The organism is Streptomyces sp. PA03-1a, assembly GCF_033792805.1.
In the GTDB taxonomy this organism is placed as follows: Bacteria; Actinomycetota; Actinomycetes; order Streptomycetales; family Streptomycetaceae; genus Actinacidiphila.
On sequence record NZ_JARAVO010000054.1, the window covers coordinates 1 to 42221 of the forward strand.

The window sequence follows — 42221 nt, forward strand, 5'->3', positions numbered from 1 at the left end:
TTCTCCTTGGCGCCGTTGAACTTCTCGGTCGCCTGCTCGGCCTGCTCGTAGAGACCGTCGACCTTGGCCTTGACGCTCTTGACGGACGGCTTGGCCGGCGCCGCCTGGGCTGCCTGCGCGGACAGGGCGACGGCTGCGGCGGCGGTCGCGGTGAGCACGGTGACACGTGTGCGACTGGCCTGCTTGGGACGACGGTGGGACGCCACTCGGGCGAGCTCCTTCTTCCTCCAGCCGCCTGCCGCATGCATCGGGAACTGCGTTCCCCGGCTCCAAGTGTCGGCGTCCCCCGTCGTACGCGCGGCACTTCAGATCGGCGGGACCTCCGCCGCCATCCGGGCTGGATGATCGACTGGGCAGAGGTTCGAGGCACGACCCTAGTGACCATCTTGTGATCGGATCAAATCCCTGAAGAAAAAAAGTCGCTCGGCAGCGTTTTCTTTACATACATCGCACGTGCAGTGATGACGAGTTGACACTGCGTCCCCGAAAAGCGCCTCACGCGCCCCACGGTGTGCTCCAGGTCACACCCGGGCAAGTCGCTTCAGCAGCAAGGTGGATGCGACCGGGCGGGCGCCTACACGGGCCACACCGTCAGCAACTTCGCGATCGGAAGAAACCACCACAATCGGACGACCGGGAGGTTCCGCCCGAACCAGACGCCGGATCAACTCGTCCGCCGTCTCACCGGCCTTGCTGAACAGCACCCGCACCCCGCGCGGCGGTGCCAGCAGCACCGGGGCGTCCAGGTCGGCGCCGTCGAAGACGCAGGTGACCTCGGAACCGCTCTGCGCCGCCAGCACGGCCAGGCCGCCCAGCAGCCGCAGCCGCTGCTTCTCCAACGGCAGCGCCGGATAACCGGTCTTGGTCACGTTGTAGCCGTCGACCACCAGATGGGACTGCGGCAGCGCCAGCAGCTGGTCCAGCAGCGCCGGGTCGTCCTCGGACAGGGCGCGCCGCGCGATGTCCTTGGGGCTGATCGCCCCCGGCATGACCGCGTCGACGGTGTCCGCGGGCCGGGCGCCCAGGGTGTCGCGCGGCGGCAGCGCGAGCTCCCGGCGCAGTCCCGAGGCGGCGTCGAGCACGGTATCCAGCAGCAGGCGCAGCCGCATGTCCTCGGTGCTGCGGCCCTCCCGGGCCGCCCGGCGGGATGCCTCCACGGCCTGCTCGGCCTCGGCGAGCCGGGCCCGCAGCCGACGGGCCTCGCCGTCGGCCGAGGCCTTCTCCGCGGCCGCGGCCGCGCGGGTCTCGTCCAGTTCGGCCTCGACCTTGCGCAGCGCCGCCTCGGCCCGCTTCACATCGCTCGCCGCACTGCGCAGCTTGCGCTGCAGCGACTCGGCCTCCTTGCGGGCCGCCTCCAGCTCGGTGCGGACCCGCACGCCCTCGGTACGCGCCTGGGCGCGGGCCTCGTCCAGTTCCGCCTTCAGCTGCCGCAGCTCACGCTGCGTTTCCTCGCCGGCCCGTTCGGCGCTGACCCGCTGCGCCTCCTCGCCCGCGGCGGCCACCAGCTTGGCCCAGCCCGCGGGACGCAGCAGGTACGCGGCGGCCGCCACGTCCAGCGGGTCGACCGCGGGGGGCGGGGTGCCGGCGTCCAGCGCCTCGCACAGGTCCGGCTCGGACTCGCGTAGCCGTGCGCCCACCCGCTGCCGGAAGGACGGGTCGCCCTCCAGGGCCGTGGCGAGCGCGGTGGCGGCGAACTTGGCGCGACGGCTCGGGGTGAACCGGGCGTACGGGCGCAGCACCGCGGGAAGCTCGCCCGGGGTCAGCCCGCCGAAGGCCTCCGCCGCCAGGGCGACCACGCGGTGCCGTACGCCCTCGGGTAGCGGCCGGTCCAGCGACTCGCCGTGGACGGACTCCTCCGGCGCAGCCGTAGCCTCGGGCGCGGCCGCTTCGTCGCCGCGGCCCGGGTTACCGCCGGTCCCGTCCACCCGTCACTCCCGTCCAGTCCGTGGGCGCCTCCCCGGCCTCCTTCAACCTCTCTGGCCGCGCCGCATTCTTCTATTGTCCCCGGCGGCGCTCAGGCCTGCGTCGCCGCCGCCGCGCCGGGGCGGTCGACCAGCTCGACCTGGTCCACGGCGTTGCACCAGCGGCAGCGCACCGACTCCACGGACTCGCTGAGCACCTCGCGCTCCTCGACCGTGGGCTCGCCCGCCAGGTCCAGGTGGACGTACTCGACGACCTTGCTGGAACGGGTGACGTCGAACCGGGTCAGGTTGCCGCACAGGGAGCAACGCCAGCGGGTCGTGGCGGTCGGCAGGGGCACCGGCATCGGTCGTCTCCTCGGTCGCGCGGATGCGTTCCGGTCACCCTACGGCCTCGGTGGTCCCCCGCGCTGCGGCGAGGCGCCCCGCGACCGTTACGCCCGTTCCGCCATGATCGGTCCATGGTCATCCCGGTGTACGACAAGAACCCCGTCCACCGCACACCCGTGGTGACGTACGCCCTGATCGGGCTGTGCGCGTCGCTCTTCCTCATCAGCCCGTCCTCCGGGCTCAACTACATGTACGGCATGGGCCACGATCAGGTGTGCGCCCAGGCGACGTACTTCGCCCGCTGGGGTGTCATCCCCGCCGAGCTCTGGCACGGCCGGATCCCCCTGGCGCAGGTGCCGATGCCGGCGGACTGCCCGCCGCTGGGGTCCTTCGCCACCTCGCCGTTCGTGTCGGTGCTCACCGCACTGTTCGTCCACGGCAGTTGGGTCCACCTGCTCGGCAACATGCTGTTCCTCTGGGTCTTCGGCGACAACGTCGAGAACCGCATGGGCCGCTTCCGGTTCCTGCTCTTCTACGTCGTCTCGGGCTACCTGGCGACGTACGGCTATGCGCTCGGGCACGCCTCCTCGACCCAGACCCTGGTCGGGGCGTCCGGCGCGATCTCGGGGGTGCTCGGCGCGTACCTCTACCTCTACCCCAAGGCCCGGGTAACCAGTGTCTTCCCCTTCCTCTTCTTCCTGCCGCTGCGCTTCCCGGCCTGGATGGTGCTGATCTTCTGGTTCGTGCTGCAGTGGCTCGCCGGCGAGATCCAGCAGACCGGTCCCGGGGTGGCCTACCTCGCCCACATCACCGGCTTCGTCTTCGGCTTCCTGTGCGCGTGGGTGTGCTATCGCGCAACGCCTAAGCTTGAGCCCGCAGCCAGGGCGACCCAAGGAGACCTACAGCCGTGATCACCGCGATCGTGCTCATCAAGACCAGCGTCGACCGTATCCCCGAGATCGCGGAGTCCATCGCCGCGCTCGACAGCGTCAGCGAGGTCTACTCCGTCACGGGCACGTACGACCTGGTCGCCATGGTGCGGGTGGCCCGGCACGACGAGCTCGCGGACGTCATCCCCGGCCGGATCAGCAAGATCCCCGGTGTCGAGGCCACGGACACGCACGTGGCCTTCCGCACCTACTCCCAGCACGACCTCGAGACGGCCTTCGCCATCGGCCTGGACGCGTAACCGGTCCGCCCGGCGCGGCGCTGCGGGGCGGACCGGGACGCTCAGGCCTGGTCCCGGTCCGGGACGCAGCGGCCGTCCTCGGTGCGGTAGCGCCACTTGGCACCGTCCGCCACGAGCTCCCGCACCGCGGCGACGAAGCGCTCCACGTGCTCGTCCGGGGTGCCCGCGCCGAACGAGACGCGGATGGCGTTGAGCGTGGGGGCACCCCCGGCCGAAGGCCGGGCGGGCTCGCCGGGGGCGGCGTCGGGGGCCCCGCACTCACCCGGCTCCTGGTCAACGCCGCCGAGCAGGGTGCGCACCAGGGGGTGCGCGCAGAAGAGGCCGTCGCGGACGCCGATGCCGTACTCGGCGGAGAGCGCCGCCGCGAAGTGGGAGCTGTTCCAGCCCTCGACGACGAAGGAGATGACGCCGACCCGGGGGGCGTCGTCGCCGAACAGCGACAGCACCTTCACCTCGGGCACCTCGGCCAGTCCGGCCCGCACCCGCGCCACCAGCGCCTGCTCGCGCTCGACCAGCCGGTCGAACCCGGCCTCCGTCAGCACGCGGCAGGCCGAGGCGATCGCGTAGGCGCCGATGACGTTGGGCGAGCCGGCCTCGTGCCGGGCGGCCGTGGTGTGCCAGTCGACGTCCACGCCGCCGTCCGCTCGCCGGGCCACCCGCCGCGAGGCGCCGCCCCCGGCCAGGTAGGGCTCGGCCGCGCACAGCCAGTCGGCGCGGCCGGCGAGCACACCGGAGCCGAACGGCGCGTACAGCTTGTGCCCGGAGAAGGCCACCCAGTCCACGTCGAGTTCGGCGATGTCCACCGGGTGGTGCGGGGCCAGCTGCGCCGCGTCCAGCACGATCCGGGCCCCGTGCGCGTGGGCCGCCGCGGCCAGCTCCCGCACCGGCCACAGCTCGCCGGTCACGTTGGACGCCCCGGTCACGCAGACCAGCGCCGGTCCGTACGACTCCCGGGCGGCCAGTGCCCGCTCCAGTGTCGCCACGGCCTCCCCCGGGGTGCGGGGGGCGCCCAGGTAGGTCACGTCGGCGTTCCGCCACGGCAGCAGGGACGCGTGGTGCTCGGTCTCGAAGACGAAGACGCTCGTGCCGGCCGGTACGGCGGCGGCCAGCAGGTTCAGCGAGTCGGTGGTCGAACGGGTGAAGACCACCTGGTCGTCGGGGCGGCAGCCGAGGAACTCCGCGACCGTGGCGCGGCTCTGCTCGAACAGGTCCGTCGACAGCTGCGAGAGGTAGCCGGCCCCCCGGTGGACACTGCCGTAGTACGGCGCGTAGGCCGCCACGTCGTCCCAGACCCGCTGCAGGGCGGGCGCGCTGGCCGCGTAGTCGAGGGCGGCGTAGCCGACCTCGCCCCCGGTCACGAGCGGCACGAGGACGTCGCGCCCGAGCACGGGCAGCGCGGCGTGGACGGACGAGGGCAGGGCAGGGCGCAGCGACATGGCGAACTCTCCTGGGAGCATGCGGGAGTGACGGGACGTCAGTGATGACGGAACAGCCCTCGGCACGACGGGCGAAGGCCCGGGGAGGGGGGAGGACGGCTGGGGGCCCGAAAGGCCCTAGCGCATTCGCTTGCTCATGGAGGAACTCCTCTGACCGCGCTTGCCGCAGACCTCGCTGCCTGCGGCCTGGTCATCACCCGGGGCACCCCGCCACGGAAGGAGGGTTGCCGGACAGCGGGCCGGGGCCGTGTCGCTGTCACTCGTGACCTGCGCAGCATCATGCCACACGCGCGGGGCGCCGCAAGCCGCGGTCCGCATCCCGGACGGTCCGCCCGCGGGCGGACAGCACGGAGGGCCGGGGCAACGGCCCCGGCCCTCCGCGGTCGTTCCCGCGACTACGCCTGCGTGGCCGCCGCCCACCGCTCCAGCGTCCGCGCGGCCGCACCCGAGTCGACCGACTCGGCCGCCCGGGCGATCCCGGCCGCGATCCGGTCGGTCAGCGAGCCGCCCGCGCCCTCCAGCGCCACCAGCGCGGCCGCCGAGTTGAGCAGCACCGCGTCACGCACCGGGCCCGTCTCGCCGGCCAGCAGTCGCCGGGCGACGTCGGCGTTGTACGCCGCGTCCGCGCCCCGCAGCGCCTCGATCGGCACCAGTTCGATGCCGACGTCGCGCGGGTCGAAGGACTCCTGCTCGACCTTCCCGTCCCGCACCACCCACACCTGGGAGGTGGACGTGACGGTGAGCTCGTCCAGCCCGTCGTCGCCCCGGAACACCAGCGCGGAGGAGCCGCGGCGGGCCAGCACGCCGGCGATCAGCCCGGCCATCCGGGTGTCGAAGCACCCCACGGCGGAGGCGCCCACGCGTGCCGGGTTGGTCAGCGGGCCGAGGATGTTGAACGAGGTGGGGATGCCCAGGTCGCGGCGGGCCGGGGCGGCGAACCGCATCGCGGGGTGGAACTTCGCCGCGAAGCAGAAGGTGATCCCGGTGTCCTCGGCGACCTTCGCCACCCGGTCGGCGGGCAGGTCGAGGTTGATGCCGAGCTTCTCCAGGACGTCGGAGGCGCCGCTGGCGCTGCTGGCGGCGCGGTTGCCGTGCTTGACGACCTTGGCCCCCGTGCCGGCGATGACGATGGCGGACATCGTCGAGATGTTCACCGTCCTGGCCCGGTCGCCGCCGGTGCCGACGATGTCCACGGCGGGGCCGGGGATGTGCAGCGGCTCCGCGTGCGCGTACATCGACTCGACGAGGCCGGTGACCTCCTCGACGGTCTCCCCCTTGGCCCGCAGCGCCACCATGAAGCCGGCGACCTGGGCGTCCGAGGCCTCACCGCTCATGATCCGGTCCATCGCCCACGCCGCCTCCGCGGCGGTCAGGTCCTTGCCGTTCAGCAGTGCACCCAGGACGTCGGGCCAGGAGCCGCCCGCCATTGATGCGCCTCCGGCGGGGTTCACAACGCTCATGGTCCACACTCCATGGGGTCTGACGTGCGACGGGAATCCTTCGGCTCCAGCCTATCGGCGCCGGGGAACGGGAAAGGGCCCCGTCCATCGGATGGACGGGACCCTGCCCGGTGGCACAGCTTCAGTGATCAGTGGTGACCGTGGCCGCTCGTGATCTCCTCGTACTCCTCGACCGTGGGCTTGTCGATCTGCGTCCCCTCGCCGTAGTAGCCGCGGGACAGCTTCGCGCGCAGCTTCGCCGTGGGGCCGACCTTCTTCTCCACGCCGTTCTCGTCGACCTCGGGGCCGACCTCGAGCGGCTTGGGCTGCTCGTGCTGGGTGAGCTTGAACAGCGAGCCCTGCTCCAGCGGCTCGTGGATCTCGATGAACTCACCGTGCGGGAGCCGCTTGATGATGCCGGTCTCGCGACCGTGCAGCACCTTGTCGCGGTCGCGTCGCTGCAGACCCAGGCAGATCCGCTTGGTGACGACGAAGACCAGCACCGGCAGCACGAAGAACGAGATCCGGACCACCCAGGTGATCGCGTTGATCGACAGATGGAAGCGGGTGGCGAAGAGGTCGTTGCCACCGCCGACGAGCAGGATCAGGTAGAGGCTGATCCAGGCGGCGCCGATGCCCGTGCGGACGGGCCGGTTGCGCGGCCGGTCGAGCAGGTGGTGCTCGCGCTTGTCACCGGTGACCCAGGATTCCAGGAACGGGTAGACGCCCATGAAGCCCAGGACCAGCGGGAAGATCACCAGCGGGATGAACACGCCCAGGACGAGCGTGTGGCCCGCGAAGTTGATCTCCCAGCCCGGCATGATGCGGATCAGGCCCTCGGAGAAGCCCATGTACCAGTCGGGCTGGGCGTCGGTCGACACCTGGTCCGGACGGTAGGGGCCGTACGCCCACACCGGGTTCACGGAGACCAGCGCGGACATGGCCGCGATGACACCGAAGACGATGAAGAAGAAGCCGCCCGCCTTGGCCGTGTAGACCGGGAAGAACGGCATGCCCACGACGTTCTTCTCCGACTTGCCGGGGCCGGCCCACTGCGTGTGCTTGTGGTAGACGATCAGGATCAGGTGGGCCACCAGCAGGCCCGCCATGATGCCGGGGATCAGCAGCACGTGGATCGTGTAGAACCGCGGCACGATGTCGGTGCCGGGGAACTCACCGCCGAAGAGGAAGAACGAGAGGTACGTGCCGACGATCGGCACGGACAGCACGGCGCCTTCCATGAAGCGGATACCGGTGCCCGACAGCAGGTCGTCCGGCAGCGAGTAGCCCATGAAGCCGTCGAACATGCCGAGGAACAGCAGCAGGAAGCCGAAGACCCAGTTGACCTCGCGCGGCTTGCGGAACGCACCGGTGAAGAAGATGCGCATCATGTGCACGAGCATCGCGGCCACGAAGACGATGGCCGCCCAGTGGTGGATCTGGCGGACGAGCAGACCGCCGCGCACGTCGAAGCTGATGTGCAGGGTCGACGCGTACGCATCGGACATCGTGATGCCCTGCAGCGGCGCGTAGGAGCCGTCGTAGACGACCTCGTTCATCGCCGGGTGGAAGAACAGCGTCAGGTAGACACCGGTCAGGATGATGATGATGAAGCTGTAGAGGGCGATCTCGCCCAGCATGAAGGACCAGTGGTCCGGGAAGATCTTCCGCAGGTTGGCCTTGCCCAGGCTGTAGATGCCCAGCCGGCCGTCGGCCCAGTCGGCGACACGTTCGCCGGCGGGCGCCTTTCCGCGCTGCTTCGCGCTCGCGCTCGTGTTGGTGCTCATCCACGCTCCCAAAACGCAGGGCCCACGGGCTCTTCGAAGTCGCCCAGTGCCTCGAGGTAACCCTCACCGTTCACGCTGATGTGCAGCTGCGGCAGGGCGTGACCGGCGGGACCGAAGATCACCCGGGCACCGTCGGAAAGGTCGAACGTCGACTGGTGGCACGGGCAGAGCACGTGGTGCGTCTGCTGCTCGTAGAGGCTGATCGGGCAGCCGACGTGGGTGCAGATCTTGGAGAACGCCAGGATGCCCTGGTGCGCCCACTCGCGGGACTTCTTGTCCTTGATGTCGTCCGGCTGGATGCGGACGATCATCAGGGCCGCCTTGGCGAGCTGCTCCTGGTAGTCGTGCTGCTCCTCCTCCAGGCCCTCGGGCACGGCGAAGGTGAGCGAGCCGACGGCGACGTCCTCGGGACGCAGCGGCTTGTTGGTGTTCTGGTTGATCAGCAGCCTGCCCTTGGACCACAGCGTGTGGCGGAGCTTGTCCTCCGGCAGCGGGCCGAGGTCGCGCAGCAGGAACACACCGGAGAGCGGCACCAGGGTCAGCGCGCCGAGCATGGTGTTGCGGATCAGCTTGCGGCGGCCGATCTGGCTCTCCCCGGCCCCGGTGGCGAAGTCGGCCTTGACCTTGGCGCTGACCTCGGGGCTCGCCTCGATCGGGTGGCGGTCGTCGGCGACCTCGACGTCCGACATCAGCGTGCGGGCCCAGTGGACCGCGCCGGCGCCGATGGCGAAGAGCGAGACGCCGAGGGTCATGCCCAGCGCGAAGTTCAGCGCGCTGATGTGACCCAGCGGCCAGATGTAGACGATCTTGTCGATCGGGATGACCACGAAGCTGGCGATGAAGGCCAGCGTGGCGAGCATCGACACGGTGAACAGGAAGGCCACCGTGCGCTCGGAGGACCTCGCGGCCTTCTCGTCGATGTCCTGGCGGCGCGGCAGGTGGGCCGGGAAGCCCGGGTCCGCGAACGGGTTCTCCGCGGTCGCGAGCTGGCCGCCGCCCTGGTGTGCCGGCCTGTCCGGCAGGTTCTCTTGTGACATGTCCTGACTCATGACTTCTTCGCCTTGGTGGTGTGGGCCGCGAGCCAAATGGCGCAGGCGATCAGGGCCCCGAGGCCGAAGATCCAGCCGAAGAGACCCTCGGTGACCGGGCCGAGGCTGCCCAGCGACATGCCGCCGGGGCTCGGCGCGCCCTCGCCGTTGACGGCGTCGAGGTAAGCGATGATCTCCCGCTTGTTCTCCTCCGGCATCGTCGTGTCGGGGAAGGACGGCATGTTCTGCGGGCCGGTCAGCATGGCCTCGTACAGGTGCTTGTCGCTCACGCCTTCCAGCGTGGGCGCGTACTTGCCGTGCGTCAGCGCTCCGCCCTTGCCCTGGTAGTTGTGGCACTGGGCGCAGTTGGTGCGGAAGAGCTCCCCGCCGCGCGCGGCGTTGGCGCCGGCCGGGTCGTACTGCTCCTCGGTGGGCGTGACCGGACCGGGGCCCAGCGAGGCGATGTACGCCGCGAGCTGGTCGATCTGCTTCTGGTCGTAGATGACCTTCTTGCGCGGCACCTGGGCGCCGGGCTGCTGGGCCGGCATGCGACCGGTGCCGACCTGGAAGTCCACGGCCGCGGAGCCGACGCCGACGAGGCTGGGGCCGTCACTGCCGCCCTGCCCCGACGTACCGTGGCAGCTGGAGCAGCCGACGGCGAACAGCTTCTTGCCCTCTTCGATGGCGAGGGACTGAGAGCTGTCGTCGGCCTGCGCCTTGGGCGCCGGCGCGAGCGCGGCGTACAGCCCCCCGATGGCCGTGAGCGCGACAAGTAGGACGACGAGCGCCGCCAGCGGGTGGCGCCGTCGTGCGGAGAGCTTTTTCACGGATTACCCCGGTGTCAGGATCTCTTGCGTCGATGGTTCTGGATGTCGTTGACCGTGTGCGCAACTCGCGCGGGGCCCCGACTACTTGATCAGGTAGATCGTGGCGAAGAGGCCGATCCAGACGACATCGACGAAGTGCCAGTAGTAGGACACGACGATGGCCGCGGTGGCCTGCTCGTGGGTGAACCGCCGTGCCGCGTAGGTCCGTCCGAGGACCAGCAGGAAGGCGATGAGACCACCCGTCACGTGCAGACCGTGGAATCCGGTGGTCAGGTAGAACACCGAACCGTACGGGTCGGAGGAGAGCGAGAGGCCGTCCTCCTTGACCAGGTTGGTGTACTCGAAGATCTGACCGCCGACGAAGATCGCGCCCATGATGAACGTCACGATGAACCACGCGCGCAGCTTCTTCACATCGCCGCGCTCGGCGGCGAAGACACCCATCTGGCAGGTGAAGGAGGAGAGCACGAGGATCGTGGTGTTCGTCGCCGAGAACGGGATGTCCAGGACGTCGGCGTGCGCCTTCCAGTACTCGGCACCCGTCACCGAGCGAAGGGTGAAGTACATCGCGAAGAGGGCCGCGAAGAACATCAGCTCGGAACTCAGCCAGATGATGGTTCCGACGCTGGTGAGGTTCGGCCGGTTGACCGACGGGTGCGCGTGCCCGGTTTCTACTGCTGTTGCTGTCGCCACGACCGACATTATGTCGGTCGCTTATCTCGCGCTCACTCCGGGGGGTGCCATTCGGTGTGTCAAGGCCCTTGAGGTAGGGAAAGGCGTCGCCCGAAGGAGCTAACCCTCCTCGAAGCACCCTGCCCGGGAGTAAGGTTCGGCCACAGGCAGGCGACTCCACGAGGGCGAGGAGGCACGGATGCAGACGACCGCGACGGTGCTGGTCTACAGCGACGACAGGAACACCCGGGAACAGGTCCGTCTGGCCGTCGGCCGCCGCCTGGCGAGCGACCTGCCGCCGGTGGAGTACATGGAGTGCGCGACCCTCCCGGCGGTCCTCAGCGCGCTGGAGAACGGCGGCATCGACGCGTGCGTGTTCGACGGCGAGGCCGTCCCGGCCGGCGGCATGGGAGTGTGCCGCCAGGTGAAGGACGAGATCTTCCGCTGCCCGCCGGTGCTGGTGCTCATCGGGCGCCCCCAGGACGCCTGGCTGGCCAGCTGGAGCCGGGCCGACGCGGCGGTGAGCCACCCGGTCGACCCGGTCGCGCTGAACGAGGCCCTGGCGGGGCTGCTGAGGCAGCGGCTGGCCGTCGACGCGTAGCGTCACATCTCGGGCTGAAGACGGGCCTCAGGGGCGTCGGTACGGTCGGCGACGGCCGGGTCGGCGCCCTTGCGCGTTCCCGTCGCACTGCCCTTGCGCCACTCGCTCCAGGACAGGTTCCAGTCGCCGAAGCCGTTGCTGAAGGCGGGCATGTCCTCACCCAGGCTGTGGACGACCGAGACCAGGTCGCCGCGCCGCACGTTGTCGAAGAACCAGTGGGCGTTCTCGGTGCTCATGCCGACGCAGCCGTGGCTGACGTTGGCGATCCCCTGAGAGCCCACCGACCAGGGCGCCGCGTGCACGTACTCACCGCTCCAGGTCACACGGGTGGCCCACTGGACGGGCAGGTCGTAGGAGTCGGAACTGCCCGAGGCGATCCCCACGGTCTCGCTGCGCATCCTTACGTTGGCCTCCTGACCCAGCACCACCTTGATGCCGTTGCGGGTGGAGAACCCCGGCTTGCCGGTGGTCACCGGGATGGTGCGGACGAGCTTGCCGTTGCGCTTGAAGGTCATGGAGTGCGTCGCGGCGTCGGTGACGGCCTCGACGCGGTCGCCGGTGCGCAGCGTCAGCGGCTTGACGTCGCCCCCGTAGAGCGAGCCCTTGATGTGCACGTTGTCCAGGGTGCTGCGCACGTCGATGCGGGCGTGCGCGGGCCAGTAGGTACGGGGGCGGTAGTGCAGGGTCTTGTCGTCGACCCAGTACCAGGCGCCCTCGTCGGCCGCCGGGGAGGCGTTGACGTGCAGGTTGCGCTCGACGACGCTCCGGCCGAGGGTGTCCTTCACGGCCGCGCTCAGCTCGGCGGTGATGGGCTGTCCGACGCCGTAGGTGCCGCTCTCCGGGCCGAAGGTGACCTTCAGATGGCGCTTGGTGCCCGAGGTGTCCACGGCGAGCGTCTTGCGTCCCTGGTGGCCCTTCGCGTCCTCGGTGGTCACCTTGACGACGTAGTGCGCCGCGGAGGAGAGCTTCGAGGTGCTGCGCCAGCTCTTGCCGTCCGCGGACAGGCGGCCGCTCACGTAGCGTCCCGAACCGTCGGTGGCCGTCACATCGGTGATGCGGTTGCCCTCACCCTTGACGGTGATTTCCAGCGGCTTCTTGGGGTCGGCCTTCTTCGACCCGGTGGTTCCCCCGGTCCACACGACCTGGCCGGCGGCGTCGTAGGGGGCGGTGGCGAGGGGATCGCCGCCGCCCGAACAGGAGGCCAGCGGCGCGGAGAGTGTCACTGCAGCGATCGCGGTCGCCATGCGGCGCGGAGAAAAGTGACCCATGGTCACCACGCTAGGCAGAGATGATCTCCGGCGCTCGCCGAGCGCGTACGAACGGGCGATGGCCCGGACCCCCCGTTCGGGGTCCGGGCCATCGCCGTGCGGTGCGTGGGCGCCGGGCGCTCACTGGGTGCGGTTCTCACCCCGGTAGTACTCGAAGACCCAGCCCCACAGGCCGACGAGGATGAAGGGCGCGCCGAAGTAGATGAGCCACCAGCCGAAGATGATGCCCAGGAAGGCGGTGGCTCCACCGAAGGCCAGCAGCAGCGGCTGCCAGCTGTGCGGGCTGAAGAAGCCCAGCTCGCCGGAGTCGTCCGCGACGTCCGCGTCCTCACGGTCCTGGGCGCCGGTGTCGGCGCGCCGGGCGGTGAAGGCCAGGTAGAAACCGACCATCACGGCGAGGCCGAAGGAGAGGAAGAGCGCCGTGGTGCCGACCGGCTCCTTGGACCACAGGCCGTAGACGACGGCCATGCCCAGGAAGAAGACGGACAGCCACAGGAACAGCTTGCCCTGGAACTTCACTTGCCGCTCTCCTTCTCATCGCCGCCGGAGACGGCCGGGGCCGCGCCGACGTTCTCCAGCTGGTCCAGAGCGGCCATCTCCGGGTGGTGGAGGTCGAAGGCCGGGGATTCGGACCGGATGCGGGGCAGCGTGAGGAAGTTGTGCCGCGGCGGCGGGCAGGAGGTCGCCCACTCCAGCGAGCGGCCGTAGCCCCACGGGTCGTCCACCTCGACCGGCTTGCCGTACTTCGCCGTCTTCCACACGTTGTAGATGAACGGCAGGACCGACAGGCCCAGCAGGAAGGAGCTGATCGTCGAGATGGTGTTCAGCGTGGTGAAGCCGTCGGCGGCCAGGTAGTCCGCGTAGCGGCGGGGCATGCCCTCGGCACCCAGCCAGTGCTGGACGAGGAAGGTGCCGTGGAAGCCGATGAACAGCGTCCAGAAGGTGATCTTGCCCAGGCGCTCGTCGAGCATCTTGCCGGTGAACTTCGGCCACCAGAAGTGGAAGCCCGAGAACATCGCGAAGACGACCGTGCCGAAGACGACGTAGTGGAAGTGCGCCACCACGAAGTACGAGTCGGAGACGTGGAAGTCCAGCGGCGGCGAGGCCAGGATGACACCGGTCAGACCACCGAAGGTGAAGGTGATCAGGAAGCCGATGGCCCAGAGCATGGGTGTCTCGAAGCTCAGTGAGCCCTTCCACATGGTGCCGATCCAGTTGAAGAACTTCACACCGGTCGGTACCGCGATCAGGAAGGTCATGAAGGAGAAGAACGGCAGCAGCACACCACCGGTGACGTACATGTGGTGGGCCCACACCGTCGCCGAGAGGCCGGCGATCGAGATCGTCGCCGCGATGAGGCTGACGTAGCCGAACATCGGCTTCCGGGAGAAGACCGGGATGACCTCACTGATGATGCCGAAGAACGGCAGCGCGATGATGTACACCTCTGGGTGCCCGAAGAACCAGAAGAGGTGCTGCCATAGCAAGGCGCCGCCGTTGGCGGCGTCGAACACGTGCGCACCGAACTTCCGGTCGGCCTCCAGGGCCAGCAGCGCGGCGGCCAGCACCGGGAAGGCGAAGAGCACCAGCACACCGGTGAGCAGCACGTTCCAGACGAAGATCGGCATCCGGAACATCGTCATGCCGGGGGCGCGCATGCAGATGATCGTGGTGATGAAGTTGACCGAGCCGAGGATCGTACCGAAGCCGGAGAACGCCAGACCCATGATCCACAGGTCGCTGCCGATGCCCGGCGAGCGGACCGCGTCGGTCAGCGGGGAGTAGGCGAACCAGCCGAAGTCGGCGGCGCCGTTCGGGGTGAGGAAGCCGGCGACCGCGATCAGCGAGCCGAACAGGTAGAGCCAGTAGGCGAACATGTTCAGCCGCGGGAACGCGACGTCGGGGGCGCCGATCTGCAGCGGCATGATCCAGTTCGCGAAGCCGGCGAAGAGCGGGGTCGCGAACATCAGCAGCATCACGGTGCCGTGCATCGTGAAGAGCTGGTTGAACTGCTCGTTGGACACCACCTGGGTGCCCGGGCGGGCGAGTTCGGCGCGCATGACGAGCGCCATCACGCCACCGATGAGGAAGAAGAAGAACGACGTCGCCAGGTAGAGCGTGCCGATCGTCTTGTGGTCGGTGGTGGTCAGCCACTTGACGATGACGTTGCCCGGCTGCTTCGTGCGGACCGGCATCTCGTCCGCGTACGCGTCGTCGTGCGCGGCGGCCGCACCGTGGGGTTCGTTGAGAATGCTCACTGGGTCTTGGTCTCCGCGTTCTTGGCGTTGCCGGTGGTGGCAATGCCTGCCGGGACGTAACCGGTCTGGCCCTTCTTCGCCAGGTCCTGGAGGTGCTGCTTGTAGGCCTCCGGGGAGACGACCTTGACGTTGAAGAGCATCCGGGAGTGGTCCACACCGCACAGCTCGGCGCACTTGCCCACGAAGGTGCCCTCCTTGTTGGGGGTCACCTGGAAGACGTTGGTGTGTCCGGGGATGACGTCCATCTTCATCAGGAAGGGAACCACCCAGAAGGAGTGGATGACGTCACGCGAGGTGAGGACGAACCGGACCGACTCGCCCTTGGGGAGCCACAGGGTCGGGCCCGGGTTGCCGGTGTCCTGGTCCTTGGAGGCCGGCGTGCCGAAGTCGTAGACGCCGTCGGCACCCGCGGGCGCGTCCAGCTTCTTCGCCGAGATCGTGGAGAGCTCCGCGGGCACCGTGCCGGCCGCCGGGGTCGACGGGTTGCCGTCCACGTCCTCGACGTAGTTGAAGGCCCAGCTCCACTGGAAACCGACCACGTTGACGACGTGGTCGGGCCGCGCGGAGGTCTCCAGGAGCTTGGACTCGTCCCGGGCGGTGAAGTAGAAGAGCACCGAGATGATGACCAGCGGGACGGTGGTGAAGAGCGCCTCGATCGGCATGTTGTAGCGGATCTGGGGCGGGATCTCCACCTTGGTGCGGCTGCGCCGGTGGAAGATGATGCTCCAGAGGATCAAGCCCCACACGAGCACGCCGACCGCCAGCGCGGCAGCCCAGGAACCCTGCCAGAGCGACAGGATCCGCGGTGCCTGTTCCGTGACGGGGCTGGGCATGCCGAGGCGGGGGAAGTCCTCGTATGTGCAACCGGTGGCGGTCGCAAGGACCAGGCCCGCGGCCAGCGCCTGCGGCAGAATCCGCCGCATCGGGCGCCGCGACGAGCGGTCGGAGCCGTAGGGACTCACGTAGCGCCTTCCCGAGAGTCTCGCCCACGCGTCCGGATGCCCGGCCTGTGCTGGTCGGTCGCCCTGGCGCGGGCAGTGGTGTGGATGTTTATGCGGACCAAACCCTACTGGACTCGATTTTGGGGCGCGCGGGGAGGGGTGCCAACGCGCCGGGGCTGCCCCCGAAGGGGTGTCGGGCACCGCTGCGCACCTGCGGAGGGCCCCGTTTCGGGGGCTTTTGACTGGTCCCCAGACGCTCCGCGGGGACGCCGGGGCGTAGCGTGCAGGACGTGCCCTACTTCGACGCCGCGTCCGCCGCACCACTGCATCCCGTCGCCCGGCAGGCACTCCTCGCCGCGCTCGACGAAGGGTGGGCCGATCCCTCCCGGCTCTACCGCGAGGGGCGCCGCGCACGGCTGCTCCTCGACGCCGCCCGCGAGGCCGCCGCCGACGCCGTCGGGTGCCGTCCGGACGAACTCGTTTTCACTCCTTCGGGTACTCGTGCGGTGCACGCGGGGGTGGCCGGGGCGCTCGCCGGCCGACGCCGGATCGGCCGGCACGTGGTCGTCTCGGCCGTCGAGCACTCCTCCGTGCTGCACGCGGTGGAGGACGCCGACGTCACGCAGGTGGGCACGGACCGCACGGGTCTGGTCGACCCCGACGCCTTCGGCGCCGCGCTGCGCGAGGACACCGCGCTGGCCTGCCTGCAGTCCGCCAACCACGAGGTCGGCACGGTGCAGCCGGTCGACCGGGCCGCCGAGCTGTGCCGGGCGGCGGGGGTGCCGCTGCTCGTGGACGCCGCCCAGTCACTGGGCTGGGGCGCGGTGGCGGGTGGCTGGTCGCTGCTGACCGCGAGCGCCCACAAGTGGGGCGGACCGTCCGGCGTCGGCCTGCTGGCGGTCCGCAAGGGCACCCGCTTCGCCGCCCAGCACCCCTCGGACGAACGGGAGTCGGGGCGGGCACCCGGCTTCGAGAACCTGCCCGCGATCGTCGCCGCGGCGGCCTCCCTGCGGGCGGTGCGCGCCGCGGCGGACGCGGAGGCGGCACGGCTTTCCGCCCTGGTCGACCGCATCCGTACGGCGGTGCCCGAACTCCTCCCGGACGTGGAGGTCGTGGGCCACCCCGGGGTGCGGCTGCCGAACGTGGTGACCTTCTCCTGCCTCTACGTGGACGGCGAGGCGCTGCTGCACGAACTGGACCGGGAGGGCTTCTCCGTCTCCTCCGGGTCGTCGTGCACCTCCAGCACGCTGACGCCCAGCCACGTGCTGAAGGCGATGGGCGTGCTGTCCGAGGGGAACGTCCGGGTCTCGCTGCCGGCGGGTACGGAGGCGGGCGACGTGGACCGCTTCCTCGAGGTGCTGCCGGGCGTGGTGCGGACGGTACGGGAGCGGCTCGGCGCTCCGGCGCCGGCGTCCGGGCCCGCGGCGCGGGCGGCGCGGACGGCGGGTGGAGCGGGGGCTGCGGAGGAGGAGGGCGAGCCCGACCTCGTCGTGGACTCCCTCGGCAAGCGGTGCCCGATCCCGGTCATCGAGCTGGCGAAGGTCATCGGGGACGTGCCGGTCGGCGGCGTCGTGTCGGTGCTCTCCGACGACGAGGCCGCCCGGCTCGACATCCCCGCGTGGTGCGACATGCGCGAGCAGGAGTACCTCGGCGCGCACGCCGCGCCCCGCGGCGTCGCGTACTGGGTGCGCCGGGTCTCCTGACGGGCCCGGGGGTTGCGGGCGACCGCCCGCAACCCCGCGGTGAGCCTCAGTGCAGGTGGGTGCGGACCTCTTCGGCGGCCTCGTCGCCGTAGGCCTTGGTGAAGCGGTCCATGAAGTGGGCCCGCCGCAGCTGGTACTCCTGCGTGCCGAGGGTCTCGATCACCAGCGTCGCCAGCATGCAGCCCACCTGTGCCGCGCGCTCCGCCTCGACGCCCCAGGCGAGGCCGGAGAGGAAGCCGGCGCGGAAGGCGTCGCCGACGCCGGTGGGGTCGACCTTGGCGTCCTCCTCCGGGCAGCCCACGACGATCGGCTCCTCGCCAGCCCGCTCGATGCGGACGCCGCGCGAGCCCAGCGTGGTGACGCGGGTGCCGACCCGGCCGAGGATCTCCTCGTCCGTCCAGCCGGTCTTGGACTCGATGAGGCCCTTCTCGTACTCGTTGGAGAAGAGGTAGGCCGCGCCGTCCAGCAGTATCCGGATCTCGTCGCCGTTCATGCGGGCGATCTGCTGCGAGAAGTCCGCCGCCCACGGGATGTCGCGGGAGCGGCACTCCTCGGTGTGGCGGAGCATCGCCTCGGGGTCGTCGGCGCCGATGAGCACCAGGTCGAGGCCGCCGACGCGGGCGGCGACCGAGTGCAGCTCGATGAGGCGGGCCTCGCTCATGGCACCGGTGTAGAAGGAGCCGATCTGGTTGTGGTCGGCGTCGGTGGTGCAGACGAAGCGCGCCGTGTGCAGCACCTCGGAGATGCGGACGGAGGCGGTGTCGACGCCGTGCCGGTCGAGCCAGGCGCGGTACTCGTCGAAGTCGGAGCCGGCGGCGCCGACGAGGACGGGCCGGACACCCAGCTGGCCCATGCCGAAGCAGATGTTCGCACCGACGCCACCGCGGCGTACGTCGAGCGTGTCGACCAGGAAGGAGAGGGAGACCGTGTGCAGCTGGTCGGCGACGAGCTGGTCGGCGAATCGGCCGGGGAAGGTCATCAGGTGGTCGGTGGCGATGGAGCCGGTGACTGCGATACGCACGGCTGGAACGCTCCTGCGGAGGCGGGCTGCGGACGGGACCTGTCCACGCTACCGGCTGGGCCGGTGGACGCCGACATGGTGAAACTACCCGATAGTAGGGCTTTCTCCCGTGACGCCACGTGCCTAGGGTCGTATGCATGACCACTCCTCTTCCCCCCGCGCCCCTCGGCGACCCCGAGTCGCTCGCCGAGCTGATCGGCGACTGCCGCAAGATGGCCGCGCACTGGGAGGTCCCCGCGGAGGACGAGTCCGCGCGGGTCAGCCCGGCGAGCCTGCACGGGATCACGGTGCCGGCCGCGTCGTCGCACGTCGTCGAGGGCATGGCCGAGTACGCCGACTGATCGGAACCGCGAAGCGCTCCGGCCCGTCCAAGTGGCGTCCCCCGGTTGAAGGACGGGACGTCAGCAGCTGTGCGGGGCCGAAGGAGCCATCGTGGAGAGCGAGCCGACGCGAACGCGCCGCCGGCACAGGCCGCCGTGGGTGATGTCGACGGTGGCCGTGGCCGTACTGGCCGCCGGGGGCGGTGGTGCCTACTGGGCCTCGTCGAGTGCCGAGGGCGGTGTACCGCGCGCCTCGGGCGGCAGCGGGAGCGACGCCGCGGAGCCGCTCGAACTGGACTCCGCCACCGGCGGCACGGGTGCCGAGCTCACCGTCCGGGGCGATCTGCCCGACGGCCCCTCCTCCGCCGCCGTGCAGCGGCCGGGCAGCGTGTCGCGTGCCGCCGTGGAGCGGCTCGCGCAGGCCTTGGGCGTGCCGGGCACGGTGAAGTCCGACCACGGCGTGTGGAAGGCCGGTGGTACGCCGGACGGGGGCGGTCCGGTGCTCCGGGTGAACAAGGACGCGCCGGGCACTTGGGCGTACTCGTACTACGGCGGCAAGCCCCGCAAGGGCCGCGCCCCGGCGCAGGACGACCTCGCGGTGCCGGCGGCGGAGGCGCTGCGCAGGGCCGCGCCGGTCTTCGCGGCGCTGGGACTGAAGGGCGCACGTACGGACGCCGCCGAGGTCTCGGGGGTCCTGCGCACGGTCACCGCGGACCCGCGGGTGGCGGGGCTGCCCACGCACGGCTGGCGGTCGGCGGTGCAGGTCGCCTCGGACGGGCTGCTGGTCACCGGGCACGGCATGATGGCACCGCTGACCAGGGGTGACACCTACCCGGTGGTGTCGGCGAAGGAGGCGCTGAAGCTGCTGGAGCGCCCCGGGACGGGCGGTGACCTGGGGATCGGCGACTGCCCCACCGTGGTGCCGAAGCCCTCCCGCGCCCCCGGCGACGACCCGACGCTGCCGCAGGTGCTCCCCTGCGTACCGACGGCGCACCGGCCGATGGAGGTGCGGAAGGCCGAGTTCGGCCTGTCGGCCCAGTTCGTGGCCGGGCGGCAGACGCTCGTGCCGTCCTGGCTCTTCGAGGTGGCGCAGGAGGGCGTGACGCGCACCTCGGTGCTGGCCCAGCCGGCGGTGGACCCGGCGTACGTGCGGGGCGGCACGGCCTCCCCCGCGCCCTCGGGGACGGCGGCACCGGCCGCCGGGGCGGCGAAGGTCGAGTCGTACCGCGCCGAGGGGACGCAGCTGACCCTGCGCTTCTGGGGCGGGGTGTGCAGCGACTACACGGTCTCGGCCGACGGCTCGGGCACGGTGGTGAAGGTCAAGGTCACTGCGGTGGAGAAGGAGCCGGGGAAGGCCTGCATCATGATCGCCGAGCGGTTCTCCCGCACGGTCCGGCTCGACACGCCGCTGGGCGACCGCAAGGTCGTCGACCTCTCCGACGGCAGCACGGTGCCGCGGAAGTAACCGGGGCGCCGGGAAGGCGCGTCAGGACATGCCGAAAACGGCGGGCACCCCGGGTGTCCGCCGCTTTCGCGCGGGGCTCAGTGGAACGAGTCGCCGCAGGCGCAGGAGCCGGTGGCGTTCGGGTTGTCGATCGTGAAGCCCTGCTTCTCGATCGTGTCGACGAAGTCGATGGAGGCGCCGCCGAGGTACGGGGCGCTCATGCGGTCGGTGACCACCTTCACTCCGCCGAAGTCCTTCACGACGTCGCCGTCGAGCGCGCGCTCATCGAAGAACAGCTGGTAGCGCAGGCCGGAGCAACCGCCCGGCTGGACGGCGACGCGCAGCGCGAGGTCGTCGCGGCCCTCCTGCTCGAGCAGGCTCTTGACCTTGGAGGCCGCCGCGTCGGACAGGATGATGCCCTCGCTCTGGCTGGTCTCGTCCTGAACCGTCATCTGATCCACTCCCGGGTTGTACGGATGCTGCCACAACGGTGAACCGGTGGCTTCCCGGATTCATTCCTCCGGGTCCCATGCGTCTTGGCGCCATCCATGCTCGCACACCGGGCCTTGTTCGGGTAATGCGTCACATTGACGCGAGGGCCATCGTCATTCTGACGCGAACGGGTTATGATAGATAGCGTCAAATAGACGAAAAGGTTTGAGCCGTAGTTCCGCAGAGAAAGGGCTTCGGGCCCGTGACCACCACATCCGAACCGCTGGACGTCCAGCCGACCCCGCTCGCCCTGCTCCTCCTGGGCCGCGAGTCCGACCCGCGCAGCGAGCGCGGCGTCGACTGTCCCGGCGACCTGCCCCTCCCCTCGGACCCGGATCTGGTGGAGCGCGCCCGCGCCGCCAAGGCGAAGCTCGGCGAGAAGGTCTTCGTCCTGGGCCACCACTACCAGCGCGACGAGGTCATCCAGTTCGCCGACGTCACCGGCGACTCCTTCAAGCTGGCCCGTGACGCCGCCGCCCGGCCGGAGGCGGAGTACATCGTCTTCTGCGGTGTGCACTTCATGGCCGAGTCCGCGGACATCCTGACCTCCGACGCCCAGCAGGTGATCCTCCCCGACCTGGCGGCCGGCTGCTCCATGGCCGACATGGCCACCGCAGAGCAGGTCGCCGAGTGCTGGGACGTGCTCACCGAGGCCGGCGTCGCCGACGTCACCGTGCCCGTCTCGTACATGAACTCCTCCGCCGACATCAAGTCCTTCACCGGCCGTCACGGCGGCACGATCTGCACCTCCAGCAACGCCAAGCGCGCCCTGGAGTGGGCGTTCCAGCAGGGCGAGAAGGTGCTCTTCCTCCCCGACCAGCACCTCGGCCGCAACACCGCGGTCCGGGAGATGGGCCTCTCGCTGGAGGACTGCGTCCTCTACAACCCGCACAAGCCGAACGGCGGGGTCACCGCGGAGCAGCTGCGCGACGCCAAGATGATCCTGTGGCGCGGGCACTGCTCGGTGCACGGCCGCTTCTCGCTGGACTCGGTGGAGGACGTGCGCGCCCGCATCCCCGGCGTCAACGTCCTGGTGCACCCCGAGTGCAAGCACGAGGTCGTCACCGCGGCCGACCAGGTCGGCTCGACCGAGTACATCATCAAGGCCCTGGAGGCGGCGCCGGCCGGTTCGTCCTGGGCGATCGGCACCGAGCTCAACCTGGTCCGCCGACTGGCCAAGGCGCACCCGGACAAGCAGATCGTCTTCCTCGACAAGACCGTCTGCTTCTGCTCGACCATGAACCGGATCGACCTGCCGCACCTGGTGTGGGCGCTGGAGTCGCTGGCCGACGGCAAGGTCGTCAACCGCATCCAAGTCGACCGGGAGACCGAACACTTCGCGAAGCTGGCGCTGGAGCGGATGCTCGCCCTGCCCTAGGGGCAGGATGGGCGCATGATCCTGCGCCCGTTGCACGACACCGACGAGGACGCCGACGCCGTAGCGGTCGTGGCCGCCGCCGCGTTCGGCGCCTCCGACGCCCTGCCCGGTGGCGGCCCGCCCGAGGAGATGCCTCCCGAGCGGGCCGCCCTGCTGCGACGGCGCAACCGGTACGTCGCGCGCACCGACCCCGGTGGCTGCTGGCTGGCCGTGGACGAGACCTCCGGCATGCCGCTCGGGGTCGCCATGTCGACGCGCCGCGAGGGGACGTGGGGGCTGTCGCTCTTCGCCGTGCTGCCCTCCGCGCAGCGGCAGGGGGTCGGGCGCGAACTGCTCGCCGCGGCGATGGCGTACGGGCGCGGCTGCCTGCGCGGCATCATCTGCAGCTCCCGCGACCCGCGGGCGGCGGCGACCTACCGCCGGGCGGGTTTCGCGCTGCACCCGGCGATGCGCCTGGAAGGCGCCGTCCGCAAGGGCGACCTGCCCGCGCCGGACGGGGCGGTGCACGAGGGCTCGGCGAAGCACCGCGACCTGATGGACTCCGTGGACCGGCGCACCCGTGGCGGCGCGCACGGCCCCGACCACGACCAACTGCTCACCGAGTGCCCCCTGTTGGTCGTGGACGACCTCGCCGGGAGCGGCTACTGCTACGTCGACCGGGACGGGAACGTACGGCTGCTGGCCGCCACCTCCCGTCGCCTGGCGTCCCGGCTGCTCACCGCCGCGCTGCTGAGCCTGCCCGAGGGCACGACGGCGCAGGTCCCCAACCTGACGGCCGAACAGCAGTGGGCGGTGGACGTGGGCCTGACGGCCGGGCTGGAGCTGAGCACGTCCGGCTGGGTCTGCCTGCGCGGGATGCGTCCGCCGGAGCCGTACATCCCGTCCGGGTTCTTCCTGTAGACGGGGCAGGGCCCGGGGCGTTCGTGAACGCCCCGGGCCCTGCCGCCTGTCGTACTGCGCCGGGTCTCAGACCCCGGCCAGCTCCGACTTCTTCTGCGTCTCCTCCTCGCCCGGGCCCGCGGCCCCGGCCGCCCGCTTCAGCGCCTTGCGCTTGGCACGGCGCTCCTTGCGGATCTCGACCATCGTGTAGAGGGTCGGGACGAGCAGCAGGGTCAGCAGCGTCGAGGTGAGCAGACCGCCGATGACGACGACGGCGAGCGGCTGGGCGATGAAGCCGCCCTCGCCGGTCACCCCGAGGGCCATCGGGAGCAGGGCGAAGATGGTCGCCAGCGCGGTCATCAGGATCGGCCGCAGACGGTGCCGGCCACCCTCGATGACGGCCTCCACGACGCCGTACCCCTGGGCGCGGTACTGGTTGATGAGGTCCATCAGCACGATCGCGTTGGTCACGACGATGCCGATGAGCATCAGCATGCCGATCAGCGCCGGGACGCCCATCGGGGTGCCGGTGATCAGCAGCAGGCCGATCGCGCCGGTCGCGGCGAACGGGATGGACACCAGCAGCACCATCGGCTGGATCAGGCTGCGGAAGGTGCCGACCAGCAGCATGAAGACGATGGCGATCGCGGCGAGCATCGCGAGCCCGAGCCCCACGAAGGCGTCGTCCTGGTCCGAGGAGACACCGCCGATCTCGGCGGTGGCGCCCTTGGGCAGGTCGAGCGACTTGATCTTCGACTGCAGGGCGGTGCTCACCGCGCCGGTGTTGTCACCGGCCGGCGTCGCCGTGATCGTCGCGGCGCGGGCGCCGTCGATCCGGGTCTTCTGCACCGGGCCGGGGGCCTCGACGACCTCGGCGACCTTGCCGAGCTTCACCGGTCCCGCGGGGGCGGGGATGGTGAGGGCCTTCAGTTCGGCGACCGTCCCGGCCTTCTGCTCGGAGACCACCCGCACGTCGCGCTCGGTGTCGTCGAGCACCGCGGTGCCGACGGTCGTACCGCGCACGGCCTGGGTGACGGCGGCGCCGATGGTGGCGTCGTTGAGGCCGTACTTGGCGGCCTCGGCCTGCTTGGCGTGGACCTCGATGCGGGGCACGCTCTGCGCGAGGTCGCTGGTGACGTCGGTGACGTCGTCCAGCCCGGCGACGGCGTCGCGGACCTCGGCACTGGCCTTGGCCAGGGTGTCGGCGTCCGCGGCCTTGACCACGACCGACAGGTTCTGGCTGCCGAAGCCGCCGCCACCGGAGACCGAGGTGGTGCCGACGCCGTCGAGCGTCTTGAGGCCGGCGCGGATCTCGTCGAGGACGTCCGCGCTGTCGTCGGCGTTCTTCAGCTTCACCTGGAAGGTGGCCTGGTTGGCGCCGGTGCCGCCGCCGAAGGCCGCCAGGAAGCCGGAGGAACCGACGGTGACCTGGTAGTCCTGGACCTGGTCGATACCCTCGAGGAGCTTCTCGACCTTGCGGGCCGCCGCGTCGGAGGCCGCCAGGCTGGTGCCCGGCGGGAGCTCCTGCCTGACGGTCAGGGTGTCCTGGTCGCCCTGGTCGAAGAAGTTGGTCTTGAGCATCGGGGCGAGCCCGAAGGTGCCCAGCAGGACCGCGACCGCGATCGCGATGCTGGTGAGGCGGCGCCGGGTGGCGAAGCGCAGCACCGGCACGTAGAGCCGCTGCAGCAGGCTGCGGGCCTCCTCCTCCTCGGCCCTGCGGCGGATCTCGTCCGGGTCCACGGTGCCGGCGTCGGCCGGGGGCTTGAGGAACCAGAACGAGAGCACCGGGACGACCGTCAGCGACACCAGCAGCGAGGCCAGCAGCGCGGCGGCGACGGTCAGCGAGAACGAGCCGAACAGGGCGCCCACCATGCCGCCGACCAGGCCGATCGGCACGAAGACGGCGACCGTGGTGAGCGTGGAGGCGGTGACCGCACCGGCCACCTCGCGCACGGCGGCGATGATCGCGGACTGCTTCTCCTCACCGTAGGCGAGGTGCCGCTTGATGTTCTCCAGCACCACGATCGAGTCGTCGACGACACGGCCGATGGCGATGGTCAGCGCGCCCAGGGTGAGCATGTTGAGCGACAGGTCGCGGGTCCACAGCACGATCAGCGTCAGCACGACGGAGAGCGGGATGGAGACCGCGGTCACCAGCGTCGAGCGCAGAGACGCCAGGAAGACCAGGATGATCACGACCGCGAAGAGCAGACCGAGCAGGCCCTCGGTGGTCAGTCCGTCGATGGACTTGGAGACCGCGGGGCCCTGGTCGCTGACGACGGTGAGCTTGGCGCCCTTGCCGAGGTCGCGCTCGAGGTCGGCCAGCTTGTCCTTGACCGCCGAGGAGATCGCGACGGCGCTGCCGTCCTGGTCCATGGTGACGGCGACGCCGAGGCTCGGCTCGCCGTCGGTCCGGGTGATGGAGGCGGCGGCGTCCGGGCGCTCCGCGACGGTGGCGACGTCGCCGAGGCGCACGGGCTCCGGGCCGGCGGGGATCCGCAGGTCCTCGATCTGCTGCACGGAGGCGTACTCGCCGCCGACCTGGACGGTGCGGCTCTTGCCGCTGTCGTCGAAGGAGCCGGCCGGGACGGGGTGGCCGCCGGCCTGCAGCGCCTGCACCAGGGCGATGGCGCCGAGCTTGCGGGCGGCGAGCTTCTTGTCGTCGGGGGTGACGGTGACGATCTGGTCCTGGACGCCGGTGACGGTCACCTGGCCGGCGCCGTCGATGTCCTGCAGGACCGGGACGACCGACCGGTCGAGCGCGTCGGCCAGTGCCTGCTGGTCCAGGCCGGTGGAGGTGGCGGCGAGGACGACGGTCGGGATGTCGTCCGTCGAGCCGGCGATGACCTGCGGGTCCGCGTCCTCCGGCAGCCGCGAGGAGACCCGGTTCACCGCCTGCTGGACGTTGGCCACCAGCGTGTCGCTGTCGTTGCCGTAGTCGAACCGGGCCATGATCACGGCAGCGCCCTCGCTGGCCGTGGACGTGATGCCCGTGATGCCGTCGACGCCCTTGACGCCGGCTTCGATCGGCTCGACGACCTGCTTCTCGACGACGTCGGGGGACGCGCCCGGGTAGGTCGTGATCACCGACACCATGGGCAGGTCGATGGAGGGCAGCAACTGCTGCTTGAGGGACGGTATCGCGATGGCGCCGAAGCCGATGGCGACCACCGCCATCAGCGCGACCAGACTGCGCTGGGCGAGGCTGAACCGGGACAGCCAGGACATCGTGGTGCGGTCTCTTCTCTGTGCTCAGAGTGCTCGGGTGTTCTCGGGTTGCGGACTTTTGTCAGCCCACGCCACTTTCTCCTGTCGCGGAGGGTGGTTTCCTCAGCCCGAGGTCGTGATTGGTTCCGGGGGCGTACTGCGGATGCGGTACACGCCGGTCGTACTCAGCGCGCCGCGGGCCGCACCAGGCCCGACTCGTACGCGGCGACGACCAGCTGCGCGCGGTCGCGGGCGCCGAGTTTGGCCATGGTGCGGTTCACGTGCGTCTTGACGGTGAGCGGGCTCACCCCGAGGCGTTCGGCGATCTCGTCGTTCGGCAGCCCCAGCGCCACCTCGACCAGCACCTCGCGCTCGCGTGCCGTCAGCGCGTCCAGGTCCGGGGCCGCCGGTCCGCCCTCCGAGGGCAGCGGGCGCTGGCCGCCGCTCTGCGCCAGGAACTGGGCGATCAGGCTCTTGGTCGCCGACGGGGACAGCAGCGCGTCGCCCTCGGCGACGGTGCGAATCGCGGCGAGCAGCTCGGCCGGCTCGGCGCCCTTGCCGAGGAACCCGGCGGCGCCGGCGCGGATCGCCTGCGCGACGTACTCGTCCGCTTCGAACGTCGTCAGGACGAGGACCGCCACACCGGTCAGGTCCTCGGCGGCGGTGATCTCGCGGGTGGCGGCGAGGCCGTCCGTGCCGGGCATCCGGATGTCCATCAGGACGACGTCCGCCCGGGTGCTGCGGGCCAGCGCGACGGCCTCGGCGCCGTCCGAGGCCTCCCCCACGACCTCCATGTCCGGTTCGGACTCCACGAGGACGCGGAACGCGCCCCGCAGCAGCGCCTGGTCGTCCGCGAGCAACACCCTGATCATGCCGGGATCCTCCCATCCCCCCGCCGGGCGGCCGGCTGGCCCGGCACCACCAGCGGCAGGCGGGCGTGGACGCGGAAACCGCCCTGCGTGCAGGGGCCGGCCTCGCAGGTGCCGCCGAGGGCCGCGGCCCGCTCGCGCATGCCGATCAGGCCGTGGCCGCCGCCCGCGGTGCCCGGGGCCTGCGGGCTGCCGCCACGGTCGACCACGGTGACCTCCAGCGTCCCGTCGCCGCGCGCGATGCGGATCCGCGCCCGTGCACCCGGGCCGGCGTGCTTGTGGACGTTGGTCAGCGACTCCTGGATGACCCGGTACGCGGTGAGGTCCACGCTCGCGGGAAGCGTGCCGGGGTCCTCCTCGGCCACCTCCACCGGCAGCCCGGCCCGGCGGAAGCCGTCGACGAGCTGGTCCAGCACACCGAGGCCGGGTGCCGGTTCCATGGGTGCGGCGGGGTCCCCCGACTGCCGCAGCAGGCCGACGGTCGCACGGAGCTCGTCCAGCGCCGAACGGCTCGCCTCGCGGACGTGTGCGAGGGCCTGCTTCGCCTGGTCGGGCCGGCTGTCCATGACGTGGGCGGCGACACCGGCCTGCACGTTGACCAGGGCGATGTGGTGGGCGACCACGTCGTGCAGCTCGCGGGCGATCCGCATCCGCTCCTCGGCGACGCGGCGCTTGGCCTCCTCCTCCCGGGTGCGCTCGGCCCGCTCGGCGCGCTCCTCGACGGCGGCGACGTAGGCGCGGCGGTGCCGGGTGGCCTCGCCGGCGGCTGCGGCCATGCCGCTCCACGCGAACAGGGCGATGTTCTCCGCGGAGTACCAGGGCCGGGCCCCGAAGAGCATGGCGATCGCGGGCAGCAGCAGGCAGGTGGCGAGGCCGAGCCGGAAGGTGGTGGTGCGGTCGGTGCGCGTGGAGGCGGAGAAGAGCGCCACGACGACGGTGGCGGCCACCGGGGCGCGGCCCTCCCCGGTCGCGGTGAGCAGGTAGACGACGGTGACCGCGCCGGTGAAGGCGAGGACGCCCAGCGGGCTGCGCCGGCGCACCATCAGCGCGGCGGAGCCGAGGACGGCCAGCAGGATGTCGGGGACCGAGGCGTCGTACCGCTCGGTGTGCGGCCCGATGAACATGTTGCCGAGGATCACCGCGAGGACGGCGAGCGCCAGCCCGGCGTCGAGGGCTACGGGGTGGGCCTGCGGCCACAGCCGGGCCCGGTCCTTCATCGATCGATGCTGCACGCTCACCAACGGTACGGGTCCCCCAGGAACGGCCGTGCCCCGGTCCGGTGCGGTACCGGGCCGGGGCACTCGGCGGGTGCGCTGGTCGGCGAGGTGTCAGCCGGGGATGAGCCCGCCGTCCCCGAGCAGTGCCCGGACCTCCTCCAAGGTGGCCTCCGAGGCCGGCAGGATCAGCTCGGACGGCTCCAGGGAGTCGTCCGGCAGAGGTGTGCCGAGCCGCCGGACGGCGTCGAGGAGCGCGGTGAGCGTGCGCCGGAACCCGGCGTCGTCACCGCTCTCCATCTCCGCCAGGAGCTCGTCGTCGAGCTTGTTGAGTTCGGTGAGGTGGCTCTCGTCCACCGTGACCTGGCCCTCGCCCATGATCCTCACGATCACGACGCCCTCCTCTAGGGGTGTCTCACTGCTTGTCGAACCGGGGCTGGTCCTGGGTCTGCGACGGGGTCTGGCCCTGCTGTCCGCTCTCGATGGCCTGCTGCGGGGAGCCGCCGGCCAGCTCGGCCTTCATGCGCTGCAGCTCCAGTTCGACGTCGCTGCCGCCGGAGAGGCGGTCGAGCTCCGCCTGGATGTCGTCCTTGGCGATCCCGGTCGGGTCGTCCAGGGCGCCGGAGGCCAGCAGCTCGTCCAGGGCGCCGGCCCGGGCGCGCAGCTGCTCGGTCTTGTCCTCGGCCCGCTGGATCGCCAGGCCGACGTCGCCCATCTCCTCCGAGATGCCGGAGAAGGCCTCGCCGATCTGGGTCTGTGCCTTGGCCGCGCTGTAGGTGGCCTTGATGGTCTCCTTCTTGGTGCGGAAGGCGTCCACCTTGGCCTGCAGGCGCTGGGCGGCGAGGGTGAGCTTCTCCTCCTCGCCCTGCAGCGTCTGGTGCTGCGTCTCCAGGTCGGTGACCTGCTGCTGGAGGGCGGCTCGACGCGACAGCGCCTCGCGGGCCAGGTCCTCCCGTCCCAGGGCGAGCGCCTTGCGGCCCTGGTCCTCGTACTTCGCGGACTGCTGCTGCAGCTGGTTCAGCTGCAGCTCCAGGCGCTTGCGCGAGGTGGCGACGTCGGCCACACCGCGCCGAACCTTCTGCAGCAGCTCCAGCTGTTTCTGGTACGAGTAGTCGAGGGTCTCGCGCGGATCCTCGGCCCGGTCAAGGGCCTTGTTGGCCTTCGCGCGGAAGATCATCCCCATCCGCTTCATGACACCGCTCATGGGCCTCGCGCGCCCCCTTCATTCAGCTCGCCAGCACACCTCTACAGACCCCACAGTACGGGGCCTGGTTCCATTACCCCACTGTTCTGTTGCTGATGCGCTCATCCTTAGGAACGATCACAGTTCGATGACCTCAGGCGCAGGGAGTAGGTGAGGGGCTGGGGGTCCCGTCGGCGAGCACGTAACCTTGGAGTCGTGTTCCGACGTCGTTCCCAAAGCGAGCAGACCGCGTCCACCACTGTGGTGGACGACCGGCAGCCCCGCGACCCGCAGGCTCCCAAGGGTCGCCCCACGCCCAAGCGCAGCGATGCCCAGGGCCAGCGCCGCAAGGCGGTGACCGCGCCCACCGACCGCAAGGCCGCCACCAGGCAGGCCCGCGACGCCCGGCGGGCCGACCTGGCCAAGCAGCGCGAGGCCCTGATGAACGGGGACGAGCGCTACCTGCCCGCCCGTGACAAGGGCCCCGTGCGCAAGTTCGCGCGCGACTACGTGGACTCGCGCTTCCGCATGGCCGAGTTCTTCCTGCCGCTCGCCGTGGTCATCCTCGTGCTCAGCATGCTCCGCAACCCCGCGCTGCAGAACCTCTCCCTGCTGCTGTGGCTCGTGGTCATCGTGCTGATCGTCGTCGACTCGGCCTTCACCGGTTTCCTGCTCCGCCGCGAGCTGTCCAAGCGCTTCCCGGACAAGCCCACCAAGGGCGCGGTCGCCTACGCCCTCATGCGGACCCTCCAGATGCGCCGACTGCGCCTGCCGAAGCCGCAGGTCAAGCGCGGCACCAAGCTCTGAGCGGGAACGGCGGTTTCGCCGGCGCCGCCGGCTCCTGGCTGGACCGGCTGGGCGGGCTCCGGAACACCGTGCGCCAGGAGCTGGTCGCGCGCCAGCTGGACGAGCAGATCACCGCGCGCTTCCCCGTGGGGCGCCGGCTCAGGATCCTCGACGTCGGCCCCGGCCAGGGCACCCAGGCGCTGCGACTCGCCCGTGCCGGCCACCTGGTCACCGGCCTGGAGGCCGATCCGGAGATGGCGGGGGTCCTGCGCGGGGCCGTGGCCGCCGAGCCGGAGGGCATACGCGAGCGGATCAGCCTCGTCGAGGGCGACGGCCGGGAGACCGGCCGGCACTTCGGGCCCGGCAGCTTCGACGTCGTGCTCTGCCACGGCGTGCTGATGTACGTGCCCGAGCCGGACGCGATGGTCGCCGGGCTCGCCCGGGTGCTGGCCCCCGGCGGGCTGCTGTCGCTGCTGGTGCGCAACGCCGACGCCCTGGCGATGCGGCCCGCGCTGCAGGGCGACTGGGCCGGTGCGCTGTCCGCCTTCGCGGGCGACACGTACACCAACCGGCTGGGGCTCGCCGCCCGTGCCGACCGGCGCGCGGACCTGACGACGACCCTCAGCGCCATCGGCGCGCCGCTGCACGCCTGGTACGGGGTGCGGGTCTTCACCGACACGGCGCCGGACGACTCCGTGGAGGTGCCGGAGGAGTTGCTGGCCGCCGAGGAGCTGGCCGGCCGCACCGACCCCTACCGCGGGGTCGCGGCACTGCTGCATTTGTGCGGCGTACGGAACTGACCGGGGCGGGATACCGAGGACGGGACGTCACGAACGCGACACTTCGGTCATGCGCGATTCGAAGCCCAACCGATGGCGGCCGCCGACGGCGCTCCGGGCGGCGGCCCTGCTGCTGGCCGTCGCGTGCTGCGGTGGCGTCACCGCCGGATGCACGGGGGACTCCCCCTCCCCCAGCGCGGCATCCTCGGCGCCCGCGCCCGTCGCCGCCTCCGAGCTGGCCGGCGCCCGTGATCTGGAGCGCTCCTACCAGCAGGTGGTCAAGGCGGTGCTGCCGTCCGTCGTCCAGATCAACACGTCCGAGGGACTGGGCTCCGGCATCGTCTACGACACCAAGGGCCACATCGTCACCAACGCCCATGTCGTCGGCAACTCCCACACCTTCGAGGTCACCCTCGCCAACAGCGACACCCCGCACAAGGGCCGGCTCGTGGCCGCCTACCCCGAGCAGGACCTCGCCGTCATCGAACTCGACGACCCGCCGAGCGGGCTGCGCGCGGCGTCCTTCGGCCGCTCACGCGACGTCCAGGTCGGCCAGATCGTGCTCGCCATGGGCAGTCCGCTCGGCCTGAACAGCAGCGTCACGCAGGGCATCGTCTCGGCCGTCGGCCGTACGGTCAGCGAGACCGGGGCCGAGGGCGGCACCGGCGCCACCCTGGCCGACATGGTGCAGACCTCGGCTCCCATCAACCCCGGCAACAGCGGCGGCGCACTGGTCAACCTCTCCGGCCAGGTCATCGGCATCCCGACGCTCGCCGCGGTCAACCCCACCATGGGCGACTCCTCGGCCCCGGGCATCGGCTTCGCCATCCCCGCGGCGACCGTCACCCGCATCGCGGACCAGATCATCCAGCACGGCAAGGTCGTCGACTCCGGCCGCGCGGCGCTGGGCATCGTCGCGCGCACCGTCCTCGACGAGAACTTCCAGCCCGCCGGGGTGGGCGTCGTCGAGGTGACCCGGGGCGGAGCGGCGGACAAGGCCGGGATCAAGCCCGGGGACGTCATCACCGATGTCGGGGGCGACGACATCACGACCCTTCAGTCGCTCTCCGAGGCCCTGGTCCAGCACGCGCCCGGCGACGCCGTGGACGTCACCTTCCAGCGCGGCGGCAGCGAGAAGACCGTCAAGGTCACGCTCGGGCAGCTCCAGTAGCGGCCGGACGCACAGCCGGGGGCGGGGCCGTGGGACGTCCCACGACCCCGCCCCCGCCGTGGTGCGGCGGCCGGACCCCCGGCCGCCCGGTCACCGGTCTACTCGTCGGCGTGCAGGCTCATCGGGCCGTAGATCTTCGTGCCGTCCTCGAAGAGGTGCACCTGGTCGGCGCCTCCCTGGAGGAGGTCCTTCCAGACCTCGCCGATCCAGGACTCGGCATCGCCCTGCGTGGGGAACTCCTCGGGCTCGACCGCGGGGGTGACCTCCGTGCCGTCGGTCTTCTCGAAACGCCACGTCCACGCCATGTCCGTCTCCTCGTCCCTGGGGGTGCCTGCCCGGCAGCGTAGCGTGCGCGGACGCGAGAGGATCTGCACGTGGAACTGACTCTCCTCGGCACCGGTGGCCCCGACGGCCTGCCCCTCCCCGGCTGCCCGTGCGCGGCGTGCGCGACGGCGGTGGGCGACCAGGCGCGGGCGGCGACCTCGCTGCTCGTGGACGGGGTGCTGCTGCTCGACCTGACGCCGGGCCTCGCGCTGACCGCGGCGCGCTCCGGTCACTCGCTCGCCGGGGTCCGCCAGGTGCTGCTGTCGCATCCGCACGACGGGCCGGCCGTGGAGATCCCGGCGGGGCTGCCCGCGCCGGGCCGGGTGGCGGCCGGGCAGGAGATCACGCTGCTGACCGGGCACCGGGTGCGGGCGGTGCCCCTCGACGCGCCCGGGACCGGCTACGAGGTGACAGGACCGTACGGCGAGCGGCTGCTGTACCTGCCGCCGGAGTGCGCTCCGGCGGGGCTGCCGGAGGCCGTGGAGCCGTACCGGATGGTGCTGCTGGACGCCGTGGGCCGGCCGGACGGGCTGGCGCGGCTGCGCGCGGCCGGCGCGGTCGGGAGCACCACCGACGTCGTCGCGGTCCACCTGGACCACCGTGCCCACCCCGGGCCGGAGCTGCGGCGCCGGCTGGCCGCGCTCGGCGTACGGGCGGTGCCGGACGGCACGACGCTGACCGTCGGCGACCTGCACGACGTGCCCGACGTGCCGCGGCGCACGCTCGTGCTGGGCGGGGCGCGGTCGGGCAAGTCGGTGGAGGCGGAGCGGCGGCTGTCGGCCTTCCCCGACGTGCTGTACGTGGCCACCGGCGGGACGCGCGGCGGTGACCCGGAATGGGCGGAGCGCGTGGCGCTGCACCGCGAGCGGCGTCCGCAGTCGTGGCAGACGGTGGAGACCTGCGACCTGCTGCCGCTGCTGGCCGAGGAGGACGGGCCCGCGCTGCTGATCGACTGCCTGTCGCTGTGGCTGACGCACACCATGGACGAACTCGGCGCGTGGGACGACGAGAAGTGGGCGGAGGGCGCCGAACGCGAACTGCGCCGCCGCGTCGGGGAACTGACCGCGGCGTGGCGCGCGACCCGCCGTACGGCCGTGGCGGTCAGCAACGAGGTCGGCTCCGGGGTCGTACCGGCCACGGCCAGCGGGCGCAGATTCCGGGACGAGCTGGGGCGGCTGAACCTCGCGCTGGCCGACGAGTCCGAGCACGTGGTGCTGGTGGTCGCGGGACAGGCGCTGTCACTGCGGGGCTGACCTCGGCGCGCGACCCCGCGGACCGGTAGTGTTCGACCCCGTGAGCGGCCTGAACCTTGATGACTTCGCGACCCTGGTGGAGCGTCCGGACGCCGGTGTGCGCCGTGACGCACGCGACCGTTGGCAGCGGCTGGTGCGCCCGGCGAGCGCGCTGGGCGGGCTGGCCGAGCTCGCCGACTGGCTGTCGGCGGTCCAGGGCGCGGCGACCCTACGCCCGATCGAGCACCCCAAGGCCGTGCTCTTCGCGGCGGACCACGGGGTGGCGGCACTGAAGGTGTCCGCCCGCCCCGGGGGCACCGCGGTCGAGCTGGTGCGGCGGGTCCTGGACGGGGCCTCCCCGGTCAATGTGCTGGCCCGTCAGTACGGCGCGGCGCTGCGCGTGGTGGACGTCGGCGTGGACGCGCCGGCCGATGACCTGCCCGCCGACGTGACGGCGCACCGCGTGCGGCGCGGCTCCGGCCGGATCGACGTGGAGGACGCGCTGACGGCCGAGGAGGCCGAGGCGGCGTTCCGGGCCGGCATGGCCGTCGCGGACGAGGAGGCGGACTCCGGCACGGACCTGGTGCTCCTGGGCGATCTGAGCGTGGGCGGCACCACGGTGGCCGGGGTGCTGATCGCAGCGCTGTGCGGTACCGACGCCTCCGTGGTGACCGGCCGTGGTTCGGGCATCGACGACATCGCGTGGATGCGCAAGTGCGCGGCGATCCGCGACGCGCTGCGCCGGGCCCGGCCCGTGCTGGGCGACCAGCTGGAGCTGCTGGCGGCGGTCGGCGGCGCGGACGTGGCGGCGATCACCGGTTTCCTGCTGCAGGCCTCGGTGCGGAAGCTGCCGGTGGTGCTGGACGGCGTGGTGTCCGCGGCGTGCGCGCTGGTCGCGCAGCGGATCGCCTTCCGGGCGCCGGACTGGTGGCTGGCGGGGCAGGCCAGCGGTGAGCCGGGGCAGGTCAAGGCGCTGGACCGGCTGTCCATCGAGCCGCTGCTCGACCAGAAGGTGACGGCGGGTGAGGGCACCGGCGCGCTGCTGGCGCTGCCCCTTCTGAAGGCGGCGGCGGCCCTGTCGGCGGAGCTGCCGGAACGTTTCTGACCCATCGCGAACCGGGTCGTTCCCGTAGGATCCGGACCTATGGGAACGGCCGTCTCGGTCTGGCGTGAACGCGGCGCGGTGTCCACCGTCCGGTACCTGCGCCTGGTCGGCCTGGTCGACCTGCTGGGTGCGGTGTGGGTGTCCTTCGGGAACGACATCCGGCGTCATGACGTCGACGAGTACGTCACCCCGTACCTGCTGACCGCCGGCTACACCCCGGCCTTCCTCGCGCTCTTCCTGGCGGTCACGATGCGCCGCAGGAAGCGCGCGGCCTGGCTGCTCAACCTCGTCCTCGCCGGGCTCTACCTGCTGTTCCTGGCCGCGGCGACGGCCGTCCCCGCGTTCCGCGGCCACCCGCAGAACTGGGTGTCGCTGGGGATCACCGCCGCCTTCTGCGCCGCGCTGCTCGCCGGGCGCCGTGCGTTCCGCGCCAAGGGCGACCCCTCCAACCCCCGGCTGGCCGCGGCGGTCGCCGTCGGCGGCGTCGCGGCCGGCGGACTCCTCGCCGCGGGCCTGGTCACCGTCACCGACACGGGGCACGGCTCGACCTTCGGCCAGCGGTACGCGTACGCCATGCTCCGCGTGGTCTCGCTGGCGGACGCCGAGGAGTCCTTCCCGGGGATCTCGACCCCGGGCTGGGTCGACGTCACCATCAACGCCATGAGCGCCGTGCTGTTCCTGCTGGTGCTGTACGCGGCCTTCCGCTCGCCCCGCGGCCGCGAACTGCTGGGCCCGCAGGACGAGATGCGGCTGCGGGCCCTGCTCGACCGGCACGGCGAACGTGACTCGCTCGGCTACTTCGCGCTGCGCCGCGACAAGAGCGTCGTCTGGTCGCCGTCGGGCAAGTCGGCGATCGCCTACCGCGTCGTCGGCGGGGTGTCCCTCGCCTCCGGCGACCCCATCGGCGACCCAGAGGCCTGGCCCGGGGCGATCGAGGCCTGGCTCGCCGAGGCCCGCGAGCACGCCTGGGTACCGGCGGTGGTGGGGGCCGGCGAGGAGGCCGGCACCGTCTACGCACGGCACGGGCTGGACGCCCTGGAGCTCGGCGACGAGGCGATCGTCGAGGTCGCCGACTTCACCCTGGAGGGCCGCGCGATGCGCACCGTGCGGCAGGCGTACCACCGGATCGGGCGCGCCGGGTACACCGTCCGCGTACGGCGTCACGAGGACATCCCGGCGCGGGAGATGACGGCCCTGCTGGAGCGCGCGGACCGCTGGCGGTACGGGCAGACCGAACGGGGCTTCTCCATGGCGCTGGGGCGGCTCGGCGACCCGGCGGACGGCCGGTGCGTCATGGTGGAGTGCGCGGACGGGCAGGGCGAGCCGAGGGCGCTGCTCAGTTTCGTGCCGTGGGGGCGGCACGGGCTGTCGCTGGACCTGATGCGCCGTGACCGGGACTCCGACAACGGGCTGGTGGAGTTCATGGTGATCGAGCTGATCCGGCGCGCGGAGGAGACCGGGGTCGAGCGCGTGTCGCTCAACTTCGCCGTGTTCCGTTCGGTCTTCGAGCGCGGGGCGAGGCTGGGCGCCGGGCCGGTGCTGCGGATGTGGCGGGCGCTGCTGACCTTCTTCTCCCGGTGGTGGCAGATCGAGTCGCTGTACCGCGCCAACGCCAAGTACCGGCCGGTCTGGGAGCCGCGTTTCCTGCTCTTCGAGAAGGGCGGCGAACTGCCCCGGATCGGACTGGCGAGCGCACGGGCCGAGGGCTTCCTCGCCCCGCCCCGGATGCCCTCGCCGCGGCGCTGAGCCGGCCCGGATCGCCGGGACGCCACGGCGGCACGGCGGCACGGCGGCACGGCGGCACGGAGACGATCGGGCACCTGGAGCGGCCGACCGCCACCGGCGGTGCCGACGAGGAAACCGTCGCGGGCGGGCCCTGCCGGGGCGCCGCGGCGGCCTGCACCCGGCACGCGGCCACCACACGCGCCGCACACCCGGCGGACGCGCCGGGGCTCAGCGCTCGGTGAAGCCGCCGATCCAGTCCTGGAGCCGCCGCAACGGGCCCGACCAGCGCGCGTCGTGCCGTGCGGCGCGGGCCTCCGCCCGCCGGACCGCCCCGGGCCTGCGGGAGTAGAGCCGCTCGGCCCACAACGAGTCGGGGCGCGCCAGCCGCAGGGCCGCGTACAGCGCGACGAAGGGCACGAAGACGCCGACGACGGCGGAGCGCAGCTTGCCCTTGACGAGGGCGACGAGGACGAACAGGAAGTTGACGGCGATGGTGAGGATCACCGAGACGCGGCTCTGCTGCTCGTCCGGGCTGACCGAGTTGACGCCGAAGGGGACCAGGCCGAGGAGCATCATCACGACGACGGAGAAGGTGACGACGACGGCCTCGACGCTCTTGCGGCCGCGATCGCTCCAGTACACGTCGTCGAGGTAGAGCACGAGCGCGAACTCGTCGAGCACCAGGCCCGCTCCGGCGCCGAACAGGACCGCGGACAGGTAGGCGCCGAAGCCCCGTGAGGAACTGGCGACGCCCCCGAAGCCGCCGATCGTCATGAGGATGATCCCGGGCACCACGTGGTGGATGTGGGTGCCGCCCGAGGAGATGTTGCGGAAGGGGCCCCTGCCGGCCCGGATGAGACGGGTGATCATCCGGGTGACCAGGAAGGTCAGTACGAACGCGCCCAGCGCAAGGAGCAGCGGCAGCTTTCCCGGCTCGATGATGTTGCGGTACCACCAGTCGCCCATGCCGATTGCTCCAGATTCGCCCCGTACGCGGCACTATACGGTTCCGGCCCGGCGGTTACCCTGCACGCCATGACCGCCGACCCCGCACCCGCTCCCGCGGACCCTGCCGTCACGGCCGCCGACGGACTGCGCTTCGCCTTCGGCACCCTGACGGTGCTGCGGGTCCGGGTCACCCGCTGGGACCGCCCGGCGGCCCGCGCCGGGATGCTCTGGGCGCCCGTGGCCGGGCTGGTCGTGGGGCTGTGCGCGGCGGCGGCCGGCGGACTCCTGCTGCTCCTCGGCTCGGGGCCGCTGCCCGCCGCGGTGGCGAGCGCCGCCGTACCGGCCGCCCTGACGCGGGGGCTGCACCTGGACGGGCTGGCCGACACCGCCGACGGGCTGGGCAGCGGCAAGCCCGCCGAGGACGCGCTGCGCATCATGAAGCAGTCCGACATCGGGCCCTTCGGTGTGCTCACCCTGGTCCTCGTCCTGCTGGCCCAGGTCGCCGCGCTCGCCGAGCTGTACGGCCAGTCCTGGACCCGGGGTGCGGTCGCCGCCGCCCTGGCCGGGCTCACCGCCCGCGCCGCGATGACGCTGGCCTGCCGTGACGGTGTGCCCCCGGCTCGCCCCGGCGGGCTCGGCGCGGCCGTGGCGGGCGCGGTCCCCGCCCGTACCGCCTGGGCGTCGGCCGCGCTGACAGTGGCGGTCTGCGCCGGCTGCGGGGCCGCCTTCGGCGTGCCGGACGCGGCGCGCTGTGCGGCGGCGGCGGCGGTGGCCCTGGCCGCCGCGGAACTGCTGCTGCGGCGGTGCCGCCGGCGCCTGGGCGGCGTCACCGGTGACGTCTTCGGCGCGTTGTGCGAGACCGCCGCGACGGCCGCGCTGCTGGTGCTCACCCTGGGCTGAGCGCCGCACGGCGACCGGGCGCGATGCGGTCCGGCGCCCCGACTCCCGCCGGGCGGAAGGGGATCGGGACCCTGCCCGGGGTGCCGCGCGGGCGCGTTCCCATAGGGAAAACCCGCGCCTTCGCCGCCATGGGCGCAGGTCGTGGTCGCAAGCGACAGGAGTGAGCGTAAGGTCGGTGCTGCACCCCCGCCCGTGCCGCGAAGGACGCCCGGCGTCGGGCACGAGGGAGCCGGACGGAGTCCGGCGTCAAGTATTGGACCCCCGAAGGAACAGGATCCGCATCACCGTGACTGCACTGACTCTCAGCACCTCCTCCGCGGCAGCGCTGCGCGCTGACGCCGTCGTCGTCGGCGTGACCAAGGGCGCCAAGGGCCCCGAGGTCGCCGCCGGGGCGGAGGCGGTGGACCAGGCCTTCTCCGGCCGGCTCGCCGCGACGCTCGAGACACTGGGCGCCTCGGGCGCGGAGGGTGAGGTGACCAAGCTCCCCGCCCCGGACGGCCTGAAGTCCCCGGTCGTGCTGGCGGTCGGGCTCGGTGAGGCCCCGGCCGACGGCGCCGCGTACGACACCGAGGCGCTGCGCAAGGCCGCCGGCGCCGCCGCCCGCGCGCTGGCCGGGTCGAAGAAGGCCGCCTACGCCCTTCCGGTGCAGGACGCGGACGCCGCGCAGGCGGTCGCCGAGGGCGCGCTGCTCGGCGCCTACACGTACACCGCGTACCAGTCGTCCAACGGCAAGGCCCCGCTCGCCGAGGTCGCGCTGGTGGGCGCGAAGCCGCGGGACAAGGCGTTCAAGGCCGCCGCCGAGCGGGCCGCCGTCATCGCGGCGGAGGTCAACCGGGCGCGCGACCTGATCAACATGCCGCCGAACGACCTCCACCCGAAGTCCTTCGCCGCGCTCGCGCAGGAGGCCGCCAAGGAGCACGGCCTCAAGATCGAGGTGCTGGACGAGAAGGCGCTGGTCAAGGGCGGCTACGGCGGCATCATGGGCGTCGGCCAGGGCTCGGCGAACCCGCCCCGCCTGGTGAAGATCGCCTACACGGGTGCCAAGGGCCGCGGCGCCAAGCACCTGGCACTGGTCGGCAAGGGCATCACCTACGACTCGGGCGGCATCTCCCTGAAGCCGGCCGGTCACAACGAGACCATGAAGTGCGACATGAGCGGTGCCGCCGCCGTGCTGTCCACCGTGGTCGCCGCCGCGCGCCTCGGCCTGCCCGTCAACGTCACCGGCTGGCTGGCGCTCGCCGAGAACATGCCCTCGGGCAGCGCCGCCCGCCCCGGCGACGTGCTGAAGATGTACAGCGGCAAGACCGTCGAGGTGCTCAACACCGACGCCGAGGGCCGCCTGGTGATGGCCGACGCCCTCACCCGCGCCTCGGAGGAGAAGCCCGACGCGATCATCGACGTGGCGACCCTGACCGGCGCCATGGTGCTGGCCCTGGGCAACCGCATCTTCGGCGTCATGGCCAACGACGACGCCTTCCGCACCGCGCTGCACGAGGTCGCGACCGAGGTCGGCGAGCAGTCCTGGCCGATGCCGCTCCCGGCCGACCTGCGCAAGGCCATGGACTCCCCCACCGCGGACATCGCGAACATGGGCGAGCGCATGGGCGGCGGCCTGGCGGCCGGCCTGTTCCTGAAGGAGTTCGTCGGCGAGGGCATCACCTGGGCCCACCTGGACATCGCGGGCCCCGCCTTCAACGAGTCCGGCCCCTTCGGCTACACCCCCAAGGGCGGCACCGGCTCCGCCATCCGCACCCTGGTGCGCGTGGCCGAGAAGGCCGGCGAGGGCGAGCTGCTCTGACCGCGGTGTAAGCCTCGGCACATTCCGTACGGCCCCGGGTATGGCATCCGGGGCCGTACGCGTTCGCCAAGGGCGAGCAAAGAGTGCAACCGCTCCGTATTTCGCAAGGGATACCGGCGAGTAGCCCCGGCCGGGGACGTTCCGTACGTCTCAGACACCGGCCCGGTGCCTCGTCGGCCCCGAACAAGTGCGAAGATGTTGTCTCGGCACGACAGGGCCCCGTTTAACAGAAGCGGCCGAACAAAAGCCGCCGCCCGGTCATGACGGACCGGCTCCGGCGTATCCATGCATGGAGGACGTGACGTGGCGAACGACGCCAGCACCGTTTTCGACCTAGTGATCCTCGGTGGCGGTAGCGGCGGCTACGCCGCAGCGCTGCGTGCGGCGCAGCTCGGTCTGGACGTCGCCCTGATCGAGAAGGACAAGCTCGGCGGCACCTGCCTGCACCGCGGCTGCATCCCCACGAAGGCTCTGCTGCACGCCGGTGAGATCGCGGACCAGGCCCGCGAGGCCGATCAGTTCGGTGTCAAGGCCACTTTCGAGGGCATCGACATCGCCGGGGTCCACAAGTACAAGGACGACGTGATCTCGGGCCTCTACAAGGGCCTGCAGGGCCTGGTGGCCTCCCGCAAGGTCACCTACGTGACCGGTGAGGGCCGGCTCTCCTCCCCCACCTCCGTGGACGTGGGCGGCCAGCGCTACACCGGCCGGCACGTCCTGCTGGCGACGGGCTCCGTGCCGAAGTCGCTGCCGGGCCTGGCCATCGACGGCGACCGCATCATCTCCTCCGACCACGCGCTGGTCCTGGACCGTGTGCCGAAGTCCGCGATCATCCTCGGCGGCGGTGTCATCGGCGTCGAGTTCGCCTCGGCGTGGAAGTCCTTCGGCGCCGACGTCACCATCGTCGAGGGCCTGCCGCACCTCGTGCCGGTCGAGGACGAGAACAGCTCGAAGCTGCTGGAGCGCGCCTTCCGCAAGCGGGGCATCAAGTTCAACCTCGGCACCTTCTTCTCCAAGGCCGAGTACACCGCCGACGGCGTCAAGGTCACCCTGGCCGACGGCAAGGAGTTCGAGGCCGAGGTCCTGCTCGTGGCCGTCGGCCGCGGCCCGGTCTCCCAGGGCCTGGGCTACGAGGAGGCCGGGGTCGCCATGGACCGCGGCTACGTCCTCGTCGACGAGTACATGCGCACCAACGTGCCCACCATCTCCGCGGTCGGCGACCTCGTCCCGACCCTGCAGCTGGCCCACGTCGGCTTCGCCGAAGGCATCCTCGTCGCGGAGCGGCTGGCCGGTCTGAAGACCGTGCCGATCGACTACGACGGCGTGCCGCGCGTCACGTACTGCCACCCGGAGGTCGCCTCCGTCGGCATCTCCGAGGCCAAGGCCAAGGAGCTGTACGGCGCCGACAAGGTCGTCACCCTGAAGTACAACCTGGCCGGCAACGGCAAGAGCAAGATCCTCAAGACCGCGGGCGAGATCAAGCTCGTCCAGGTCCGCGACGGCGCCGTGGTCGGTGTCCACATGGTCGGCGACCGCATGGGCGAGCAGGTGGGCGAGGCCCAGCTGGTCTACAACTGGGAGGCGCTGCCGGCCGAGGTCGCGCAGCTCATCCACGCGCACCCGACGCAGAACGAGGCCCTCGGCGAGGCGCACCTCGCGCTCGCGGGCAAGCCCCTTCACTCGCACGACTGACCCACGGACACGCAGACAGATCCGCACAGATCGTTAGGAGCAACCGAAACCATGGCGGTTTCCGTAACCCTGCCGGCGCTCGGCGAGAGCGTGTCCGAGGGCACCGTCACCCGCTGGCTCAAGGCCGAGGGTGAACGCGTCGAGGCCGACGAGCCGCTGCTCGAGGTGTCGACCGACAAGGTCGACACCGAGATCCCGGCGCCCGCTTCGGGCATCCTCTCCTCCATCAAGGTGGCCGAGGACGAGACGGTGGAGGTCGGCGCCGAGCTGGCCGTCATCGACGACGGCACGGGCGCCCCCGCTGCCGCCCCCGCCCCGGCCGCCGCGGCGGAGCCCGCGCCGGCCGGGGCGGGGGC

General features: G+C 71.7%; 39 protein-coding genes, 1 pseudogene and 1 riboswitch. Of the genes and pseudogenes, 18 read left to right on the top strand and 22 right to left on the bottom strand.

Annotated elements, in window-relative coordinates; all coding sequences use genetic code 11:
- The 3 genes and pseudogenes from PV341_RS14590 to PV341_RS14600 all read right to left on the bottom strand — a co-directional run.
- Positions 1–248, bottom strand: a pseudogene (locus PV341_RS14590) (hypothetical protein); the annotation flags it as partial.
- A 273-nt stretch (positions 249–521) separates the two neighbouring features.
- Entirely contained in the window at positions 522–1925 is a 1404-nt protein-coding gene (locus PV341_RS14595; RefSeq protein WP_500329913.1) for an NYN domain-containing protein, read from the bottom strand.
- An 89-nt stretch (positions 1926–2014) separates the two neighbouring features.
- Complete coding sequence (locus PV341_RS14600) at positions 2015–2266, bottom strand: hypothetical protein (protein WP_499511418.1); 252 nt, start codon at positions 2264–2266, stop codon at positions 2015–2017.
- A 114-nt stretch (positions 2267–2380) separates the two neighbouring features.
- On the opposite strand from PV341_RS14600, the gene PV341_RS14605 reads away from it, so the two are divergent.
- Both PV341_RS14605 and PV341_RS14610 read left to right on the top strand, forming a co-directional pair.
- Positions 2381–3160 (top strand): rhomboid family intramembrane serine protease, encoded by a 780-nt coding sequence (locus tag PV341_RS14605; protein ID WP_500329914.1) that lies wholly within the window; start codon positions 2381–2383, stop codon positions 3158–3160.
- Positions 3157–3438 carry an Lrp/AsnC family transcriptional regulator gene (locus tag PV341_RS14610; RefSeq protein ID WP_018557042.1) on the top strand — a complete coding sequence of 94 codons (282 nt, stop codon included), beginning with the start codon at positions 3157–3159 and terminating at the stop codon, positions 3436–3438. Before PV341_RS14605 ends, PV341_RS14610 begins: the two co-directional genes overlap by 4 nt.
- A 41-nt stretch (positions 3439–3479) precedes the next feature.
- On the opposite strand, the gene PV341_RS14615 is transcribed toward PV341_RS14610, so the two are convergent.
- The 6 genes from PV341_RS14615 to ctaE form a co-directional block, all read right to left on the bottom strand.
- The gene (locus tag PV341_RS14615; RefSeq protein ID WP_500329916.1) at positions 3480–4874 is read right to left on the bottom strand and encodes an aminotransferase class V-fold PLP-dependent enzyme; all 1395 of its coding nucleotides are present in this window, start codon (positions 4872–4874) and stop codon (positions 3480–3482) included.
- Positions 4875–5025: 151 nt separating this feature from the next.
- Positions 5026–5142: riboswitch (SAM riboswitch) on the bottom strand.
- A 127-nt stretch (positions 5143–5269) separates the two neighbouring features.
- Positions 5270–6334, bottom strand: coding sequence for an anthranilate phosphoribosyltransferase (gene trpD, locus PV341_RS14620; RefSeq protein WP_500329918.1), 1065 nt, complete (start codon positions 6332–6334; stop codon positions 5270–5272).
- A gap of 128 nt (positions 6335–6462) precedes the next feature.
- Positions 6463–8100 carry a cytochrome bc1 complex cytochrome b subunit gene (gene qcrB / locus PV341_RS14625; RefSeq protein WP_499511422.1) on the bottom strand — a complete coding sequence of 546 codons (1638 nt, stop codon included), beginning with the start codon at positions 8098–8100 and terminating at the stop codon, positions 6463–6465.
- A complete protein-coding gene (qcrA, locus tag PV341_RS14630; RefSeq protein ID WP_500329920.1) occupies positions 8097–9137 on the bottom strand; it encodes a cytochrome bc1 complex Rieske iron-sulfur subunit in 1041 nt (346 codons plus the stop codon). Before qcrA ends, qcrB begins: the two co-directional genes overlap by 4 nt.
- Positions 9138–9145: 8 nt before the next feature.
- Positions 9146–9955, bottom strand: coding sequence for a cytochrome bc1 complex diheme cytochrome c subunit (gene qcrC / locus PV341_RS14635; protein WP_500329921.1), 810 nt, complete (start codon positions 9953–9955; stop codon positions 9146–9148).
- An 81-nt stretch (positions 9956–10036) separates the two neighbouring features.
- The gene (gene ctaE, locus PV341_RS14640; RefSeq protein WP_500329923.1) at positions 10037–10657 is read right to left on the bottom strand and encodes an aa3-type cytochrome oxidase subunit III; all 621 of its coding nucleotides are present in this window, start codon (positions 10655–10657) and stop codon (positions 10037–10039) included.
- Positions 10658–10826: 169 nt separating this feature from the next.
- Between ctaE and PV341_RS14645 the strand changes: the two genes are divergently transcribed.
- The gene (locus PV341_RS14645; RefSeq protein ID WP_499511425.1) at positions 10827–11228 is read left to right on the top strand and encodes a hypothetical protein; all 402 of its coding nucleotides are present in this window, start codon (positions 10827–10829) and stop codon (positions 11226–11228) included.
- A gap of 2 nt (positions 11229–11230) precedes the next feature.
- On the opposite strand, the gene PV341_RS14650 is transcribed toward PV341_RS14645, so the two are convergent.
- The 4 genes from PV341_RS14650 to ctaC form a co-directional block, all read right to left on the bottom strand.
- Positions 11231–12496 (bottom strand): L,D-transpeptidase, encoded by a 1266-nt coding sequence (locus PV341_RS14650; RefSeq protein WP_500329925.1) that lies wholly within the window; start codon positions 12494–12496, stop codon positions 11231–11233.
- Positions 12497–12616: 120 nt separating this feature from the next.
- Positions 12617–13015 carry a cytochrome c oxidase subunit 4 gene (locus tag PV341_RS14655; protein WP_499511427.1) on the bottom strand — a complete coding sequence of 133 codons (399 nt, stop codon included), beginning with the start codon at positions 13013–13015 and terminating at the stop codon, positions 12617–12619.
- Complete coding sequence (gene ctaD / locus PV341_RS14660; RefSeq protein ID WP_499511428.1) at positions 13012–14754, bottom strand: aa3-type cytochrome oxidase subunit I; 1743 nt, start codon at positions 14752–14754, stop codon at positions 13012–13014. The genes PV341_RS14655 and ctaD overlap by 4 nt, the downstream gene beginning before the upstream one ends.
- A complete protein-coding gene (ctaC, locus tag PV341_RS14665) occupies positions 14751–15716 on the bottom strand; it encodes a cytochrome c oxidase subunit II (RefSeq protein ID WP_499511429.1) in 966 nt (321 codons plus the stop codon). The genes ctaD and ctaC overlap by 4 nt, the downstream gene beginning before the upstream one ends.
- Before the next feature lie 269 nt (positions 15717–15985).
- Here ctaC and PV341_RS14670 point away from each other — a divergent pair, with 269 nt between their 5' ends.
- On the top strand, positions 15986–17398 hold the full coding sequence (locus tag PV341_RS14670; protein WP_500358003.1) for a cysteine desulfurase/sulfurtransferase TusA family protein: 1413 nt from the start codon (positions 15986–15988) through the stop codon (positions 17396–17398).
- Positions 17399–17444: 46 nt separating this feature from the next.
- Here the strand turns inward: PV341_RS14670 and PV341_RS14675 are convergent, their stop codons facing one another.
- Positions 17445–18419, bottom strand: coding sequence for a carbohydrate kinase family protein (locus PV341_RS14675; protein WP_499511431.1), 975 nt, complete (start codon positions 18417–18419; stop codon positions 17445–17447).
- A 137-nt stretch (positions 18420–18556) separates the two neighbouring features.
- Here PV341_RS14675 and PV341_RS14680 point away from each other — a divergent pair, with 137 nt between their 5' ends.
- Both PV341_RS14680 and PV341_RS14685 read left to right on the top strand, forming a co-directional pair.
- Entirely contained in the window at positions 18557–18760 is a 204-nt protein-coding gene (locus PV341_RS14680; RefSeq protein WP_499511432.1) for a hypothetical protein, read from the top strand.
- 91 nt (positions 18761–18851) lie between these two features.
- A complete protein-coding gene (locus PV341_RS14685; protein WP_500358005.1) occupies positions 18852–20204 on the top strand; it encodes a hypothetical protein in 1353 nt (450 codons plus the stop codon).
- Between the two features lie 77 nt (positions 20205–20281).
- Here PV341_RS14685 and PV341_RS14690 read toward each other — a convergent pair whose 3' ends face one another.
- Positions 20282–20635 carry a HesB/IscA family protein gene (locus PV341_RS14690; RefSeq protein ID WP_499511434.1) on the bottom strand — a complete coding sequence of 118 codons (354 nt, stop codon included), beginning with the start codon at positions 20633–20635 and terminating at the stop codon, positions 20282–20284.
- 242 nt (positions 20636–20877) lie between these two features.
- Between PV341_RS14690 and nadA the strand changes: the two genes are divergently transcribed.
- Both nadA and PV341_RS14700 read left to right on the top strand, forming a co-directional pair.
- Complete coding sequence (nadA, locus tag PV341_RS14695; protein ID WP_500329931.1) at positions 20878–22053, top strand: quinolinate synthase NadA; 1176 nt, start codon at positions 20878–20880, stop codon at positions 22051–22053.
- A 15-nt stretch (positions 22054–22068) separates the two neighbouring features.
- Positions 22069–22953 (top strand): GNAT family N-acetyltransferase, encoded by an 885-nt coding sequence (locus tag PV341_RS14700; protein WP_500329932.1) that lies wholly within the window; start codon positions 22069–22071, stop codon positions 22951–22953.
- 66 nt (positions 22954–23019) lie between these two features.
- Here the strand turns inward: PV341_RS14700 and PV341_RS14705 are convergent, their stop codons facing one another.
- From PV341_RS14705 to PV341_RS14725, 5 genes are all read right to left on the bottom strand, one after another.
- Complete coding sequence (locus tag PV341_RS14705; RefSeq protein WP_500358007.1) at positions 23020–26160, bottom strand: efflux RND transporter permease subunit; 3141 nt, start codon at positions 26158–26160, stop codon at positions 23020–23022.
- A 164-nt stretch (positions 26161–26324) separates the two neighbouring features.
- A complete protein-coding gene (locus tag PV341_RS14710; RefSeq protein ID WP_500358008.1) occupies positions 26325–27011 on the bottom strand; it encodes a response regulator transcription factor in 687 nt (228 codons plus the stop codon).
- On the bottom strand, positions 27008–28225 hold the full coding sequence (locus tag PV341_RS14715; protein ID WP_500329957.1) for a sensor histidine kinase: 1218 nt from the start codon (positions 28223–28225) through the stop codon (positions 27008–27010). Before PV341_RS14715 ends, PV341_RS14710 begins: the two co-directional genes overlap by 4 nt.
- Positions 28226–28336: 111 nt before the next feature.
- Complete coding sequence (pspAA, locus tag PV341_RS14720; RefSeq protein WP_499511439.1) at positions 28337–28615, bottom strand: PspA-associated protein PspAA; 279 nt, start codon at positions 28613–28615, stop codon at positions 28337–28339.
- 22 nt (positions 28616–28637) lie between these two features.
- Positions 28638–29426, bottom strand: a complete 789-nt coding sequence (locus PV341_RS14725; protein WP_499511440.1) for a PspA/IM30 family protein — start codon at positions 29424–29426, stop codon at positions 28638–28640.
- Between the two features lie 195 nt (positions 29427–29621).
- Between PV341_RS14725 and PV341_RS14730 the strand changes: the two genes are divergently transcribed.
- From PV341_RS14730 to PV341_RS14740, 3 genes are all read left to right on the top strand, one after another.
- On the top strand, positions 29622–30212 hold the full coding sequence (locus PV341_RS14730; protein WP_500358010.1) for a DUF3043 domain-containing protein: 591 nt from the start codon (positions 29622–29624) through the stop codon (positions 30210–30212).
- A gap of 68 nt (positions 30213–30280) precedes the next feature.
- Positions 30281–30991, top strand: coding sequence for a class I SAM-dependent methyltransferase (locus PV341_RS14735; protein WP_500329939.1), 711 nt, complete (start codon positions 30281–30283; stop codon positions 30989–30991).
- Between the two features lie 49 nt (positions 30992–31040).
- Entirely contained in the window at positions 31041–32141 is a 1101-nt protein-coding gene (locus PV341_RS14740; protein WP_500329940.1) for a S1C family serine protease, read from the top strand.
- 98 nt (positions 32142–32239) lie between these two features.
- Here the strand turns inward: PV341_RS14740 and PV341_RS14745 are convergent, their stop codons facing one another.
- A complete protein-coding gene (locus PV341_RS14745; RefSeq protein ID WP_500329941.1) occupies positions 32240–32446 on the bottom strand; it encodes a hypothetical protein in 207 nt (68 codons plus the stop codon).
- 69 nt (positions 32447–32515) lie between these two features.
- Between PV341_RS14745 and PV341_RS14750 the strand changes: the two genes are divergently transcribed.
- From PV341_RS14750 to PV341_RS14760, 3 genes are read left to right on the top strand one after another with little or no spacing between them, the layout of a single operon-like run.
- Positions 32516–33718 carry a bifunctional adenosylcobinamide kinase/adenosylcobinamide-phosphate guanylyltransferase gene (locus PV341_RS14750; RefSeq protein ID WP_500329942.1) on the top strand — a complete coding sequence of 401 codons (1203 nt, stop codon included), beginning with the start codon at positions 32516–32518 and terminating at the stop codon, positions 33716–33718.
- A 40-nt stretch (positions 33719–33758) separates the two neighbouring features.
- A complete protein-coding gene (gene cobT, locus PV341_RS14755; RefSeq protein ID WP_500329943.1) occupies positions 33759–34802 on the top strand; it encodes a nicotinate-nucleotide--dimethylbenzimidazole phosphoribosyltransferase in 1044 nt (347 codons plus the stop codon).
- Positions 34803–34841: 39 nt separating this feature from the next.
- A complete protein-coding gene (locus tag PV341_RS14760) occupies positions 34842–36548 on the top strand; it encodes a phosphatidylglycerol lysyltransferase domain-containing protein (RefSeq protein ID WP_500358011.1) in 1707 nt (568 codons plus the stop codon).
- 207 nt (positions 36549–36755) lie between these two features.
- Here the strand turns inward: PV341_RS14760 and PV341_RS14765 are convergent, their stop codons facing one another.
- Positions 36756–37493, bottom strand: a complete 738-nt coding sequence (locus tag PV341_RS14765; protein ID WP_500358012.1) for a hypothetical protein — start codon at positions 37491–37493, stop codon at positions 36756–36758.
- Between the two features lie 69 nt (positions 37494–37562).
- On the opposite strand from PV341_RS14765, the gene PV341_RS14770 reads away from it, so the two are divergent.
- The 4 genes from PV341_RS14770 to PV341_RS14785 all read left to right on the top strand — a co-directional run.
- Positions 37563–38375, top strand: a complete 813-nt coding sequence (locus PV341_RS14770) for an adenosylcobinamide-GDP ribazoletransferase (protein WP_500329948.1) — start codon at positions 37563–37565, stop codon at positions 38373–38375.
- 286 nt (positions 38376–38661) lie between these two features.
- The gene (locus PV341_RS14775) at positions 38662–40173 is read left to right on the top strand and encodes a leucyl aminopeptidase family protein (RefSeq protein ID WP_499511450.1); all 1512 of its coding nucleotides are present in this window, start codon (positions 38662–38664) and stop codon (positions 40171–40173) included.
- 303 nt (positions 40174–40476) lie between these two features.
- On the top strand, positions 40477–41865 hold the full coding sequence (lpdA, locus tag PV341_RS14780) for a dihydrolipoyl dehydrogenase (protein ID WP_499511451.1): 1389 nt from the start codon (positions 40477–40479) through the stop codon (positions 41863–41865).
- Positions 41866–41916: 51 nt separating this feature from the next.
- A partial coding sequence (locus PV341_RS14785) for a biotin/lipoyl-containing protein (RefSeq protein ID WP_500358013.1) occupies positions 41917–42221 on the top strand: 305 nt, incomplete at its 3' end.

Coding starts and splice junctions, on each gene's coding strand:
- PV341_RS14600 (WP_499511418.1), bottom strand. CDS start 2,266: ATGCCGGTGCCCCTGCCGACCGCCACGACCCGCTGGCGTTGCTCCCTG.
- PV341_RS14605 (WP_500329914.1), top strand. CDS start 2,381: ATGGTCATCCCGGTGTACGACAAGAACCCCGTCCACCGCACACCCGTG.
- PV341_RS14615 (WP_500329916.1), bottom strand. CDS start 4,874: ATGTCGCTGCGCCCTGCCCTGCCCTCGTCCGTCCACGCCGCGCTGCCC.
- trpD (WP_500329918.1), bottom strand. CDS start 6,334: ATGAGCGTTGTGAACCCCGCCGGAGGCGCATCAATGGCGGGCGGCTCC.
- qcrB (WP_499511422.1), bottom strand. CDS start 8,100: ATGAGCACCAACACGAGCGCGAGCGCGAAGCAGCGCGGAAAGGCGCCC.
- qcrA (WP_500329920.1), bottom strand. CDS start 9,137: ATGTCACAAGAGAACCTGCCGGACAGGCCGGCACACCAGGGCGGCGGC.
- ctaE (WP_500329923.1), bottom strand. CDS start 10,657: ATGTCGGTCGTGGCGACAGCAACAGCAGTAGAAACCGGGCACGCGCAC.
- PV341_RS14645 (WP_499511425.1), top strand. CDS start 10,827: ATGCAGACGACCGCGACGGTGCTGGTCTACAGCGACGACAGGAACACC.
- PV341_RS14650 (WP_500329925.1), bottom strand. CDS start 12,496: ATGGGTCACTTTTCTCCGCGCCGCATGGCGACCGCGATCGCTGCAGTG.
- PV341_RS14680 (WP_499511432.1), top strand. CDS start 18,557: ATGACCACTCCTCTTCCCCCCGCGCCCCTCGGCGACCCCGAGTCGCTC.
- PV341_RS14690 (WP_499511434.1), bottom strand. CDS start 20,635: ATGACGGTTCAGGACGAGACCAGCCAGAGCGAGGGCATCATCCTGTCC.
- PV341_RS14700 (WP_500329932.1), top strand. CDS start 22,069: ATGATCCTGCGCCCGTTGCACGACACCGACGAGGACGCCGACGCCGTA.
- PV341_RS14705 (WP_500358007.1), bottom strand. CDS start 26,160: ATGTCCTGGCTGTCCCGGTTCAGCCTCGCCCAGCGCAGTCTGGTCGCG.
- PV341_RS14710 (WP_500358008.1), bottom strand. CDS start 27,011: ATGATCAGGGTGTTGCTCGCGGACGACCAGGCGCTGCTGCGGGGCGCG.
- PV341_RS14715 (WP_500329957.1), bottom strand. CDS start 28,225: ATGAAGGACCGGGCCCGGCTGTGGCCGCAGGCCCACCCCGTAGCCCTC.
- PV341_RS14725 (WP_499511440.1), bottom strand. CDS start 29,426: ATGAGCGGTGTCATGAAGCGGATGGGGATGATCTTCCGCGCGAAGGCC.
- PV341_RS14740 (WP_500329940.1), top strand. CDS start 31,041: ATGCGCGATTCGAAGCCCAACCGATGGCGGCCGCCGACGGCGCTCCGG.
- PV341_RS14745 (WP_500329941.1), bottom strand. CDS start 32,446: ATGGCGTGGACGTGGCGTTTCGAGAAGACCGACGGCACGGAGGTCACC.
- PV341_RS14760 (WP_500358011.1), top strand. CDS start 34,842: ATGGGAACGGCCGTCTCGGTCTGGCGTGAACGCGGCGCGGTGTCCACC.
- PV341_RS14765 (WP_500358012.1), bottom strand. CDS start 37,493: ATGGGCGACTGGTGGTACCGCAACATCATCGAGCCGGGAAAGCTGCCG.
- PV341_RS14770 (WP_500329948.1), top strand. CDS start 37,563: ATGACCGCCGACCCCGCACCCGCTCCCGCGGACCCTGCCGTCACGGCC.